Below are 55,157 nucleotides of genomic sequence, written 5' to 3' on the forward strand. Positions count from 1 at the left end.
ACCGGACGCCCACCCGGACCAACACGCTGAAACAACGGACGGCCGAACCCACCACTATTGGGTTCGGCCGTCCGCGATGTCCTGAGACATCACAGTCAACAGCTGACTCGATTCGAAACCGCGCGGGGCAGGTGATATCTTTTCCGACGCGGTGGCCGGGTGGACCGGCCGCTTTGGGGCTGTGGCGCAGTTGGTAGCGCGTCTCGTTCGCAATGAGAAGGTCAGGGGTTCGAATCCCCTCAGCTCCACCACACCGAAACCCCGTCCCACCAGCGGAGACACCACCGCAGGGGCGGGGTTCTCGCTTGGCAGGGCCGGCGACGCCGAGCTCAGTGTCAGGCCGCCCCGGGCTCCAGCACTCCCATGATCACGTCGTCGTGCCAGGCGCCGCTCGCGTACGCCGCCTCGCGCTCGCGTCCTACCTCGACGAAGCCGCACCGGAGGTAGCAGCGGATCGCCCGGGTGTTGTAGGCCAGGACGCGCAGGTCGATCCGGTGCAGGCCCAGCTCGTCGAAGCCGTATCGCAGGACCGCCTTGTCGCTAGACGTCTGGTGTGGCTGGCGGGGAACGCACTCATCTGCCGCTGTCCGCGTGCCACCCGGCCGGCGTCAGTGCCATCTTCTTCATCGTCGCGCAGGCGGGTCCGCGTTTTGCCGTTCCACGCTCCTCTGCGGATGCGAGTCTGTGTGGGCGGGCGCGATGACTTCCGGCCTGCTCCCCGGTCTTAGGGACATCCACGTTTCGCCCGCGAACTCCGGAGGCACCTTGAAGCTCCTGCTCACCTCAGGCGGCGTCACGAACCCCAGCATCCATTCGGCTCTCGTCGAGCTTCTCGGCAAGCCGGTCGCCGAGTGCCACGCCCTGGTGGTCCCGACGGCGCAGTGGGGTCATCCGATGTGCGGACCGGCATCGGTGCGGGGCCTGGTGGCCGCCGAGCCCGACTTCCGGCACTTCTCCGGCCTGGGCTGGGCGTCGCTCGGTGTCCTCGAGCTCACGGCGCTGCCGAGCATCGGCGCGGACCGCTGGGTGCCCTGGGTTCGGGAGGCCGACGTCCTCCTGGTCGACGGCGGCGACGCGACGTACCTGTGCCACTGGCTGCGAGAGTCCGGCCTGGCCGACCTTCTCCCGTCGCTGTCCGACATGGTCTGGGTGGGAGTGAGCGCCGGAAGCATGGTGATGACGCCCCGGATCGGCGACTACTTCGTCGAGTGGCCGTCTGCGCCGGACGACCGCACCCTGGGGATCGTCGACTTCTCGATCTTCCCGCACCTGGACCTCTTCCCGACCAACACGCTGGCCCACGCCGAGCGGTGGGCCGCCGACATCGGGCTCCCCGCCTACGCCATCGACGAACAGACGGCCATCAAGGTTGTCGACGGCTCGGTCGAGGTGGTCTCCGAAGGGCACTGGAAGGAGCTCGGGCGCTAGTGGGCCGTGCCGCGGGCTCCCGGACCGACCCAAGTGATACTTCACGGGTGAGACAAGCGGTGCTGCATACGCGTCGGATCCGCCTCGTCCCGTTGGCGGACGAGCACCTGGAGCACGAGATCGAGCTCGACTCGGATCCCGAGGTCCTGCGCTATCTGGGGTCTGGTCGCGCCCGCACCCGCGAGGAAGTCGAACAGCTGCACGAGAGCCGGCTCGCGGTGGCGGCGCGCGCGCCGGGCCTGGGCTTCTGGGCAGGGTTCGTCGGGCCCGTCTTCGTCGGCTGGTGGATCCTCGAGCCGCCTGAGCGTCCGGACCAGGGCCCGGCACGGGGGCAGGCCGAACTGGGCTACCGACTCCTACGCCGGCACTGGCGCAAGGGGCTGGCCAGCGAGGGAGCGCGCGAACTTATCCGCCACGGGTTCGAGGACCTGGGCTTGACCAGGATCTTTGCCGAGACGATGGCCGTGAACCAGGCATCGCTGGCCACGATGGTCTCGATCGGCATGACGCACGTCCGCACGTTCCACCTCGACTTCGAGGAGCCGCTGCCGGGAAGCGAACTCGGTGAGGTCGAGTACGCGACTTCTCGCGGAGACTGGCGCGCAGGCTGAGAGATCTCCATGCCGACCGCGGCGCGCCGTGGCTTCGCGCGGTCTCAGACCGAGGCGAGGAACGCCTGCACCCGCTGCGTGAGCAGCGCGGCTGCATCCGGGTCGTAGTCGCCGAGCGAGGGGTCGGCGAAGAGATGCTGGTCGCCGGGATACACGAACAGCTCCGCGGCCGGTGTGGAGGCGGCGAGCTCGCGTGCGGCCGGCAGGTCCTCGTCGAAGAACTCGTCGCCGTCCTTGCCGTGGATCTGCACCGGCACTCCGTCCGGCCATGCCTCCCCGAACTCCGCGACCGGGATGCAGGAGTACATCAGCAGTGCGCCGCGGGCGCCGGGTCTGGTCTGCGCGAGCTGCTGGGCGATCATGACGCCGAAGGAGAACCCGGCGTAGACCAGGCCGGCACCGAGCTCGTCGGCTGCTGCGGCGCCGCGATCACGGATCGCGTCGAGTCCCGCGTCACGGGCGAACCCGAACCCCTCCTCGATGCTGCCGAAGGTGCGGCCGTCGAACAGGTCGGGCGTGTGCACGGTGTGCCCCGCCCGTCGCAGATCGTCGGCGAAGGCGCGCACCCCGTCGGTCAGGCCCTGGATGTGGTGGTACAGCAGCACCTCGGCCATGTCAGCAGTCTCCCTCGGCCATTGATCGAGGCCTTTGGAACATTCGGTGATGCTAGTCTGATGCGTCGTGGCTGACAACCCTCCGGACTACGAGCTGGCCGATCGGATTGCGCTGACCGAGCCCGCGCAGGTGAAAGCCATCGGCCACCCGCTCCGCACCACGATCCTGCAGCTCCTCCACGAGCGCGCCGCGACCGTCACCGAGCTCGCCGCCGCGGTGGAGCGCCCCAAGAGCACGGTGGCGCACCACGTGGACGTGCTCACCCGCAACGGGCTGCTCCAGGTGGTGCGCACCAGGAAGGTGCGCGCGATCGAAGAGCGCTACTACGGGCGCTCCGCGCGGATGTTCTACGTGGCAGCAGAGCCGTCCCCGGCCGGCGAGGAGATGCCGCGCGACTTCAACGACTTCGAGGTGGCTGCGCGCGAGTCCGCGATGGCCTTCGGGCAGGGGAAGCTGTGGGGCTTCATCCGTCATGCGCGGATGTCGGAGGAGCAGGCCTCCCAGTTCTGGGAGCAGATGGCCGAGCTCGTCGACCGGTTCGACCGGATCCCGAGGTCCGGCGAGACGGTGTACGGGTTCGCGATCGGCATCTACCCCACTGACCACCCGACCTTGCCGCCGGCGGAGTGAGGCGGTCCTTCAGCTCCTGGTGTGCCCGGGTGACCGCACGCTGGATCTCGGCGCCGGCTCCATGCGGCAGTGGAGCACGTAGCTCGGCGAGGTGCTGACGTCACCCCAGGCATCGGTCCGCTCGACCGTGACGAGCCGGCTGGCCTCCTCCCTCTGCAGCACCTCCTGCACGGTCCACGAGTAGATCAGGGCCGGGAAGCCCTCCACGTCCGCGAGCTCGTCGAAGTAGAAGAACGGGTCGACGCCCAGGTTGATCTCACCCGTGACCCACGATCCGACCTGTGACCGGTGCTCCGGATCCTCGATCCCGATGAAGTGATAGGCGAGGGCGCCGAAGTCGATCACCTGGGCGTTCGGTTCGTCGTACACGACCTGGGCACTGACCTCGTACCGCGAGTCCGCGATCCAACGCACCCTCGGCTCGGGTGCGCCGTCCAGCCGCGTCACGCCGTCGCGGCTGGCGAACTCCACGGCGAAGTCGGTGCGCTGACCTGTGTAGAAGTCGGGGTAGTTGCCGTCCAGGATGATCCACGAGTGCAGGTCGATCATCCACGAACCCGTGTCGAGAGGGTTGTCGTGCATGACGCCAGAGTGGCAGATCGGCCGCCGGCCGAGGCCGCGCGCCACAACGCGCGCCGTCAGGTCGGGGTGCGCGTCCTCAGGTGAGCAAGGCACGCTTCGAGAGCGGCGTCGGTGTCGGTGGTGTCCACGAGCAGGCGGGGCCCGTCGGTCGCCTCGTCCCAGGCGTCGAAGCGCATCTGCCGGATCTCCTCCCAGGTCGGCCCGATGTGGCCCGTGCCGGGGGCCTGGCGGATGTCGACCCTGCGGCGGTGCTCCACCACATCGTGCAGCGTGGTCTCCAGCGGGACCAAGCGAGCGTCCGTCGTCTCCGAGGCCGCGCGCCACAACGCGCGCCGTTCATGACTGCCGTTCACCCCGTCAACCACGACGGGTACCCCGTTGCGCAGGTTCTCCGTGGCGACATCGCTGGCGATGTCGTAGCCCACCCGGGCGGCCCGTTCCGCGTCCTCGGTGAGGCCGCTGCGCAACATCGGACCCACGATCGCGTCGGTGCGCAGGTACACCGCCTGCAGCCGACTGGCAAGCAGCCTGCTGAGCGTAGTCTTGCCCGTGCCGGGCAGGCCGGCGAGGACGACCAGCAGGGGCGGGCTCGGTGTCACTCCGGCGAGGGCTGGGGTTCGGTCTGTGGCTCAGCCGGTACGTCGGGGTGTTCCCCCGGGTCCTGCGGATCCAGGCCCGGCGTGGTGACGGGCGACCCGTCGGGGTTCGTGTCGGGCCGCAGAGCGGGATCTTCATGGCTGGGTTCGAACGGCTTCGTGGTCATGTGGACGCCGTACCCTCCCGAGGCACGGCCCAACCATCCCGCCCGGGCGGAGCGCTCAAGCCGGCGCCAGCAGACTGGCCAGCGTCGCCACCATGACGAGCCCGCCCACGGCCGCGCCGTACAAGGAAGCCCGCGAGCTCCGCGCGCCCGCAACGAGCCGGAGCAGGAGTCCCGCGGACAGGCTCAGACCGCCGGCGACGACGGCGCCGATCTCGGCAGCGAGCCAGGGAGACACCTCCGGGTCGATCCACGGCGTCGGCGGCGTCACTCCGAGGATCCAGCTGTACGAGCACAACCACAGGAACAGCGCCAGAACGCCGGTGCCCAGCACGGCGGATCCGAGCACCCGCGCGGCCTTCCCCCGACTCTTCACGCGGAGCAGCGTAGGGCACGGAGGGTGCTGCAACGCCCGACAAGCGCCACGTCTCTGCGACACAACCTCCCGGCGGCCGACGGAGTCAGACCAGGAGAAGGGGGTGGTGTCGAATGGACACCGTGACCACGGGTGCGGACAGGCTGGTGTACGAGGAGTACGCCGCGATCGCCTGGCCGTCGCTCTACCGCTACGCCTACCTGCTCACCGGGATCCACGCCGACGCGGAGGACCTGGCGCAACAGACACTGCTGAAGGCGTACCGATCCTGGTCGCGGGTCCGGGCAGCTGACTCGCCCGACGCGTACCTGCGCCGGATGCTCACCAACAGCTACCTGTCCCAGCGGCGTCCGCGTAGTCGACGGCTCGAGCTGCTCACCGATTCGCCGCCCGACCGAGGACTCCTCCCCGACCATGCCGCCGAGGACCGGATGGTGCTGTGGCCACACGTGAGGTCGCTGCCGCCACGCCAGCGCGCGGTGATCGTGCTCCGCTACTACGAGGGCCTCAGCGAGCAGGAGATCGCGGAGGCCCTGGACTGCTCCCGCGGCAACGTGAAGTCCACGGCCCACCACGCCCTCAAGTCGCTGCGAGCCGCGCTCGCCGACTCCGGCTCGACGAGCGGGAGGGAGAACTGAGATGCACAACGACCTCGAAGAGACGCTGACCCGCGAGCTCCGCGCGGTGGCCGGTGACCTCCACGTGCCGCCGATGCCCTCGCTGCCGGAGCCGGCGCGCAGGACACGGCCTTCGGCGCTGCTGGCCGTCGCGGCGGCGGTGCTGGTCGTCGTGGGGCTCGGCGGCGTCCTCGCGACGATCCTGGACGGTGACCCGGGACCGGCCCAGCCGACTCCGTCGCCCTCCGTGCCGGCCTCTCCCACGCCGTCGAAGAGCCCCGACGAGCGGACCCGGCCCATCCCCACGACCGCGCCGACCGTCCCCTATGTCATCGGCTCCGGCCTGTACGTCGAGGGGGAGCAGGTGCCGGGAGAGTGGTGGATGGTGCGCCCGTCGGGGCAGGCGTGGATCGCCGTGGACAAGGACTTCCTCTGGTGGTGGGGCCGTGGACCGGCTCCTCGAGAGCTCCCCAACGGTGAGGACGCGACTCCGGTGCTGTCCCCGAACGGCCGGTACGTCGCCGTGGTGCGCGTCTCCGCGAGCAACGCCAGCATGCTCACGGTGCTCGACACGGACGACGGTGAGAACGTCGCAGCCAGCCCCGCCTCCCTCGGCAGGTTCACCGTCGACGACGCCGCCCACGTCGTGGCCGTCCTCGACGACGGTCGGGTCGTCGTCCGACGCGGGAGCACGGACCTGCTGTGGACTCCCGGCTCCGTGAACCGCATCGTCGAGCTGGCCGAAAGTGCTCCGGAACAGAAGGTCCTGGCGGCCACCGCTGCCGGCCTCGTGGTCACCGATGGCGAGACGGGGCGGCCGTACCTCGCGGACATCTCCGACGAAGGCGGCCTCACCCGACACGGAAGCCTGCCCGAGCACGACGACCTCGCGGTCAGTCCGGGTGGCCGATGGCTGGCCTGGACGCCGATCGGGACGACGGGGGGCGAGGTCACCTCGCTGCCCACCCTCGAGGTGCAGAGCTTGGACGGAGAGGGAACCGCGACGCTCGAGGCTCCTGACGGCTGGAGCTTCAAGGTCCGGACCTGGGCCTGGGAGGACGACGACCATCTCGTCTCCACCGTGGTGTCGGCGGACGAGTCCCGCGAGCGAATGGCACGCTGCGGCCCCAGCCAGGCACGCTGTGTGCTCCTCGAGACCGGCAGCCGTTGAGCGGCTCGAGGTCCGGCCGCGTCGGGTCGACCCCGAGGGGGCTGAGCATCCGGCCGCCGCTCGTGGTGGTCGGTGCGTTCGTCGGCGTTCGAGTCCTGGTGCTCATCGCGCTGTTCGCGGCCGCCGGCCACCAGGGGCGAAGCGGCTACCGGGTGCTGACCAAGTGGGATGCGCAGTGGTACCGCGGGATCGCCGAGGACGGGTACGGCCTCGTGAGGCTCCACGAGGACGGGCGCCTGCTGGCCGACTACGCGTTCTTCCCCCTGTATCCGCTCACCGAGCGCGCCGTGTCGGCGGTGATCGGGCTCGGGGCCGTGGACGCCGGCCTGGTCATCAGCGCCGTCGCCTCGGTGGTGGCGGCGCTCGGCATCTTCGCCATCGCAGACGGCCTGTACGGCGCTCGGGTCGGCGTCGTCGCGACGGTGCTGTGGGCGGCCCTCCCGGTTGGGATCGTCCAGTCGATGGCCTACAGCGAGTCGCTGTTCACGGCGCTGTCCGTGTGGGCGTTGCACGCGACCTTGAGGGACAGGTGGCTGCTGGCCGGCGTCCTGGCGTGCGCCGCCGGTCTCACCCGCCCGGTCGGTGCGGCGGTCGCCGCCGCCGTCGTGGTTGCGGCCGTGGCACACGGTCTGCGGGGTGGCGCGCACCGCGGCCCGCACGCCGGTTCGCGGTGGCGGCCGCTGCTCGCTGCGGTGATCGCCCCGCTCGGGTTGGTCGGCTACCTGGTCTGGGTGGGCCGGCGGGTCGGCAGCACCACCGGCTACCTCGACGTGACGAACGGGTGGGAGAACGGCTTCGACGGCGGGGCTGCCTTCCTGACCTGGATCGGCGAGCTTCTCGCCGGACCTTCTCCGGTGAGCGGCGTCCTGGTGGTCGCCGGCCTCGGCCTGCTGGTCTGGGTCCTGGCTCTGTGCGTCAAGCAGCGCCAACCGCTGCCCCTCGTCGTGTTCACGGTCGGCCTGGTCGCCCTGTCGCTCACCACGTCGGGGTACTTCGGCTCGAAGCCGAGGTACCTCCTCCCGGCCTTCCCGCTCCTGTTCCCGCCGGCTCGATGGCTGGCTGAACGCCGTACCGGGCTCGCGGTGACGATGCTCGCGCTCGTCACCGCGGCCGCGATGGCCTACGGGTCGGTCTGGCTGCTCGGTCCTGGCCCGCCGTAGGTGGTCGGGTCAGCGGCAGGACTTCCAGATGCCGCGCGGCCAGGCCTTCGCCTTCCGCTCGGACAGCCGGTAGCCGACGGTGCGGAGAAACGGCTTGCCGGCGTAGACGTACACCTCGGCCCAGCCGCGGAAGACCTGGGCTCGGTTGATGTCCTTGCCGTTCTTCATCACGTACCGCAGCAGTCGGCCGTACCGGTCCACGCGGTCCTGGGTCGGGTCGGAGACCAGCAGGACCCGGGTCCGGAGCGGCAGCAGCTGCTTGAGTGAGCGCGACGCCTGCGGGCCGCCGCACTCGGTGCCGCCGTGCACCTCGGGGGTGTCGATCCCGATCAGGCGGACGTTCTTGCGGGCGCCGCCGGCCAGGCGCACCCGGATCGTGTCGCCGTCGGTGACCTTGATGACCCGGGCGTACTGCTTGAGCACGTCGGGCTTGGGCTCGGGCTTCGGGGCCGGCTTGGGAGCCGTTGGCGCCGAGGTGCCGAAGTAGTACGGGCCTGGAAGCGACTCGCAGACCACGCCGTCGCCGTCGGCGTCGAGCCGGTGCGGGTCGGAGAAGGGTCCGCCGTTGCTGATGAAGAACAGCTGAGCGGCCTTCTGCGAACCGAAGTCGGAACAGTCCTTGTCCCCGACGGCGTGCGCGGGCACGGCGACGGCGGTGACGGTGCCGGTGAGTGCGACGGCGGCGAGGGCCGCGGTGAACCGGTGCGATACGTGCATTCTTGTTCCCCCGGGTGGTGGCTGGTTTCTCGCCAGGAGGCTAGGTCGGCCTCGGCCGTCGCGGGCGGGAAGCCGCAATCCCACCCGCCGACGGGCGTCGCGTGATAGCGGACGCACGCTCCTACGCGGTCGGTGTGCCGTCCTCCTAGACTTCCTCCCGCCTCCGGGCCACCCGGTCCCACACGCCACGCCCCCGATGTGAGAAGCAGATGACGCACGAGCCGCAGCACGACCACGACCACGATCACGGCGCTGACCGCGGTCACGCACACGGGCACGGGGACCACAACAACAACGGGAACGACCACGGACACGACCACGACCACCCGCAGGGGCTGAAGGGGTTCGTGCTGGGGATCTTCCGGCCGCACAGCCACGATGCCGCGGACTCGGTCGATGCCGCGCTGGAGACCAGTGCGCGGGGCATCCGGGCGGTGAAGGTCAGTCTCGTCGCGCTTGGCGTGACGGCGCTCCTCCAGGGTTTGGTCGTCGTCGCCACCGGGTCGGTGGCCCTGCTCGCGGACACGATCCACAACTTCTCGGATGCGCTGACGGCCCTGCCGCTGTGGGTGGCGTTCGTGCTGGGTCGGCGACCGCCGTCTCGCCGCTACACCTACGGCTACGGCCGGGCCGAGGACCTCGCGGGGGTGTTCATCGTCGCGATGATCGCGCTGTCGGCCCTGCTCGCCGGCTGGGAGTCGGTGCGCCGGATCGCTGACCCGCAGCAGGTCGACTACGCCTGGGCGGTGGTCGCGGCGGGGGTGATCGGCTTCGTCGGCAACGAGATGGTGGCGGTCTACCGGATCCGGGTGGGCCGCGAGATCGGCTCGGCCGCGCTGGTCGCCGACGGCCTGCACGCGCGCACCGACGGGTTCACGTCGCTGGCGGTGGTCGGCGGGGCGCTCGGCGTGCTGGCAGGCTTCCCCCTCGCCGACCCGATCGTCGGACTGCTGATCACCGTCGCCATCCTGTTCGTGCTCAGGTCCGCCGCGGTCGACGTCTACCGTCGGCTCATGGACGCCGTCGACCCCGAGCTGGTGACCGCCGCGGAGTCCGCTCTGGCCACCACACCCGGGGTGCTGGCGGTCGAGAACGTCAAGGTGCGCTGGGTGGGGCACCGGGTGCGCGCGGAGGCAGGCATCGCGGTGGACCCCGAGCTCAGCGTCACCGAGGCGCACGGGATCGCGATCGAGGCGCACCACCGGTTGCTCCACGAGGTGCCCAAGCTCGTCGAGGCGACCGTGGACGTCTCGCCGGACGGGCCGGTGGGGGAGGACCAGCACGCGCTGATCGCCCACCACGTGGCTGCGCGACCGGTGAGCCGGGGTTAGGGCCCGCCGCTCTGCCATCGGTCGCACACGTCGCGGCCGCCGCGGTCGCCCGGCTCACCTGCGTCGGACGCGGAGCTTTGCCCGAGGCGTTCGGCCTCTCGGCCCCGTGAGGGCCCTCCGGTCCACCACGTCGGGACCTTCGGCCTCGTGTGCCGCCGGCCGATCAGGGACCCTTGCGTCAACGGACCAACGGTCCGCAAACGCCGATACCGCACCTGCTACCCACGGGGGACCCCTGATGAGGACGAAGCTCACACGCGCTGCCATCGCCACTGCCGTCGCAGGGCTGCTGCTCGCCGGCTGTTCGACGAGCGGCGGCTCCACGGAGACCGCAGAGTCTCCGGAGGCCGCGACGTCCAGCGTGCCGGCCGCGGCGGAGCCGTTGCTGGCGGACTTCGGCCTCGAAGGGATGGACACCGTCGAGATCGTCGACCACCTCGAACGGCTCGGTGGCGAGGACCGTCCGACAGACCTGATGGCGTCGGTCCGCGTCGACGAGCTCCTGGTCTCCTCCGGTGGCGAGGAGTACGGCCTGGCCCTGCCCGAGGACCGGTTCTACCTCTCGGTCGCGCCGTACGTCGACCAGACGCACGAGTGCTTCTACCACTCGCTGACCACCTGCAAGGGCGAGCTCGGCGCGACCGACGTCGAGGTGCAGATCGTCGACGAGACCAACGACGAGGTGCTCGTCGACGGGACCGAGACCACCTTCGACAACGGGTTCGTCGGGTTCTGGCTGCCACGCGACATCGAGGGCACGCTGCGCGTCAGCTACGACGGCAAGACCGCCGAGATGGACTTCGCCACCGACGAGGAGGCGCCGACCTGCGTGACCACCCTGCAGCTGGCCTGAGGACAGCGGCGGCGTCAGGCGGAGACGGCGATCTTGTCCTCGACGGCGCGGACGACCTCCGGCGTGAGCTCGGTGATGCCGTGCTCGTCGCCGGCGTGCCGGGCGACCTCGGCGAGCAGCACGTCGCGGTCGGGGCTCTCGAAGCGGGCGGTGCAGCCGGGCATCACGTCACCGCAGGCGAGCTTGAACGTCATCGGTCTTCCTCCACGGTGGGGGCGCTTGGCGACATCGCAGACGGGCGGAGCGGGACCCGCACCCACAGCACGGCGCCGCGCTCGTCCTGGTCCACCCCGATCGTGCCGCCGTGGGCCACGGTGAGGGCGCGGGCGAGATAGAGGCCGATCGTAACGCCGGTGGCGTCGTCGTTGAGGTCGAACGGCTCGAAAAGTGCCTGCAGCACCTGCGGGTCGATCGGGTCGCCGTCGCGGACCACCCGCAGCTCCATCCACGGCGCTGCGGTCTCCACCTCGACCCGCAACGAACGCGGCTCGGGCAGGGCGTGGCCGGCCTCCCACAGGTCGCGCAAGACCCTCCGGAAGAGCGCGGGGTCGACGGCGACCTCGGTGCTGGGACCGGCTCCACCGACCGGGCCGACGCCCGGCAGGTCGGCGGCCAGGTCGCCGACGGTGACCGGCTCCGGGGACAGGCGCAACCGGCCCAACGACGCAGCCGCCAGCAGCTCCACGTCGTACACCCGCTCGGCCAGCCGCCCGAGCGCGTCGTCGAGGCGTGCGAGCCCGCCGGCCATGCCGGGCGGCACGTCGTCGTCGAGCAGCATCGCCACCCAGCCCCGGGCGACGGTCAACGGCGTCCGCAGCTCGTGCGCGAACGCCGCCAGGAACCGGTCACGCTGGCTCGCCGCCCTCGGGTCCGGTCGGTTGGTCACCTGCGCGGTGCCGGCGTCGACGAAGGCGGAGACCCAGCGGTGCAGCACCGTGGCGTCGACCGACCAGCGTCGCGCGACCTCGGGCACGCTCGCGCCGCCGAGAACCTCGAGTACGGCGGCCACGCGGGCGTCGGTGGCCGGCTCGTCGCCGGACACCAGTCGTGGCCGCGCCGGCGGCTGTTGCGTCATGGGTGCACCTCGGTCCCTCCTGGGTCCGGCGAGCCTAGTGGTGGGGCGCGATCCGGGACAGCAGCGTGCGTGCGGCGGCCGTGACCAGCTCCCGCTTGTAGGTGAGCACGTAGTCGAACCGCCGCTCGAGCTCCGGACCGGCGTCGCCGAGGTCCCGTGCGAGCAGGGCGGCGGTGAAGTGCGGGTGCACCACCACGACGTCCCACTCCTGGAGCATCGGGTCGGACGGGCCGAGCGTCGCGCCGCGCACCCCCGGCACCGGGTCCGCCGGCAGGCCGGCAGCGATCGCGCAGACGAAGCCGGTCGCGTCGGACAGGCCCTCGTAACGCCGGGCGGTGTCCGGGGTGAACTGCGCCTCGTGCTGGAAGGTGGCGGCCAGCATCGCGATCTCGCCGGCCCGCATCGCCTCTCGCTCCAGCTGCTTGCTCAGCTCGATGAGCAGCCGCTTGGTCGACCGTCGTACGGGCATGCTGCGCGGCACGTGCGAGAAGGCTGAGAGCAGCGACTGCTCGGACCTGATCCCGGCGGGTGGCCGCGGGAAGAGCCACCGGTCGTGGCCCACGCCGGCGGGCCGCGGGTCCGGACGGCCGAAGAGCCAGCCCTGGCCCAGGGTCGCGCCGAGCGCCCGGGCCATCTCGAGGTGCTCGGCGGTCTCGATCCCCTCCGCCAGGACGAGCGCCCCGCTGCGCTCGGCGTAGGCGTTGACCGCGTGGATCACCTCGGCCACGGCGCGCGAGGGCTGGTCCTGGACCAGGGCCAGGTCCAGCTTGACGATGTCGGGTCGCAGCAGGTCGATGAACGTCAAGGAGGCGGAGTCGACCCCCACGTCGTCGAGCGCGATCGCCCAGCCGAGCTGTCGGACCCGTTCGGCAGCGGTCAGCAGCTCCGCCGGCCGGCTGGCCAGGGCACGTTCGGTGATCTCGACGACGACGCGCAGCCCGGCGCCGCGTTCGGTGAGGGCGGCGAGGTCGTCGAGGGGTGCGGTGGCGATCGCGCCCGGCTCGACGTTGACGAACAGCGCGATCGGCTCCTGCAGCTGCAGCTCGGAGGCGTTGCGGAGTGCGGCGAGGAAGCAGGCGTGGTCCAGCTTGTCGGTCAGCCCGACGGCGCCGGCGGCACGGAACAGCTCGGTGGGCGCCTCGTAGGGGCCGGCCGGACCGCGGCTCAGCGCCTCGAGCGCGAGCACCTCACCGGTCTCGAGGTCGACGATCGGCTGGAAGACGGTGCGCACGCGGGCCTCGACGACGATCTCGAGCAGCGTGGCGATGTCGGGCACCGCCGTACCGGCAGACGATCCAGCCAAGTCCGGCCTCCGTACCGAGAGAGGTTGCTGCACCACACCGACGGCCGGGCGCTCAGGGCCGACCGTCAGTCGCTCAGCCTAGGAAGTCCAAGAGCGTTTCGGGGCCTTTCTCCGCAATGTCCGTCTCGTCCGTGACCCGCCGGCCCCGTGATAATCGATCGCAGCGCCCTGGCGTCCGGGTGCACGATGAGGTCCATGACCCCCTCGTTCGCCGAGATCTCCTGGCCCGTCCTCACGAAGCGGCTGACGCTGCGGCCTGCGACCGAGGCGGACGTGGACGCGGTGTGGCGCTACCGGCGGCTCGAGGAGGTCGGCCGCTGGCTGACCTCGGCTCCCACCGAGCGCGCCGCGTTCGCGGAGAAGTTCTCGACGCCGGACCGTCTGGCAAAGACGCTGCTGGTCGAGCTCGACGGCGAGGTCATCGGTGACCTGATGCTCGCGGTGGAGGACGCCTGGTCGCAGGCCGAGGTGCGCGAGCGCGCGCAGGGTGTCCAGGCGGAGATCGGCTGGTGCCTCGACCCGGGGTACGGCGGTCAGGGGTACGCCACGGAGGCCGTGGAGGAGCTGGTCCGGCTCGCCTTCGAGGACCTCGGCTTGCGCAGGGTGGTCGCCAACTGCTTCGCCGACAACCGGCAGTCCTGGCGCCTGATGGAGCGGATCGGGATGCGCCGTGAGGTGTACGCCGTCAAGGAGTCGCTGCACCGGTCCGGGGAGTGGCTCGACGCGCTCGGCTACGCCCTGCTCGCGGAGGAGTGGCGCGACCGCTGAGCGCCGGTCGCCCGGGGTCTCAGTCGCCGACCAGCGCGCTGACGGCCGCGTCGCGGTCGACGTGGTCGCTCTCGGTGCCCGGCCACACCGCGCGCGACGTGTGCGCGAGGAAGTCGAGCACGTCGCGGGAGCGCATCTTGATCACGGCCCGCCCGGCCGGGGACTGCAGCGTGAGGAGCAGCGCCGCCCGGCCGTCGGGGTCCAGGGACGGGGAGACCCGGACGTCACCCTCGCCGACCGGTTCGTGCACGCCGCTCATCAACAGCTCGCGGCTGAACACCCACCGGACCGTCGTACCGTCCACGAGGAAGTGCACGGCGACCGCGTAGGGGTCGGTCGGGTCGTAGTGGAGGTTGGCCTCCACCGGGGTCGGACCCTCAGGTCCGACGAGGTCGACGACGACGCTGCTCGTGATGGGCAGGCGGTATTCGTTCATGGTTGCTCCGGGGACTCGGGCGCTGGGTGGCGGGCGGGTCCGAGCTGGGGGGAATGACCCGTGCCGCACACGATGGTGGCAAGCCCGAAGCCAGTTCGCCAGCAGGCTATGCACCTTGTGTCACCCGTGTGTCGGTACGCCCCCGAAGGTTGTGAGCGAGCCGACGCCCGGGATGCCGGGTTCGCCGGATCCGTCCCCGGGCCGGGCCCCCCGCGGGGCCGCGCACACGAAACACCCCCGGCAGTATGTGGGGGACCGGCCGGGGGTGTCTCTATGGAGGAGATCGGCTCGAGTAAGCCAACCCACGAATAAGAACGTCTGGCGGCTCGAAATCATTGCGCCCTTGTGAAATGTCTGGTCCGGTCACGGCTCGGGTCCGGCGGGCCGACCCCGCGCGGTGCCGCCTCGCGCGCGCTCCGGTGCGTTAGCCTTCGCAGCGCCGGGTACGGGCGGACGGCACCGTCCCTCGAGGAGCTGAGGAGTCAAACGCATGGCAGGTCGCCGGATCTATCTGGTGGGGTCCTCGGGCTACCCGTACTACGGCGACGAGGCCGTCGCGGCGGCCTGGCTGCGTCACCTGGCGGCGACCGAGCCCGACGCGGAGGTGTACCTCGACTGCCCGAACCCCGGCGGCGCCCAGCTCTTCCTCGGCGACCTCCACCCCCACGTCCGGTTCGTCGACACGCTGTTCCGGATCGGCTGGGCGGCGCCGAGCGAGGACCCCGACGAGGTCGTCCGGTTCGCGGCGCAGGCGGTCCGCCAGCCCGGCTTCGGCTACGCCCACCGGGCCGCGGGCATCGAGCTGCTGCAGACCGTCGACGTCTTCCACGTGATCGGAGGCGGCTACGTCAACGCGATCTGGCCTCGTCACCTGACCTTCCTGGCCGCCGGGCAGGCGCTCGCCGCGGACTTCGGCAAGCACGTGGCGATGACCGGCAACGGCCTGCTGCCCGGCGCGGCTCCGGCTGCGCTGCTCGACGAGCTCACCACCGGCTTCGCGGTGCTCGACGTCCGGGACGCCCAGTCTCGCGCGCTGCTCTCGAGCGAAGCCGCCACCGACACCGGCGACGACGCCCTGCTCGGTGAGAGCGCCGACGTCTACGACCAGCGCGACAGCGTGTCCACCATGGTCTGCATGCAGTCCGACCTCCTCGACGGTGACGTCGAGGCTCTCGCGACCAGCGTCGTCGAGACCGCCAAGGCGTGGGGACTGCGGCCGGAGAAGATCGGCTACGTCGAGGCCATCCCGGGCCAGGACCGCGTGGTCTTCGAGCTGGTCGAGTCCCAGCTGCCGGGGATGCGCTTCTACCCGTTCACCGAGGTCTGGCGCGAAGGTCTCCCCGCGCGCCGTGGCCAGCGCTGGATCACCACGCGGGAGGCGCTCCACCTGGCTGCAGCCGCCGCCGGCGCGTGGGGTGTCGCGTTCCCGATCAAGGCCGGCTACGACGACGTCGGCCACCAGGACCTGGTCGACAAGGGCTCGCGCTGGGTGATCGGCACCCCGGGCGAGCCGGCCCCCGAGACGCACGGCGACGCCGGTTTCGGCACGGCACTGGCCGGGCTGGTCGAGGCGAAGAAGGCAGTCGCGCAGCGGGTCTACGGCCGCTGAGCCGGGGTCAGATCCAGGCCCGGAACCAGATCCGCTGCAGCCACTCCCGGGTGGTGACCAGCTCGTCGGTGTACACCGGCCAGAACCAGGCGAAGTTCACCACGACGAGCACCACGAACGCCCCGGCGACGGCGGCGCCCCACATCCGGCGGCGGTACGACGTGCGCGCGGTGCCGAGCAGGTGCCCGATGAGCAGGGTCACCGCGATCACCGTGAACGGCAGCGTGGCGAGCGCGTAGAACGAGAAGATCGGGCGGTCGTCGTACCTCAGCCACGGCAGCCAGGTCGCGGCCGCGCCGACCACGGCGACACCGAACCGCCAGTCCCTCCTGGCCGCCCAGGCGAACAGCGCGTAGCCGAGCGCGAGCGCCCCGCCCCACCAGAGCACCGGGGTTCCGAGCAACAGGATCTGGCGCAGGCAGGTGCTGCCCTCGGCCGCCTCGCAGCCCTGCTGTCCCGGCTGGATGTCGAGGTCCGCGTCGACGCCCACCGGCCGGTTCAGCACCAGCCAGCCCTTGGGGTCGGACTGGTAGACGTGCTCGGACTCCAGCAGGCCCTGGGTGTGGAAGGTGTAGACGTCCTGGTGGTAGTTCCACAGCGACCGCAGTGACTGGGTGACCTCGCCGAGTCCCTCGGCGTCGGTCTCGATGTAGGAGCCCCAGTAGGGCCCGTACTGGGTGTCGGAGAGCGCCTGCTCGTACTCCGCGGCATGCATCAGCCAGCCGGTCCAGGACAGCACGTAGACGACGAAGGCGACCACGACCAGGTGCACGAACGCCGGGACCGCGTCGACCAGCGCCGAGCGCAGCCACGCCCGCCGGATGCCGAGGGAGCGGCGGGCGCCCGCGTTCCACGCCCACACCAGTAGGCCGAACGCCGCCAACGGGAACAGCGCGTTCCACTTGGTCCCCACCGCGAGCCCGAACAGCACGCCGGCGACCAGCAGCCACGGCCGGAACAGCAGCCCGCGCACCGGCCCCCAGTCCGAGGCGGACGCGGTCCAGCCGACCGGGGTGAGCCGGGCCATCCGCAGCCGGGTCCAGTCCCGGTCGGCGACCAGGGCAGCCACCGCGGCCAGCAGGAAGAAGGTCATGAAGATGTCCAGCAGCGCCAGCCGCGACATCGCGAAGTGCAGCCCGTCGAAGGCCAGCAGCAGGCCCGCGGTGCAGCCGAGCAGCGTCGACCCGGTCAGCCGCCGCGCGAGCCGGATCATCACCAGCACCGACAGCGTGCCGACGACGGCCGAGGCGACCCGCCACCCGAACGGGTCCATCCCGAACGCCGCCTCGCCCAGCGCGATCAGCCACTTGCCGACCTCGGGGTGCACGATCATGCTCGGCGAGTCGGTGAACAGGCCGTCGAGCCGGCCGACGAGGATCTTGTTGTTCGCCCCGTCGACGTAGCCGGTGGTGAACCCGTTCTTCAGCAGCGACCAGGCGTCCTTGGCGTAGTAGGTCTCGTCGAACAGGAACTCGTGCGGGTTCCCGAGCCGCCAGAAGCGCAGGAACCCGGCCAGGGCGGTGACGACCAGGGTCGCCACCCAGCCGGTACGGCGGTCGAGCCCGCGTGAGACGGGGACCAGGCGGCGACGCGCGCTCGGGACGGGGCGGCCGTCGGCGGTGCGGGACAGCCCCATCGTCCGCCGGTGCTCACGCGGAGGCGGCTCCAGGGTCGTCGTCACGCGCCCATGCTAGGCCGGTGGCATGATGCGCCGGGTGAACCACTCCGGCGTCCTCGTCCTCGCGGCCACCCCGATCGGGCAGGTGGCCGACGCGCCGCCCCGGCTGGCCGAGGAGCTCGCCGGCGCCGACGTCGTCGCCGCCGAGGACACCCGCCGGCTCAAGCGGCTCTGCGCCGACCTCGGCGTGGAGATCGCCGGCCGGGTGGTGTCCTACTTCGAGGGCAACGAGGCCGCCCGGACCCCGCAGCTGGTGGAGGCCCTCGAGGAGGGGCAGCGGGTGCTGCTGGTCACCGACGCCGGGATGCCGTCGGTGTCCGACCCCGGCTACCGGCTCGTCGCCGCCGCCGTCGAGCGCGACGTCCGGGTGACCGCCGTACCGGGGCCCTCGGCGGTGCTCACCGCACTCGCGGTCTCCGGGCTGCCGGTGGACCGGTTCTGCTTCGAGGGGTTCCTGCCCCGCAAGGCCGGCGAGCGCGCGCGGCGGCTGGGGGCGCTGGCCGCGGAGGAGCGGACGATGGTCTTCTTCGAGGCACCGCACCGGACCGAGGCGACACTCGCCGCGATGGCCGATGCGTTCGGCGCCGACCGCCGGGCGGCCGTGTGCCGGGAGCTGACCAAGACCCACGAGGAGGTACGACGGGCAGGGCTGGCCGACCTCGCCGCATGGGCCGCCGACGGGGTCCGCGGCGAGGTGACGCTGGTCGTCGAGGGAGCGACCGCGACCGCCGACGTGCCCACCGACCCGGCCTCGCTGGCCGAGCTGGTCGCCGACGCCGAGGCGCAGGGCAGCACGCGCAAGGACGCGATCCTCGAGGTCGCGAGGCTGGCCGGACTGCCCAAGCGGGTGGTCTACGACGCCGTGCACAAGAAGGCGTAGCCGCCCCTCGTAGACTCCGCCGCATGGCACCCGACGCACCGATCCGTGACCGTGCCGAGAAGGGCGACTCGGGTGAGCGGCGTGACCGCAGCCGGCCCCCGGCACCGGAGCCGCTGCCTCGCCCGGTGGTGGACAACCACTGCCACCTCGACATCGCCGACGGCTCCTGGCTCCCGGTCGAGGAGGCGCTCGCCGAGGCCGCGGCGGTCGGCGTCCCGAGGATCGTGCAGATCGGCTGTGACCTGCCCGGTGCCCAGTGGGCCGTGGACGCCGCGGAACGCTTCGACGCGCTGGTCGCCGGGGTCGCGCTGCACCCCAACGAGGCGCCGCTGCTCGCCGCGGACGGCAGGCTCGACGAGGCGCTCGCGGTGATCGAGCGGCTCGCCGCGAGCAGCGACCGGGTCCGCGCGGTGGGCGAGACCGGCCTGGACTACTTCCGCACCGGCGAGCACGGCCGCGCCGCGCAGCACGAGTCGTTCCGCCGCCACATCGACCTGGCCAAGCGGCTCGACAAGACCCTGGTCATCCACGACCGGGACGCGCACGACGACGTGCTGCGGATCCTCGACGAGGAGGGCGTGCCCGACCGGGTGGTGATGCACTGCTTCTCCGGCGACGCCGACTTCGCCCGGGCCTGCCTCGACCGGGGAGCGTGGCTGTCGTTCGCCGGCACCGTGACCTTCAAGAACGCCGAGCCGCTGCGCGAGGCGCTGCGGGTCACCCCGCGCGACAGGGTCCTCGTCGAGACCGACGCGCCGTACCTCACCCCGATGCCCTACCGCGGCCGGCCGAACGCGTCGTACCTGGTCCCGGTCACGCTGCGGTCGATGGCGCAGACCCTCGGTGCCGATCTCGAGGAGCTCTGCGAGGCGGTCGACGCGAACACCGACGCGGCGTTCGGGGGCCCGTGGGGGCGGTAATCGACCCCTGCACGTAGCCCGATCTGACTAGTCAACTCCGTGAATCGAGTCACGATCGGCGTGGTTCGGCTTTGTCGGGGGAAGCATCGCCGTTATCGTCTTGTGACTGTTGGCCGGGAGTGGGGAAGCTTTCGGACGGCGCCGAAGAGGGTTCTCGCAGGTTCCCGGCCCCTGGCCGGAGCGTGGGGGGAGCCTCTGTGTCCCACGTGCGCCGGACGTCCTGCGGCCCGGGGAGCACCATCATTGGAGCATCGTGCGGAGTTCCATCGCACTTCTCAGCAAGAGCCGCCTGACCCTCGTCGCCCTCGTGGTGGGTGTGGTCGCCGCGCTTCTCGCCACCACCGTCGGCTACGCCGCGATGAGCAAGACCGTCACCCTGTCCGTGGACGGTGAGGCCGACCAGGTCAGCACCCTCGGCGGCACCGTCGCCGACGTGCTCGAGGCCGAGGGCGTCGAGGTGGGGGAGCGCGACGTGGTCGCGCCGGCACTCGACAGCAGGGTCAACGACGGCACCCGGATCGCGGTCCGCTACGCCCGGGAGCTCGCTCTCACCGTGGACGGCGAGGAGAAGAGCTACTGGGTCACCGCCACCGACGTGAACTCCGCGCTCGACGAGCTCGGCCTGCGCTACGACGGCGCCGAGCTGTCGGTCAGCCGTGGTGCGGAGATCTCGCGTGAGGGTCTCGACCTCGACGTGGTCACCCCCAAGCGCATCGCCCTGAAGCACGGGCCGCGCAAGGTCCGCACCGTGACCGTCCCGGCGCTCACCGTCTCCGAGGCGCTCGACGACCTCGGGGTGAAGGTCGGCAAGCTCGACGAGATCAAGCCCGGCCGCAACGCCGAGATCGAGGACGGCGACAAGATCGTGGTGACCAAGGTCCGCGTCGTGACCCGCAAGGTCACCGAGGCGGTCGACTTCGGCACCACCGAGCGCTCCGACGACTCGATGTTCGAGGGCGAGACCGAGACCGTCCGCGAGGGCCGCGACGGCTCGCAGAAGGTGCTCTACAAGCTGCGCTACGAGAACGGCAAGCTGGTCAAGCGCAAGGCGCTGGAGACCACCGTGCTCCGCGAGCCGGTCGACGCGATCGTCAAGGTCGGCACCAAGTCGCAGCCGGCGCCGAAGGCGAACTTCGCCAGCGGCGACACCGTCTGGGACCAGCTCGCACAGTGCGAGTCCGGTGGCAACTGGGCGATCAACACCGGCAACGGCTACTACGGCGGCCTCCAGTTCAGCCTGAGCACCTGGCAGGCGTACGGCGGCCCGGGCTACCCGCACGAGCAGAGCCGCGAGACCCAGATCGCGATCGCGGAGAAGGTCCGTGACGCCAACGGCGGCTACGGCTCCTGGCCGCACTGCTCGCAGCAGCTCGGCCTGCCCCAGTGACCCACCGGAGGAGCCTCTAGGCTCGTCCGCGTGAGCGAGGACATGACATCCGCCGGACCGAGGCTTCTCGGTCCGGCGGATGTGCGTTCGCTGGCCAAGTCGCTCGGGATCCGGCCCACCAAGCAGCGCGGGCAGAACTTCGTGATCGACGCCAACACCGTCCGCCGGATCGTCCGCGCCGCCGAGCTCGAGCCCGACGACGTCGTGGTCGAGGTCGGCCCGGGCCTCGGCTCGCTGACCCTCGCGCTGCTCGGCAGCGTCTCGCGCGTGGTCGCGATCGAGGTCGACCCGGTGCTGGCCGCCGCGCTGCCGGGGACGGTCGCAGAGTTCGCCCCCGACCACGCCGACCGGCTCGAGGTCGTCGAGGCCGACGCGCTGCGGGTGACCTCGCTGCCCGGACCGGCGCCCACCGCGCTGGTGGCGAACCTGCCCTACAACGTCTCGGTGCCGGTGCTCCTGCACCTGCTCTCCCTGCTGCCGTCGCTGCGCAAGGGCCTGGTGATGGTGCAGTCCGAGGTCGCCGACCGGCTCGCCGCACCTCCCGGGTCACGCACCTACGGCGTGCCGTCGGTGAAGGCCGCGTGGTACGCCGACGTCCGGCGCGCGGGCGCCATCGGACGCAACGTGTTCTGGCCGGCGCCCAACGTCGACTCCGGTCTCGTCGCGTGGGAGCGCCGCGACCCGCCGGCGGTCTCGGTGAGCCGCGAGCAGGTGTTCGCGGTGATCGACGCCGCGTTCGCCCAGCGCCGCAAGACGCTCCGCTCCACGCTGAAGGCGATGGCCGGCTCCGCGGAGGCCGCCGAGGCCGCGCTCGCGCACGCCGGGGTCAGCCCGATGGCGCGCGGGGAGTCGCTCGGCGTCGAGGAGTTCGCCCGCGTCGCCGAGGGACTCGCGCTCGGACGGCAGGGTGGGGCGGCGTGAACCACCCCGTCCCCGGCTCGGTCACCGTCGCGGCTCCGGCCAAGATCAACCTGCACCTCGGCGTGGGGCCGGCACGTCCCGACGGCTTCCACACCCTCGCCACCGTCTACCAGGCGATCGGCCTGTACGACGAGGTCACGGTCCGCCGTTCCTCGGCCACCACCCTCAGCGTGGTGGGGGACGGCGTGGACGTGACCGACGTACCGACCGGGCCGGGGAACCTCGCGCTCCGCGCCGCCGCCCTGCTCGCCGAGCACGCCGGAGTCGCCGACGCCGCGGTGGAGATGAGCATCCACAAGCGGATCCCGGTCGCCGGCGGGATGGCGGGCGGGAGCACCGACGGCGCTGCGGCGCTGCTCGCCTGCCACGAGCTGTGGGGGCTCGACCTGCCCCGCGACGAGCTGCTCCGGCTGGCCGCCGAGCTCGGCAGCGACGTGCCGTTCTGTCTCGTCGGCGGGACCGCCGCCGGGGCCGGGCGCGGCGAGCTGGTGACCCCGGTCGATGACGCCGGCAGCTACTGGTGGGTGGTGGCCACCTCGGAGACCGGGCTGTCCACCCCGGCGGTGTTCGCGGAGTTCGACCGGCGCCACGCCGGGGCGGTCGTGCCGGAGCCGGAGGTCCCCGGTGGCCTGCTCGACGCGCTCACGACCGGCGACCCCGCCGCGCTGGCCGCCGCGCTGGGCAACGACCTCGAGGGGCCGGCCCTGGCCCTGCGCCCCGACCTGGCGGGCCTGCTGAAGCTCGGCGGCGAGCCCCCGGCGCTCGGGTCGCTGCTGTCGGGGTCCGGGCCGACCTGCCTGTTCCTCGCCGCGGAGGAGGCACACGCCCTCGCCGTCCGCGACCACCTCCGGGAGGCCGGCGTCACGGCCCTGGTCGCGCCGGCGCCGGCGCCCGGCGCGCACGTCGTCGCGGCGCTGTGATGCGATAGCCCCCTGATGGCCACCCCTGCACCGAACCTCGTCAACCTCGAGCGCGTCCACAAGTCCTACGGGATCCGGCCGCTGCTCGACGGCGTGAGCCTCGGCATCGGCGCGGGCGAGCGCGTGGGCGTGGTCGGTCGCAACGGTGACGGGAAGACCACCCTGCTGCGGATCGTCGGCGGTCTCGAGGAGCCCGACCAGGGGCGGGTGTCGCGATCGCGCGGCCTGCACCTGGGGTACCTCACCCAGGGCGACGACCTCGACCCGGCCGCGACCGTCCAGCGGGCCGTGCTCGGCGAGCTCGCAGAGCACGAGTGGGCGGCCGACTCCTTCACCCGCGAGATCGTCGAGGTGCTGCTCGCCGGCGTCCCGCTGGACCGGGAGGTGGCCGCGCTCTCCGGTGGCGAGCGGCGGCGCTGCTCCCTGGCCCGGCTGCTGCTCGGCGAGCACGACCTGATCGTGCTCGACGAGCCGACCAACCACCTCGACGTCGAGGCGGTGTCCTGGCTCGCGCAGCACCTTGCCCGCCGTACCTCCGCGCTGGTGGTGGTCACCCACGACCGCTGGTTCCTCGACGCGGTCTGCGACACGACGTGGGAGGTGCACGACGGCGTCGTCGACGTCTACGACGGCGGCTACGCGGCGTTCGTGCTCGCCAAGGCAGAGCGGCAGCGGCAGGCCGCGGCCTCCGAGGCTCGCCGGCAGAACCTGATGCGCAAGGAGCTCGCCTGGCTGCGCCGGGGGGCGCCCGCCCGGACCTCGAAGCCCAAGTTCCGCATCGACGCCGCCAACGCGCTGATCGAGAACGAGCCGCCGCCACGCGACACCCTGGAGCTCCAGCGGTTCGCCACCCAGCGGCTGGGCAAGGACGTGCTCGACGTGGAGGACGTGACGCTCGCCCGCGGCGACAAGGTGCTGCTCGACCACGCCACCTGGCGGCTCGGCCCCGGCGACCGGGTCGGGCTGGTCGGCGTCAACGGGGCCGGGAAGACCTCGGTGCTGCGGATGCTCGCCGGCGACCTGGCGCCGGCCGCGGGACGGGTGAAGCGCGGCAAGACGGTGGCGATCGCCCAGCTCAGCCAGTCCCTCGAAGGTGACGCGACCGGTGCGGCGCCGGCGCTGGACCCGCAGGACCGGGTGCTCGACGCGGTCGAGGCGATCAAGCGGGTGACCAGGACGGCGACCGGCGAGGTCACCGCCTCGTCGATGCTGGAGCGGTTCGGCTTCACCGGCGACCGGCTGACCACCCGGATCGGCGACCTGTCCGGTGGTGAGCGGCGCCGGTTCCAGCTGCTGCGCATCCTGCTGACCGAGCCCAACGTGCTGCTGCTCGACGAGCCCACCAACGACCTCGACATCGAGACGCTCACCGTGCTCGAGGACTTCCTCGACGGCTGGCCGGGCACGCTCGTGGTGGTCTCCCACGACCGGTACTTCCTCGAGCGCACCTGCGACACGGTGTGGGCGCTGCTGGGCGACGGCCAGGTCCGGATGCTGCCGCGCGGGGTGGAGGAGTACCTCGAGCGCCGCGAGGCGATGCTCGCCGTCGGTGGTCCCGCCGCGCAGGGGACGGCCGGGGCGGTCACGGCGGCCGGGCCCTCGTCGGGGCCCGCGTCCTCGGGTGCGGCGTCCTCCGGCTCGGCGTCCTCCGGCTCGGCGTCCTCCGGCGCCTCGTCGGCCGAGCAGCGGGAGGCGCGCAAGGCGATGGCGCGCATCGAGCGGCAGCTGACCAAGGTGACCAACCGCGAGGAGGAGCTGCACGCGCAGCTGGTCGAGCACGCGACCGACTACGAGCGGCTCGGGGAGCTGAACGACAAGCTCCAGGCCGTGCTCGCCGAGAAGGAGGCGCTCGAGGAGGAGTGGCTCGAGGCCGCGTCGGTGCTGGAGTAGCACCGGGGTCTTCCTCCGTGCTGTGGACGGTTCCTCCGCGGTGTGAAGCGTGTGGAGCGTCCATAACCCCGCATTACTTGGGGGGCGGGGGCTACTGCTCGGGCTCGAAGGGGGCGACCAGGTCGCGCAGCAGCGACGCCAGCCGCTGCTGCGCCTTGGGGTCGAGGCCGGCGAGCAGCTCGCGCTCGCGGTCGAGCAGGCTGGCCAGCGCGCCGTCGACGGTACGGCGGCCGGCGTCGGTCAGGCGCACGAGCACACCGCGCCGGTCGTGCGGGTCCGGCAGCCGCTCGACCAGGCCGCGCGTGACGAGCCGGTCCACCCGGTTGGTCATCGTGCCGCTGGTCACCAGGGTCTCCCGGATCAGCCGGCCGGGGGAGAGCTCGTAGGGGGTGCCGGCGCGGCGCAGCGCGGCGAGGACGTCGAACTCCCACGGCTCCAGGCCGTGGTCGGCGAACGACGCCCGACGGGCGCGGTCGAGGTGGTGGCCCAACCTGCTCACCCGGCTGAGCACCTGCATCGGGGCCAGGTCGAGGTCGGGTCGCTCGCGTTGCCAGTCCTCGAGCAGCCGGTCCACTTCGTCGCGCATGACCTTCATGCTACCCGTCGAGATTCTTGACATCGAGAGATCTGGCCGACACGATGTATCTTGACATCAAGATACTTGGAGGGTGCGATGGCCGACCACACCTGGGACCCGGAGCGGTACCTCACCTACGCCGACGAGCGAGGACGGCCCTTCGCCGACCTGCTGGCACGGGTGGGCGCGACCGACCCCGCGCAGGTTGTGGACCTGGGCTGCGGCCCCGGCAACCTCACCGGCCGGCTCCGGCAGCGCTGGCCCTCGGGCCAGGTCACCGGCCTCGACTCCTCCCCGGAGATGATCGCCCGTGCCCGTGAGGCAGGGGTGGACGGTGTCCGGTTCGACGTCGCCGACCTGCGGGAGTGGCGTGCCGAGCGGCCGGTCGACGTACTCGTCTCCAACGCCACGCTGCAGTGGGTGCCCGGCCATCTCGACCTGCTGCCGCAGCTGGTCGAGCAGGTGGCCCCGGGTGGCTGGTTCGCGTTCCAGGTCCCCGGCAACTTCGCCGAGCCGAGCCACGTGCTGCTGCACGAACTGGCGGCCGACGAGAGGTTCGCGCGGCACGTCGAGGGCGTCGCCCGCCCGGCCGCGCACGGACCCGAGGTGTACCTCGACGCACTGCTCGGACTCGGCTGCCGCGTCGACGCGTGGGAGACGACCTACCTGCACCTGCTGACCGGCGAGGACCCGGTCTTCACCTGGATCAGCGGGACCGGGGCCAGGCCGGTGCTCCAGGCGCTGCCCGACGGCCTGCGCGAGGAGTTCGAGGCGGAGTACCGCGCGATGCTGCGGACCGCCTACCCATCGGGTCCGCACGGCACGGTGCTGCCCTTCAGGCGGGTCTTCGTCGTCGCACAGGCCGCCGGGGAGCGGTCGTGATCATCCGCGAGGCGGAGCGGGCGGACCTGTCGGCGATCGTCGCCCTGCTGCACGAGGACGTGATCCGTGAGGTCGACGAGTCCGAGGTGCCGCCGGAGGCGTACGCCTCCGCGTTCGACGAGATCACCGCCGACGCCCACCAGCAGCTCCTCGTCGGCGAGCTCGACGGGCAGGTGGTCGCGACCGCGCAGCTGACCTGGGTCCGGCACCTGACCTACGTCGGCGGGCTGATGTGCCAGGTGGAGTCGGTGCGCGTGCGCTCCGACCACCGCGGGCTCGGCCTCGGCCGCGAGCTCATGGACCACATCGTCGGGGTGGCGCGCGAGCGGGGTGCCGTCCGTGTCGAGCTGACCACCAACCGCGCCCGCGAGCGGGCCCAGGAGTTCTACCAGCGACTCGGCTTCGTGCCCTCCCACGTCGGCATGAAGCTCTACCTAGGAGGAGAGAGCGCATGATGCTGCACCACGTCCAGGTCTCCTGTCCCGCCGGCGGCGAGGACGCCGCCCGGGCGTTCTACGCCGACGGGCTCGGCATCCCCGAGGTCGCCAAGCCGCCCGTCCTCGCAGCCCGCGGCGGGTGCTGGTTCCGCGGCGACGGAGTGGAGGTGCACGTCGGCGTCGAGGCCGACTTCCGGCCCGCCGGCAAGGCGCATCCGGCGTTCCTCGTCGACGACATCGACGCGACCGCCGTACGACTGGCCGAGCGGGACTTCCCGGTTGCCTGGGACGACGACTTCCCCGGCTACCGCCGCTTCTACACCGCCGACGGCAACGGCAACCGCGTGGAGGTGCTGGCGGCCAGGACCTGAAGTGGCCGCGGGGGCGTCGACTAGGGCTTGGTGCGCAGCCGCGGGTCCTTCTCGATGCCGGCCAGGCCGTTCCAGGCGAGGTTGACCAGGTGCGCGGCCACGACGTGCTTCTCGGGCTCGCGGGCGTCGAGCCACCACTGGCCGGTCGTGCCGACCATCCCGACCAGCATCTGCGAGTAGATCGGTGCCAGCTGGGGGTCGAAGCCGCGGTTGCCGAACTCCGCCGCGAGGATGTACTCCACCCGCGAGGCGATGTCGCCGATGATCGACTGGAAGGACCCCGAGGCCGACCCGATGGGGGAGTCGCGCACCAGGATCCGGAACCCGTCAGGTGCCTGCTCGATGTAGTCGAGCAGCGCGAACGCCGCCTGCTCCAGCAGGGCGCGGGGGTGCGCGGCGTCGAGGGAGTCCTGCATCATCGCCAGCAGTCGGCGGACCTCGCGGTCCACGACCACGGCGTAGAGGCCCTCCTTGCCGCCGAAGTGCTCGTAGACCACCGGCTTGGAGACTCCGGCGCGGGCGGCGATCTCCTCGATCGAGGTGCCGTCGAAGCCGCGTTCGGCGAACAGGCCGCGGGCGATGTCGACCAGCTGCTCGCGCCGCTCCGCCGCGGTCATCCGCGCGCGGCCGATGCGCCGGGTCTTCTCCTCGCTCACGTCAGCCACGCGCCCCATGATGTCAGGGGCGCGTGGCGACGAGGGTTCAGGCCGCCTCGGGCAGGCGCTGGTTCTTCACCAGCTTGCCTTCGACCCGCTCCTTGACCGGCCAGCGGACGTCCTTGACCCAGCCCATCTTCTCCATGAACCAGATCACCCGGGCCGAGGTGTCGACCTGTCCGCGCAGCACGCCGTGCCGGGCGCAGGTTGGGTCGGCGTGGTGCAGGTTGTGCCAGGACTCGCCCATCGACGGGATCGCCAGCCACCACACGTTCGCGGACTTGTCGCGGGAGAGGAACGGCCGCTCACCGATCGTGTGGCAGATCGAGTTGACCGACCAGGTCACGTGGTGCAGCAGGCTGACCCGCACCAGCGAGCCCCAGAAGAAGCCGGTCAGCGCGCCCTGCCACGACATCGTCAGCAGGCCGCCGAGCAGCGCCGGCAGCAGCAGGGACACCGCGACCCACATCGGGAACTGCTTGGAGATCCGGACCAGGTCGCGGTCCTTCATCAGGTCCGGGGCGTACTTGCGCTGCGGGGTCTGCTCGGGGTTGAACAGCCACATCATGTGGGCGTACCAGAACCCCTTGCTCAGCGCCTTGAGGTCGGTGCCGTAGCGCCACGGCGAGTGCGGGTCGCCGTCGCGGTCGGAGAACTTGTGGTGCTTGCGGTGGTCGGCGACCCAACGGATCACCGGGCCCTGGATCGCCATCGAGCCGGCGATCGCCCAGAAGATCTTCACCGCCCGGTTGGGCTTGTAGGACTTGTGCGTGAACAGCCGGTGGAAACCGACGGTGATGCCGTGGCCGGTCAGCCAGTACATCGTCACCATGATCGCGATGTCGGTCCAGCCCAGCCAGCCGCCCCAGGCGACCGGGACGGCCGCGGCGACGGCCAGGAACGGGACGATGATGAACACGGCCAGCGCGACCTGCTCCTTGCGCGACTGAACGTCACCGCCCCACGTCGCGGTGACCAGCTCTGGCTGCTCCGCGGTCGACTCGGGTGCGGACGTGACGGTTGCGGGAGGGGGAGGGGTCATAGGTGGTGTTCCTCGCAGAGGGTGCGATCGGAGATTTCTTACCTACGCAACCGTAACCTACGGCTCCGTAAGTGACCAGGTCCTGCTCGGTGAGAGCCGCCCGGCCCGATTGCGTAATGTGTGCCCCACGATCCCCGGTTGGTCTGTCGGCAGGGCCCGCCGCACTTTGAATGCGGACAAAGCGACGTAGGTTCGACTCCTACCCGGGGAGCCAAGCGCCGGCCGCCGGGGGCGCCGGAGGGGTCCAGACCACTCGTTCGACCAGGGAGCACACACGTGACCAAGACCGAATCGGGCGCTGCGCCGCTGGCCGTCGTCGTCCTGGCCGCCGGCCAGGGCACCCGGATGAAGTCCAAGCGGATGAAGGTGCTGCACGAGATGTGCGGGCGCAGCCTGATCGGTCACGTCATCGCCGCCTCCCAGGTGCTGCGCCCCCAGCACCTCGTCGCCGTCGTCGGCCACCAACGGGAGCAGGTGGAGCCGCACATCCTCGAGCAGGTCCCCGACCCGGTGATCGCCGTGCAGGAGACCCAGGACGGCACCGGCCATGCCGTCCGGGTGGCGGTGGAGAGCCTCGCCGCCCGGGCCGGTACGACGGACGGCACGGTGGTCGTCATGTTCGGCGACACCCCACTGCTCGAGGGGCAGACCGTGGCCGACCTGGTCGCCGACCACGCCGGCTCCGGACGGGCGCTGACCATCCTCACCGCCGAGCTCGAGAACCCGTTCGGCTACGGACGGATCCTCCGCGACGGCGAGGGCAACGTGACCGCGATCGTGGAGCAGAAGGACGCGACTCCCGAGCAGGCCGCCATCCGCGAGATCAACAGCGGGATCTTCGCCTTCGACGGGGCGTTCCTCGCCGACGCGGTCACCAAGATCACCAACGACAACGCCAAGGGCGAGTACTACCTCACCGACGTCGTCGAGATCGCGCGTGCAGCCGGTCGGACGGTCGGCGCCTACACCGTCGAGGACGTCATCCAGACCGAGGGCGTCAACGACCGGGCCCAGCTCGCCGGGCTCGCCGCCGAGCTGAACCGCCGCGTGCTCACCCGCTGGATGAGGGACGGGGTCACCGTCGTCGACCCGAGCACGACCTGGGTCGACGTCACGGTCGAGCTCGCCGCCGACGTCACCCTGCTGCCGGGCGTGCAGCTGCACGGGTCGACCCGGGTCGGGGAGGACGCCGTGGTCGGGCCCGACACGACGCTGACCGACGTCACGGTCGGCGCCGGCGCGAGCGTCGTACGCACCCACGGGTCCGGCGCGGTGATCGGCCCGGGCGCGACGGTCGGCCCGTTCTCCTACCTCCGGCCGGGCACCGTGCTCGGCGGCACGGGCAAGATCGGGGCGTTCGTGGAGACCAAGAACGCGCAGATCGGCGAGGGCGCCAAGGTGCCGCACCTGAGCTACGTCGGCGACGCGGAGATCGGCGAGGGCACCAACATCGGCGCCGGCACGATCTTCGCCAACTACGACGGGGTCAACAAGCACCGCACGACCGTCGGCCGGCACGCCCGGACCGGCTCCAACAACACCTTCATCGCCCCGGTGAGCATCGGCGACGGCGCGGTGACCGGCGGCGGCACCGTCGTACGCCGCGACGTGCCGCCGGGCGCCCTGGCGGTCTCGACCGGTCCACAGCGGCACATCGACGGCTGGGTGCTGCGCAAGCGTGCCGGTACGGCGGCCGCCGAGGCCGCCGAGGCAGCGCTGGAGGGTGGGACGTCTCACAGGGACGGCTCCCAGGTCGCGCCGGGGCAGCGGCCTGAGTGACAATCGACGCGGGGCAGGCATCGAGCGAGGAGCACGCGTGAGCGGAATGAAGCGGACGACCGAGAAGAACCTGATGGTCTTCAGTGGTCGGGCACACCCCGAGCTCGCCGAGGAGGTCGCCGAGCAGCTCGGCACGGGCCTGGTCCCGACCTCGGCCTACAACTTCGCCAACTCCGAGATCTACGTCCGGTTCGAGGAGTCGGTCCGCGGCTGCGACGCGTTCGTGATCCAGAGCCACACCGCTCCGGTCAACGAGTGGATCATGGAGCACCTGATCATGGTCGACGCGCTCAAGCGCGCCTCGGCCAAGCGGATCACGGTCGTGATGCCCTTCTACGGCTACGCCCGGCAGGACAAGAAGCACCGCGGCCGCGAGCCGATCTCGGCGCGGCTGATGGCCGACCTGTTCAAGACCGCCGGCGCCGACCGGCTGATCGCGGTCGACCTGCACACCGCGCAGATCCAGGGCTTCTTCGACGGCCCGGTCGACCACCTGATGGCGCTGCCGATCCTCACTGCGCACGTCCGGGAGAAGTACGGCCACGAGAAGCTCGCGGTCGTCTCGCCCGACGCCGGCCGGATCAAGGTCGCCGAGCAGTGGTCCAACCGGCTCGGCGGCGCCCCGTTGGCGTTCATCCACAAGACCCGCGACATCAACCGGCCCAACGAGTCGGTGGCCAACCGGGTCGTCGGTGAGGTCAAGGGCCGGATGTGCGTGCTGGTCGACGATATGATCGACACCGGCGGCACGATCGTGAAGGCGGCCGAGGCGCTGATGGCCGAGGGTGCCAGCGGCGTGATCATCGCCGCGACCCACGCGATCCTCTCCGACCCGGCCGTGGACCGGCTCAAGAACTGCCCGGCCGCGGAGGTGATCGTCACCAACACGCTGCCGATCTCCGACGAGCGGCGCTTCGACAAGCTCACCGTGCTCTCGATCGCGCCGCTGGTGAGCCGGGCGATCCGTGAGGTCTTCGAGGACGGCTCGGTGACCAGCCTGTTCGACGGGCAGGCCTGATTTCGCAGAACCTGCCGGTCCTCGCTAGGATTGGCAAGTTGCCTCGGCGAGGGAGAGATCTCGCTCCGTGATCGACGCGGCGGCTCCCTCCCGGTGCTGGCACCGGGACACGGCCGCGCGCATCGCGCGCAGATCCCCGCGGGCCTGGGCGACCAACCACGTTGAAGTTCGAGTTGCCTTCGTCGATTGAGGAGTTCCCCCGTGTCCGAGACCAAGATCCAGGCCGAGCCGCGCACCGAGTTCGGCAAGGGCGCCGCCCGCCGCATCCGCCGCGCCGACAAGGTGCCCGCGGTGCTCTACGGCCACGGCACCGACCCGATCCACGTCACGCTGCCCGGCCACGAGACGATGCTCGCCCTCAAGCACGGCGGCGCCAACGCGCTGCTGTCGATCGAGATCGAGGGCAAGTCGCAGCTCACGCTGCCCAAGCAGATCCAGCGTGACCCGATCAAGGGCTTCCTCGAGCACCTCGACCTCCTCGTCGTGAAGAAGGGCGAGAAGGTCACCGTCGAGGTCCCCGTGCACGTGGTGGGCGACTCCGCCCCGGAGACGCTCGTCGTCACCGAGCACCCGACCGTCACCGTCGAGGCCGAGGCCACCCACATCCCCGAGTTCATCGAGGTGTCGGTGGAGGGCGCCGAGGTCGGCACCCAGATCCTCGCCAAGGACCTGTCCCTGCCCTCCGGCTCGAGCGTGCAGGTCGACGAGGAGACCCTCATCGTCAACGTCACCCACGCCCCCACCGCCGAGGAGGTCGAGGCGGAGCTGGCCGAGACCGAGGGCGAGCTGGGCATCGAGCGCGAGGAGGCCGAGGAGGCCGCTCCCGCTGCTGGCGAGGGCGAGGGCGAGGCCGCTGCCGCCGAGGGCGAGAGCACCGAGGGCTGAGAGAAGCCCACACCCCTACGCTGAGCGTCCATGTGGCGCAGGTGGAGGGACGTACGCACGCGTGAAAGGGCCGGGAGCTCCCGAGAGACGACGATGACAGAGGACCTGTGGCTGGTCGTCGGGCTCGGGAACCCCGGCCCTGCGTATGCCGGCAACCGGCACAACATCGGGTACATGGTCAACGACGAGCTGGCCGCCCGGGTCGGATCGGGATTCCGGCCGCACAAGACCGGCCGCGCGGACGTGGTCGAGGGCAGGCTCGGCGGACCGGGGGGCCCGCGCGTCGTGCTGGCCCGGCCGCGCTGCTACATGAACGAGACCGGCGGTCCGGTCTCGGCGCTGACGAAGTTCTACAAGGTGCCGGCCGACCGGGTGATCGCGGTCCACGACGAGCTCGACATCGCGTTCGACACGCTCCGGGTGAAGTTCGGCGGCGGCGACAACGGCCACAACGGCCTGCGCTCGATGCGCGGCTCGCTCGGCACCGGTGACTTCTACCGGGTGCGGGTCGGCATCGGTCGCCCGCCGGGTCGCCAGTCGCCGGCCGACTTCGTGCTCGCCGACTACTCCTCCGCCGAGCGGAAGGTGCTGCCCTTCCAGATCGACAAGGCCGCCGACGCGGTGGAGAGCCTGATCACCGACGGCCTCGAGCAGACCCAGAGCCGCTTCAACTCCTGACCACCTCCGCTGTAACGCGGGGTTATGGACGCTCCACACGTGTCACACCGCGTGGGAACCGTCCACGGCCCCGCACCAGATCTCGACGTAGGAAAGGTGCATCACCGTGACCGACTTCGACGCAGGACAGCCGCCCGCTGAGGCCGCCACCGACGACCACGTGCTCGCCGCCTGGACCGCCACCGTGGCCGGCCGGCTGCTGATGCAGGTCCGCGGCGAGGGCCTGGAGGGCAAGGAGCTCAAGGACGCCGGCGACCGCGCCGCCCACGAGCTCCTGATGCGCCTGCTCGCCGAGCACCGGCCCGACGACGCCGTGCTGTCCGAGGAGAGCGCCGCGAGCATCGCGAACAAGGCCCGCCTGTCGGCCAGGCGCGTGTGGATCGTCGACCCCCTCGACGGGACCCGTGAGTTCTCCGAGCCGCCGCGCGAGGACTGGGCGGTGCACGTCGCGCTCTGGGCGGACGGCGACCTGGTCGCCGGTGCCGTCGCGCAGCCGGGTCTGGACACCACGTTCAGCACCGGCGAGCCGCCCGTCGTACCCCCGCGGACCAGCGAGCGCCCGCGGATCGCGGTCAGCCGGACCCGCCCGCCGGAGTTCGTCACCGCGCTCGCCGAGGAGATCGGCGCCGACTTGGTCCCGATGGGCTCGGCCGGGGCCAAGGTGATCTCGGTGGCCCGCGACGTGACCGACGCCTACGTCCACGCCGGCGGACAGTACGAGTGGGACTCCGCGGCCCCGGTCGCGGTCGCCCGAGCGGCCGGCCTGCACACCAGCCGGGCCGACGGCGCGCCGCTGGCCTACAACCAGGAGAACGTGCTGCTGCCCGACCTCCTGGTGTGCCGCCCCGAGCTGGCCGAGCAGATCACCGACTTCGTCAAGCGCTACTGGGCCGAGCACCCGCCGGCCTGAGGTACGGCGGCCCGCGCGACGGCGGCCCGCGCGACGGCGGCGCGCCCTACGAGGCGCGTGACGACAGCGCGGGCCGTTCGGCACTGGTGGCCGGCGGCGCCCTGGCGTGAGCCTGGGGTCATGAGGACCGACGCCGTGCACCTCGGCGGCCTCGCGGCAGTCGCCGCCCTCGTCGCCGGCGGGGCAGCGCTCGCGTTCGAGCGGGCCTCCGCCGACGTGCTCACCGCAACCCCTGCAGAGTTCAGCGGGTGGGCAGCCCGCTACGAGACCGAGCTGCTGAGCCAGAGCCTGTTCTTCGTGCTGAGCACCGGCTTCGTGGTGCTCGTCTGGTCGGGGCTGCGGTCGCTGGCCGGAGGCGCCGCAGGGGCCGTGGCGTTCGGCGCCGGCCTCGTCTACGCAGGCCTGAGCCTGTCGGCACAGGCGATCCAGGTCGCGACCGCCCGCGCCGCCGCAGGAGGGATCGAGCCCGACGTGGTCGCCACGCTCGGCGACCTGATGGTGGTGCTCCTCCTGGTCGCGAACCTCCCGCTCGTGGTCGCGCTCGGCGCCGTCGCGGTCGCTGGGCACCGCCACGACGGGGTTCCGCTGTGGCTGGGCCGGCTGTCGGCGGCCGCAGCGCTCGTGCACCTGCTCCCGCTGCTCGGCATCGTGGCGACCGAGGGTGTGATGTCGGCCGAGGGTGCGATCGGCTACCTGGCCTACCCGGTGTTCGTGGCGTGGCTGGTCGCGGTGGCCGTCGTACTCCTGCGGGCGCCGGCCGCGGTGGATCGCCCGAAGCTGCCGGTCGGGGCCACCCCGTAAACTCGGTGGACGTCACCCCCTCGTCGACCTCGACAGGGGGCATCGGTGTTGTCCACCGGGCGTCCCCGGCCCGGCCATCCCCACAGAAAGAGCAGAACCGTGAGCCTGAAGGGTCTGGCCGACCTCGTCCTGCGCGACAAGGTGCTCGCCTCCGCGATGGAGGACGCCCGCGGGGGAAGGGTACCCAGCCTCGACCTCACCGGCCCCGGATCGCTGCGGCCGTTCGTGGTCAAGGGTCTGGTGGACGCCGGACGCACGGTGCTGGCCGTGGCCGCGACCGCCCGAGAGGCCGAGGACCTGGTCACCTACCTCGGCGACCTGGTCGACCCCGACACCGTGGCCTACTACCCGGCCTGGGAGACGCTGCCGCACGAGCGGCTCTCGCCGCGCTCGGACACCGTCGGCCGTCGGCTCGCCGTGCTCCGCAGGCTCCGGCACCCCGGTGGCGACGCGAGCAACGGTCCGCTGAAGGTCGTCGTCGCCCCGGTCCGCTCGATCCTCCAGCCGCAGGTCAAGGGCCTGGCCGACCTCGAGCCGGTCGAGCTCGCCGTGGGCGACGAGGCGGACCTCGACGATGTCGTCCGCCGGCTCGCCGACGCGGCCTACTCCCGGGTCGACCTGGTCGAGAAGCGCGGGGAGTTCGCGGTCCGCGGCGGCATCATCGACGTCTTCCCGCCGACCCAGGAACACCCGGTGCGCGTGGAGTTCTGGGGCGACGAGGTCGAGGAGATCCGCTCGTTCGCCGTGGCCGACCAGCGCTCGCTGGAGCCGGTGCCCCGGCTGTGGGCGCCGCCGTGCCGGGAGCTGCTGCTCACCGAGGAGGTACGCCGACGCGCGGCTGCGCTGGGCGAGGCACATCCCGAGCTCGCCGAGATCACCCACAAGATGGCCGAGGGGCTCGCCGTCGAGGGCATGGAGTCGCTGGCCCCGGTGCTGGTGGACGAGATGGAGATGCTCGTCGACCTGATGCCCGACGACACGCACGTGCTGGTGCTCGACCCGGAGCGGGTGCGCAGCCGGGCGCACGACCTGGTTGCCACGAGCGAGGAGTTCCTCGCCGCCTCCTGGGCCGCCGCGGCAGGAGGCGGGCAGGCACCGGTCGACCTCGGTGCGGCGTCGTACCGGTCCCTGGCCGACGTACGCGCCCTCAGCCTGGCGCAGGACAAGCCGTGGTGGAGCATCTCGCCGTTCGGGCTGGACCCTGACGCCGGTGGTTTCGAGACGCTCGCTTCGCTCGCTCCTCAACCACCGGGGCCGTTGCGTGACGAGACCGGCGAGATCGTGGACTCCGGCGTGGACGCCGAGGCCGGTGCGGTCGAGTCGCGCACCCTGGGGATCCGGCCCGTGGACGCCTACCGCGGCGACATCGAGCACGCGATCACCGACATGAAGCAGTGGCTCGGCAACGGGTCGCGGGTGGTGCTGCTCAACGAGGGGCACGGCCCCGCGGAACGGATGGTCGAGGTGCTCAAGGAGCACGACGTGCCGGCCCGGCTCGTGGGGAGCCTCGACGCCGATCCCGAGCCGGGGATCGTGCACGTCACCACCGCCTGCCTCGACCACGGTTTCGTCGACGACGAGCAGTGCCTCGCGGTGCTCACCGGTGACGACCTGACCGGCCAGCGGTCCTCCACCAAGGACATGCGCCGGATGCCCACGCGGCGCAAGAAGCAGATCGACCCGCTCGAGCTCAAGCCCGGCGACTACGTCGTGCACGAGCAGCACGGCGTGGGCCGCTACGTCGAGATGGCGCAGCGCACCGTGCAGGGCGCGACGCGGGAGTACCTCGTGCTGGAGTACGGCTCCTCCAAGCGGGGCGCGCCGCCGGACCGGCTCTACGTCCCGGCCGACACGCTGGACCAGGTCACCCGCTACGTCGGCGGCGAGCAGCCGAGCCTGGACCGCCTCGGCGGTGGCGACTGGGCCAAGCGCAAGAGCCGGGCTCGCAAGGCGGTGCGCCAGATCGCCGCGGAGCTGATCAAGCTGTACGCCGCCAGGCAGGCCACCCAGGGGCACGCGTTCGGCGCCGACACGCCCTGGCAGCGGGAGCTCGAGGACGCCTTCCCGTTCGTGGAGACCGTCGACCAGCTGACCACGGTCGACGAGGTCAAGCGCGACATGGAGCAGCAGGTCCCGATGGACCGGCTGGTGTGTGGCGACGTCGGCTACGGCAAGACCGAGATCGCCGTACGCGCAGCCTTCAAGGCGGTCCAGGACGGCAAGCAGGTCGCCGTGCTGGTGCCGACCACGCTGCTGGTCCAGCAGCACTTCTCGACCTTCGCCGAGCGGATGGCCGGCTTCCCGGTGGTGCTCAAGGGGCTGTCGCGGTTCCAGACCGACGCGGAGGCCAAGGCGGTGCTCGAGGGGCTCGCCGAGGGCAGCGTCGACATCGTGATCGGCACGCACCGGCTGCTCAACCCCGACATCAAGATCAAGAACCTCGGCCTGGTGATCGTCGACGAGGAGCAGCGCTTCGGCGTCGAGCACAAGGAGGCGATGAAGCGGCTGCGCACCTCCGTCGACGTGCTCGCGATGTCGGCGACGCCGATCCCGCGGACCCTGGAGATGGCGATCACCGGCATCCGGGAGATGTCGACGATCACCACCCCGCCGGAGGAGCGACACCCGGTGCTGACCTACGTCGGCGCCTACGAGGACCGGCAGGTCACCGCGGCGATCCGCCGCGAGCTGCTCCGCGAGGGCCAGGTGTTCTACATCCACAACCGGGTCAGCACGATCGAGAAGGCCGCGGCCAGGATCCGCGCGCTGGTGCCCGAGGCCCGGGTCGGCGTGGCCCACGGCCAGATGGGCGAGCACCAGCTCGAGCAGGTGATGGTGGACTTCTGGGAGAAGCGCTTCGACGTGCTCGTGTGCACCACGATCGTGGAGTCAGGGCTCGACGTCTCCAACGCCAACACGATGGTGATCGAGCGGGCCGACATGCTCGGTCTCTCCCAGCTGCACCAGCTCCGCGGCCGGGTGGGTCGTGGTCGCGAGCGCGCCTACGCCTACTTCCTCTACCCGGCCGACAAGCCGCTGACCGAGACCGCGCACGAGCGGCTCGCGACGCTGGCCCAGCACTCCGACCTCGGCGGCGGCATGGCGATCGCGATGAAGGACCTCGAGATCCGCGGTGCCGGCAACCTGCTGGGTGGCGAGCAGTCCGGCCACATCGCCGACGTCGGCTTCGACCTCTACGTGCGGCTGGTCGGCGAGGCGGTCGCGGAGTTCAAGGGCGACGCGTCGGCTGAAGAACCGGAGGTGAAGATCGAGCTGCCGATCGACGCCCACCTGCCGCACGACTACGTGCCCTCGGAGCGGCTGCGGCTGGAGATGTACAAGCGGCTGGCCGAGGTGCGCAGCGACGAGGACGTCACTGCGATCCGCGAGGAGCTGGTCGACCGGTACGGCGAGCCGCCGACCCCGGTGGCAAGCCTGCTCGAGGTGGCCCGGCTCCGGGCACGGGCGCGGCGAGCCGGCCTCACCGACATCACGTTGCAGGGCAAGTACCTCCGCTTCGCGCCGGTCGACCTGCCCGACTCCGGCAAGGTCCGGCTCGACAGGCTCTACCCGCGCAGCATCCTCAAGCCCGGCGTGCGTACGATGCTGGTGCCCCGGCCCATGCCCACCACCGTGGGAGGGCCGCCCATCCGGGACGAGGAGCTGCTCGCGTGGGCACGGCAGGTCATCGACTCGATCGTCGACCGGGAGCCGGTCCCGAGCAGCTGAACCCGCCGAGCCCATCTCGGTCCAGGTCGAACGAGGAGTCACACGTGTTGGTCGCAGGACGCAGGCTGAAGCTCGCAGCGCTCGCTGCCGGGGCGGCGACGGTGCTCGCCGGCTGTGGTCTCCACCCCGGAGCAGCGATCGTGGTCGGGTCGACGACGATCTCCCACGACGAGGTCGACGACGTCGCGCTCGCGGTCTGCTCGGCGAACCTCGCCACGGCCCGCGCCAGCAACCAGCCGCTGCCCACCCTGCCCAGCCGCGGTGCCCGCGAGGTCGCGGTCTCGATCCTGCTCGACACCGAGCTCTCGCAGCGCTTCGGCGAGTCGCAGGGCGTGGAGGCCAACGCCCAGCAGGTCTCGCAGGCGGTCGCCCAGAACGAGAACGGCCTGGCCCTGCTGCCCGAGGACCAGCGCGAGGACTTCCGCACCGCGCTGCGGGAGTACGCCGAGGGCCAGCTGATGCTGATCGAGGTCGGCCGCGAGTCGCTCGGCCGCAACGCGAGTGAGGACGAGGCGCTCGCCGAGGGTGTCCGGCTCCGCAACGAGTACGTCGACGGGCTCGACGTCGAGGTCGACCCCCGCTACGGCCGGTTCGAGGACGGCACGTTCAAGCGCGGCGGGACCTCGCTGTCGGTGCCGGCGTCCGACCGCGCGCAGGCCGGCGACCAGGACCAGCCCGACGAGGGGTTCGTCGCGGAGCTGCCCGCGTCGCAGCAGTGCAGCTGACGCCGCTGTGCTGACCCTTCTGGTCACCAGCCCGCGCGTCGCAGCCGGGCTGATGTCGTGGCCCGCCTGGCAGGCGGTGTCCACCGCGCCGCGGGTGCTGGCCTCCGGCGACGGCTCGGCACTGTTCCGTGCCGTGACCGCGAGCGGCCACCAGGTCGACGTGCTCCCCGAGCCACGGCTCGACGACGTGCTGTCCCTGGCCACCGACATCGACCTGGTCTGGCTGGCCACCGACGAGGAGGCGTCCGCCTGGCCGCACCTGCTCGCCGAGCGGCTGGTCGCAGGTGAGGACCTCCCCGAGGTCGAGGTGCTGCACGCGTCGTACGACGTGCCCGGTGCGCGCCTGCTCGACCTGGTCACCGTGATGGACCGGCTGCGCACCTCCTGCCCGTGGGACCGGGAGCAGACCCACGAGTCGCTGGCGAGGTACCTGCTCGAGGAGGCCTACGAGACGCTCGAGGCGATCGAGAGCGGCGACTACGCCCATCTGCGCGAGGAGCTCGGCGACCTGCTGCTTCAAGTGCTGTTCCACGCCCGGATCGCCGCCGAGGCCGACCCCGAGGACGCGTTCACGATCGATGACGTGGCCGGCGGGATCGTCGACAAGCTGGTGCACCGGCACCCGCACGTGTTCGCCGGTCTCGACGTGGCCGATGCCGCGGAGGTCGAGCGGAACTGGGAGCAGCTCAAGGCCACCGAGAAGGGCCGAGCGTCGGTGCTCGAGGGGATCCCGCTGGCCCTTCCGGCGCTGGCGCTGGCCGACAAGACGCTCAGCCGCGCCGCGCGGGCGGGGGTCACGCCGTCGCCGGCCGGCGAGGAGCTCGGTGACCGGCTGCTCACGCTCGTGGTCGAGGCGAGGGCTGCCGGCCTCGACGCAGAGCAGGAGCTGCGGGCCGCCGTACGCCGGTTGGCCGACGCCGTGCGGGCCACCGAGGCCGGCAGCTAGCCAGGGGTCTCAGACCGCGCGCTGCTGGGGGATGAAGATCTCCGGCGCGGTGCGCATCGGCACCACCTGCCGGGGCGCGGCCACGCCGAGCACCGCGTCGATGGCGGCCTGGTCGAGCCGCGGGCCGGACTCGGAGGCGAGCACCATCAGCTCGGTGACCAGCTCGATCTCCGCGATCAGCTCCGCGTCGTTGAGGTCTACGTCGAGGTTGTCGCTCACTGTCTGCTCCTTGGGGGTCTCACCGGGATCAACGAGCGGGCGTGGTGCGGGTTAGTAGTCATTTCGGGCTATTTGCGGATGGCCCGCCCGGGGCCACCGGCCGCAGTCAGCCCCGCGGAATGGGCACGAACCGCAGCTATCTCGCTCCGGAGCTGTTGTTCGTGCCCATTCCTGGCAGCGGGCTGCCACTTCTGCCCACTTCCGGCGCCGGACCCGGGCCCCGCGCGTTGCCTTGGTGAGCCTGCTCTCGTGAGGCGAGCCCTGCCGAGTCGTACGCCGGCCCGCCGTTAGGCTGGCTCCTGTCCAGACATCAACCGCTAGGAGCAGACCGTGGCGTCCATCGAGGCTGTCGGCGCACGCGAGATTCTCGACTCGCGTGGCAACCCCACTGTTGAGGTCGAGGTGGCCCTCGACGACGGAACCGTGAGCCGTGCCGCGGTGCCGTCCGGGGCGTCCACCGGTGCCTTCGAGGCGGTCGAGCTGCGCGACGGCGGCTCGCGCTACGGCGGCAAGGGCGTCGAGAAGGCCGTCGACGCGGTCCTCGACGTGATCGGTCCCGAGCTGGTCGGCTTCGAGGCCTCCGAGCAGCGCCTGGTCGACCAGCGCCTGCTCGAGCTCGACGGCACCCCCAACAAGGCCAAGCTCGGGGCCAACGCGATCCTCGGTGTCTCGCTGGCGGTCGCCCGGGCCGCCGCGGACTCCGCGGACCTGCCGCTGTTCCGCTACCTCGGCGGCCCCAACGCGCACCTGTTGCCGGTGCCGATGATGAACATCCTCAACGGCGGTGCCCACGCCGACACCGGTGTGGACGTCCAGGAGTTCATGATCGCCCCGGTCGGTGCGCCGACCTTCCGCGAGGCGCTGCGCCAGGGCGCGGAGGTCTACCACGCGCTGAAGTCGGTGCTCAAGGAGCGCGGTCTCGCCACCGGCCTCGGCGACGAGGGTGGCTTCGCCCCCGATCTCGGCTCGAACCGTGAGGCGCTCGACCTGATCACCACCGCGGTGGAGAAGGCCGGGCTGAAGGCCGGCGAGGACATCGTGTTCGCCCTCGACGTCGCGGCGACCGAGTTCTTCTCCGACGGCGCCTACCAGTTCGAGGGCTCGGCCAAGAGCGCCGAGCAGATGCTGGCCTACTACAGCGACCTGGTCGCGTCGTACCCGATCGTCTCGATCGAGGACCCGATGAGCGAGGAGGACTGGGCCGGCTGGGGCTCGATGACTGCCGCGCTGGGCGACAAGGTGCAGATCGTCGGCGACGACCTGTTCGTGACCAACGTCGAGCGGCTCGCGCGCGGCATCGCCGAGCAGTCGGCCAACGCGCTGCTGGTGAAGGTCAACCAGATCGGTTCGCTGACCGAGACCCTGGACTCCGTTGACCTGGCCCACCGCAACGGCTTCCGGTGCATGATGAGCCACCGCTCCGGCGAGACCGAGGACACCACGATCGCCGACCTGGCGGTGGCCACGAACACCGGCCAGATCAAGACCGGTGCCCCGGCCCGCTCCGAGCGCGTCGCGAAGTACAATCAGCTGCTCCGCATCGAGGAGGAGCTCGACGACGCGGCCCGCTACGCCGGTCGTGGCGCGTTCCCCCGCTTCGGGCGCAGCTGAGCCAGGCCCGTGCCGAGCAGCCGTCCGTCGTCGTCTCCGGGGTCTCGTCCCCGCGGGACGGCGAGCCGACCCTCGGGATCCCGAGCCGGTGCGCGTCCCGCGACCCGGCCGGCCCCGCGGGCGGCGGCCGGACGAGGCGGCGGCGCGACCCGGCCGGTCCGGCCGAGGTTCACCGGCCGAGCGGTGATCCTGCTGCTCGTGCTCGGCGTGCTCGCGGTGTCCTACGCCTCCAGCATGCGTGCGTACCTCGAGCAGAAGGCGCACCTGGCCGAGCTGCGGGCGAGCATCGCCGAGTCCGAGGACAACATCGCCGAGCTCCAGCGGGAGAAGCGGCGCTGGCGTGACCCGGCGTACGTCGAGGCGCAGGCGACGCAGCGCCTCGGCTGGGTGATGCCCGGGGAGATCGGCTTCCAGGTGCTCGACGAGAACGGCGAGCCGCTCGGCCACGAGGACAGCCTGTCGGACCCCGACGCGATCGAGGCCGAGAACGAGCCCGCGTGGTGGGAGAAGGCCTGGGGGACCATGGAGGCGGCCGGCAACCCCGAGGAGCTGCCCGACCCGGTCGAGGAGATCGACCCGCCGAAGAAGAGGAAGAAGTGACCTCCGAGCCCGTCACGGCCCGCGACGAGGCAGTCATCGCCGCCCAGCTCGGCCGGCCACCCCGCTCGATCCACGCGATCGGGCACCGCTGCCCGTGCGGCAACCCCGACGTGGTGGCCACCGAGCCGCGGCTGGAGGACGGTACGCCGTTCCCCACGACGTTCTACCTGACCTGTCCGCGCGCCGCCTCGATGATCGGCACCCTCGAGGCGTCCGGGCTGATGAAGGAGATGACCCAGCGGCTCGAGGACGACGCCGAGCTGGCCGAGGGGTACCGCCGCGCGCACGAGGCGTACCTGGCGTACCGCGAGGCGATCGCGGAGGTGCCCGAGATCCACGGCGTCTCCGCCGGTGGCATGCCCACCCGGGTGAAGTGCCTGCACGTGCTCGCCGGCCAGGCGCTGGCCCAGGGTCGCGGGGTGAACCCGCTGGGCGACGAGGTGCTCGACCTGCTCGGTGCGTTCTGGGCCGAAGGTCCCTGCGTGGTGGTCGAGGCGTCGGTGGTCGAGCCCGTCGAGCGCCCGGTGGTCGAGCCCGCCGAGACCGAGGGCAACCCGTGACCCGGGTGGCCGCGATCGACTGCGGCACCAACACGATCAAGCTGCTGGTCGCCGACCTGTCGACCGAGACCGGCCAGGCGGACGAGCACGTGCGCGAGATGCGCATGGTGCGGCTCGGGCAGGACGTCGACCGCACCGGCCGGCTCGCCCCGGAGGCGCTGGAGCGGACGTTCGCCGCGATCGACGAGTACGCCGCGATCATCGCCGCCCACGACGTGGAGGCGATCCGGTTCTGCGCGACATCCGCGGCCCGGGACGCCGCCAATGCCGCCGAGTTCGCCGCCGGCGTGGAGGCCAGGCTCGCCGTGACGCCCGAGGTGGTCTCCGGCCCCGAGGAGGCACAGCTGTCCTACGACGGCGCGACGCGCGGGCTGGCCGGGCGGGGGCTGCCCGCACCGCTCCTGGTGGTCGACATCGGCGGCGGCTCGACCGAGCTGATCCTCGGTGACCCGGCCGCAGGACCGGGACACGCGCACCTGCGCGCCTCGCGGTCCCTCGACATCGGCTCGGTGCGGATGACCGAGCGACACCTGCGCTCGGACCCGCCGATGGCCGACGAGGTCGCCGCCGCCACGGCCCAGATCGCCGAGGCGCTTGCCGGGTCCGGCGTGCCGTTGGGAGAGGCGCGCACCGTGGTCGGTGTCGCCGGCACGATCACCACCGTCGCCGCCGCGGTGCTCGACCTCGACGGCTACGACCGTGCGGCCATCGACCAGGCGGTGCTGGCGGTCGCGGACGTGCACGCCGTCACCGAGCGGCTGCTCGCGATGACGGTCGCCGAGCGGCGTGCACTGCCGTTCATGCACCCCGGTCGCGCGGACGTGATCGGCGCGGGTGCGCTGATCCTCGACGAGGTGCTGCGGCGTACGTCGGTCGACACGATGCTGGTCTCCGAGGCCGACATCCTCGACGGGATCGCCTGGTCGGTGGCCTGAGGAGCGCCGTGTCCGACGTACTGCTGCCGCACCCGCTGACCGGCGACCTGTTCCCGAGCCCGGTGCCGCCGGGGACCGGATGGCCCGACGACCCGGCCGCGGTGGACACGCCCGTCGCGGAGACGCCCGCCGACGTGATCGCGCTCGCCGACGCTGCCGCCGGACTCTCCGACATCGACGCCCGGGTCTCGGTGTGCCGTGCCTGCCCGCGGCTGGTGCGGTGGCGCGAGGACGTGGCGGTCGGCAAGCGCGCGTCGTTCGCGGGCGAGCCGTACTGGGGCAGGCCGATCGCCGGCTGGGGCGACCCCGAGCCTCGGGTGCTGATCATCGGGCTCGCCCCGGCGGCCAACGGCGGGAACCGCACCGGCCGGATCTTCACCGGCGACCGGTCCGGCGACTGGCTGTTCGCCTCGCTGCACCGCGTCGGGCTCGCCGCGCAGGAGACCTCGGTGCACGCCGGGGACGGCCAGCGGCTGCTCGGTGCCCGGATGGTCGCGACCGTGCGCTGTGCGCCGCCGGACAACAAGCCGACGATCGAGGAGCGCGACACCTGCGCGCCGTGGCTGGTCGAGGAGGTCTCGATGGTCGCCGGGTCGGTGCGCGCGGCTGTCGCGCTCGGCTCCTACGGCTGGGACGCGGCACTGCGCGTCTTCCGGGCGGTCGGGTACGACGTGCACCGCCCCAAGCCGAAGTTCGGCCATGCGGCCGAGACCGTGCTCACCTCGCCGGAGGGCCGCGAGCTGGTGCTGCTCGGCAGCTACCACCCCTCGCAGCAGAACACCTTCACCGGCAAGCTCACCGAGCCGATGCTCGATGCGGTGCTGGCCCGCGCCGCGTCACTGGGCGGACTGCCCGGCTGAGCGCGGTGTGGCGCATGGGAGGATGGCGCCCGTGACTCTGCACGCCATCACCGTCCTCGGACACGACCGCCCCGGCATCATCGCCGAGACCACCCGCGTCCTCGCCGACCTCGGCCTCAACATCGAGGACTCCACGATGACGCTGCTGCGCGGCCACTTCGCGATGATGCTGGTCTGCGCGGGCAGGCCCGGTGCCGAGGAGATCGAGTCCGCCCTCGCCGGGCTGACCCGGGACGGCTCGCTGACCGTGGCGGTGCGCGAGGTCCCCGAGGAGCCCGCGCACGAGGCGGTCGGGTCGACGTACGTCCTCACCGTGCACGGCGGCGACCGCGCCGGCATCGTCTCCACGCTGGTCGGCGAGGTGGCCGCCGCCGGCGGCAACATCACCGACCTGACCACCCGCCTGGCCGGGGACCTCTACGTCCTCGCCGCCGAGGTGGACCTGCCCGCGGACGCCGACGTCGAGGCGCTCCAGGCCGCGCTGCGCCGGGCCGGCGAGGAGCTCGGGGTCGGGGTCACGCTGCGCGAGATGGAGAGCGACGAGCTGTGAGCTCCGCTCCCGTCGACGACACCGTCGGCCGCTGGACCGAGAAGGACCTCCCCGTCGAGGGACGTGTCCTCGAGGTGGTGCGCGCCCCGGCGACGGTGCTCTCCCAGGTGGGCGCCGCGATCGACCCCGCCGATCCGGAGATGGTCCAGCTCGCCGCCGACCTGGTCGCCACCATGCGCGTCTCGCCCGGATGTGTCGGCCTGGCCGCGCCGCAGGTGGGCGTGGGCGTGAAGATGTTCTGCGTCGACGTCACCGAGCATCCCAAGACCCGCTCGCACCACGGGACGTTCGTGCTCTGCAACGCCGAGGTGGTCTCCGCCTCGCGCAACGAGAAGGCGCGCGAGGGGTGCATGAGCGTCCCCGACTTCACCGGCGACGTGAAGCGCGCGACCCGGATCGTCGTGGCCGGTCAGCTGCCGGTGACCGGCGAGCGGGTCGAGATCAGCGCGGACGCCTTCGAGGCCAGGGCTCTGCAGCACGAGATCGACCACTGTGACGGGCTGCTGTTCCTCGACCGCGCCGCCGGCGCGCACGCGATCTACCCGCGCAAGACCTATCTTTGACCTGCCTGCCGGCCCCCGTATCCCAATGGCAGAGGAAGAGGTCTTAAAAACCTTTCAGTGTGGGTTCGAGTCCCACCGGGGGTACGACGCTCAGCCGCCCGTGCGCTGCTCGGGTACACCGCCCCTGATCCGGCGCCCGGTGACCTCCTCCGGATGCAGCCGGATGTAGAGCCAGCGCTGCCCGTTCGCCCACGGTCGGGGGTCGTTCTGCTGCCGGATCGAGGCCAGCCACTTGGGGTCGTCGACGAGCTCCGCCCGGCCCTTGACCACGACGCTCCAGCCCTGGTGCGTGGCCACGTCGGCGCCGTCGATCTCGAAGGCCAGCCGGCAGTGCCAGCCGTAGGTGCCGAGCTGGCTGTAGGGGGCGGTCCGGAAGACGATGTCGCCGTCGTAGACCGAGTAGTTCACCGGCACGATGCTCACGCCGGTGGGGGCGTCGATGGCCACGCGGCCGACGACCTCGTTGTGGAGAAGGGCGAGGCACTCCTCGATCGGGATGTCTGTGAGCTCCGCCATGGTGCGCTCCCTGGGTCTCCTCCATCCTCGGTCGCGGCGCTGCGGGCGCAAAGGCAGAAGGTCCTGCCCCGGACATGTCACGCCGGGCAGGCTAGACAGACCGGTCAGCGGGCCCCGGGCGCCGCCGCGGTGGAGCCGCGGACGATCAGCTCGGGGGAGAACAGGTACTCACCCGTGGGCGCGTCGTGGCCGCTGATCGCCTCGGCGAGCGCCTGGACGGCTGCCTGGCTCATCGCGGCCACCGGCTGGCGGATCGTCGTGAGCGGAGGGTCGGTGAAGGAGATCAGCGGCGAGTCGTCGAAGCCGACCACGGACACGTCGGTGGGCACCTGGCCGCCGCGGGCACGCACTGCGCGCACGACGCCGAGAGCCATCAGGTCCGAGCCGCAGACGATGGCGGTCGCGCCCTTGTCGAGCAGGCGGGTGGCGGCAGCGTGTCCGCCCTCGACGGTGAACAGGGTGCGCTCGACCATGGCCTCGGCATCTGCGGCGCCGATGCCCAGCAGGGTCTGGGACGCGGCGAGGAAGCCGTCGACCTTGCGCTGGGCGACGACGTAGCGGGTCGGTCCGATCGCCAGCCCGATGCGCCGGTGGCCGAGGGCGGCGAGGTGGTTGACGGCCAGCCGCATGGCGAAGGTGTCGTCGGTGGAGATGAACGGGGCCACGACCTCGTCGGTGAAGCCGTTGACCAGGACGACCGGGAGGCCCTGGTCCACGAGCCGGCGGTAGCGCGCCTTGTCGGACGTGGAGTCGGCGTGCAGCCCGGAGATGAAGACGATCCCGGACACGCCACGCGCGAGGAGCATCGCGACGTACTCGTCCTCGGTGACCCCGCCCGGGGTCTGGGTGCACAGTACGGAGGTGTAGCCGCGCTGGGAGAGCATCGACTCCACGGCCTGGGCGAACGCCGGGAAGATCGGGTTCTCCAGCTCCGGGACCACCAGGCCGACGAGTCCCGAGCTGGTCGTGCGCAGCTGGGCGGGGCGCTCGTAGCCGAGCACGTCGAGCGCGGTGAGGACGGCGCGGCGGGTCTCGGCGCCCACGCCCGGCTTGCCGTTGAGGACGCGCGACACCGTGGCCTCACTGACGCCGGCTTGTTCCGCTACGTCCGAAAGACGGGCCTTTCGTCCCTGTGACTGCGGCTGCATGTCAGCAAGACTATCCGGCAACCGTGCAAGAACATCCTAGATCTCTGCAAAATCTTTCAAACTCTGCAAGTTCTTGCTAGGTTCAGCTCACAGCACCATCCTGACTCAAAGGAGAGCCACCCCATGCGCCGTACGAGCGTCAAGGCGACCACCAAGGCCGCCGCCCTGCTCGCCGCGGTCGGTCTGCTCGCTGGTTGCGGAAGCAACGGCGGCTCGAACGACGCGGCCGAGCCCAGCGACAGCCCCACCACCCCGGCCGCCGCCGGCACCATCACCGTGTGGGCCGACGAGACCCGGACCCCGGTCGTCACCGAGATCGGCGAGCAGTTCAAGTCCGAGAAGGGCGTGACCGTCAAGGTCGTCCAGAAGGACTTCGCCACGCTGCGCGACGAGTTCACCACCCAGGCCCCCGAGGGCAAGGGCCCCGACATCCTGATCGGTGCGCACGACTGGCTGGGCAGCCTCGTCGAGAGCGGCGGCATCGCCCCGGTCGAGCTCGGCGACAAGGCCGGCGAGTTCCAGGAGGTGGCGGTCAACGCGTTCACCTACGACGGCCAGACCTACGGCCTGCCGTACGCCGTGGAGAACATCGCGCTCGTGCGCAACACCGACCTCGCGCCCGAGGCGCCTGAGTCGTGGGACGACATGGTCGCCACCGGCAAGCAGCTCGTCGCGGACAAGAAGGCCAAGCTGCCGTTCGCGGTCCAGCAGGACCCGACCAACGGCGACCCGTACCACCTGTTCCCGCTGCAGCAGTCCTTCGGCTCCTCGATCTTCGGCCAGCTCCCCGAGGGTGGCTACGACCCGACCCAGCTGACCATCGGCGACGAGAACGGCGTGGAGTTCGCCAAGTGGCTCTCGCAGGCCGCCAAGGACAAGGTGATCAACCCGTCGGTGACCTACGACATCGCCACCGGTGAGTTCGCCAAGGGCCGGGTGCCCTACATCATCACCGGCCCCTGGGCGCTGGCGACCTTCGACGAGGGTGGCGTGAACTACTCCGTCGAGGAGATCCCCTCGCCGGGCGGTGAGCCGGCCGTGCCGTTCGTCGGTGTGCAGGGCTTCATGGTCAGCGCGCACAGCGAGAACGCCCTCGTGGCCAACGACTTCGTCGTGAACTACCTCGGCACCGAGGACGCCCAGCAGCAGCTGTTCGAGGTCGGCGGCCGTCCGTCCGCGCTGACCTCGGTGTTCGAGGCCAGCAAGTCCGACCCGATCTACGCCGGCTTCGGCAGCGTCGGTGCCGCCGGTGTCCCGCAGCCCAACATCCCCGCGATGGACGCCGTGTGGACCGAGTGGGGCAAGACCGAGATGCAGATCATCAAGGGCGGCGACCCGGTGAAGCTCTGGAACGCGATGACGCAGCGGATCCAGAAGGCCATCGGCTGACGCCGACCTGATCGCAGCACAACTCACAGCACAGTGATGCCGGTGCCGTCGCAGCTTCCGCTCCCCGCGGGCGACGGCACCGGCATCGCGCGTCAGGCACCACCGACGAGGGGTTTGGGATGAAGTACAGCACCGGTGTCCTGGTGCGCTACGCGCTGTTGGCCCTGGTCAACGCGCTCGGCATCTATGCGCTGATGGCGCTCGGCGAGCTCGGCATGTGGAAGGGCTTCGCCGCCGTCCTGGTCGCGACGGTCGCGATCGACGTCGTCTACGCCACCGGCCGCTTCGTGCCGATGAAGTACCTGATGCCCGGCCTGGTGCTGCTGCTGGTCTACCAGGTCTACGTCGTCTTCTACACCGGAGCCGTCGCGCTGACGAACTCCTCGGAGTTCAACGCCGGCGACCAGCAGCGCTCGGTCGACGTGATCCTCGCCCAGAACGAGCGGCGGGTTCCCGACTCGCCGCAGTACCGCCTCACGGTGATGGACCGCGACGGGGAGCTCGCGTTCCTGGTCACCAGCCCCGAGGGCGAGGTCTCGGTCGGCACCGCCGACGAGCCGCTCGAGGAGGTCGACGGCGCCACCCGCGACGAGTCCGGCAAGGCCGTCGCCCTCGACGGCTACCAGCCGCTGTCGTACGCCGAGATCATCGGACCCCGGTCGAAGGAGATCACGACCTACCGGGTGCCGTTCAGCGACGACGCCGAAGACGGCAGCCTGAAGACCCAGGACGGCTCGAACGCCTACGTCTACAAGCCTGCGGCGGTCTACGACGAGGATGCCGAGACGATCACGCGGGAAGGGGTCGTCTACACCGCCGACCACGAGACCGGCTACTTCGTCAGCGCGAACGGGGACCGGCTCACCCCCGGCTGGAAGGTGTTCGTCGGGTTCGACAACTTCAAGCGGATCCTCACCAACGACGAGATCCGCGGGCCCTTCCTGCAGATCCTGATCTGGACGATCGCGTTCGCCGCGATCACCGTGCTCGGCACCTTCGCCCTCGGCCTGTTCACCGCGATGGTGCTCAACGACCCGAGGATGAAGGGGCGCCGGCTCTACCGCTCGCTGCTGCTGATGCCCTACGCGATCCCGGCGGTGATCTCGGCCGGCGTGTTCCGCGGCATGCTCAACACGCAGTTCGGCTTCGTCAACGAGGTGCTGCTGTTCGGCGCCGAGCTCGACTGGCTCGGGGACCCGTGGCTGGCGAAGATCTCGCTGATCGTGGTGAACCTGTGGCTGGGCTACCCCTACATGTTCCTGGTCGCCACCGGCGCCCTCCAGGCGATCCCGAACGACGTGATCGAGGCGGCACGCATCGACGGCGCCGGGGCGTGGAACATCTTCCGCAACGTCAAGCTGCCCTACATCCTGATGGCGACCGCACCCCTGCTGATCGCGTCCTTCGCGTTCAACTTCAACAACTACACGCTGGTCGCGGCGCTCACCAACGGCGGGCCGCCGATGGCCGACGCCGAGGTCTCCGCCGGCCACACCGACATCCTGATCACCTTCGTCTACGAGCTGGCGTTCGGCGGCGAGCAGGCGCAGTACGGCTTCGCGTCGGCGATCTCGATCCTGATCTTCGTCTTCGTCGGAATCATCTCCGTGATCGGCTTCCGGCAGACCCGTCGCTACGAGGAGATGAGCTGACATGCGGTGGTTCAAGGAGACCGGCTGGCGTCACCTGTACGGCGCCCTGCTGCTCGTGGTCGCACTCTTCCCGATCGTGTTCATCCTGTCGGCGTCGCTGAACCCGACCGGGTCGATCTCCGACACCAACCAGCTGTTCGGCAACGTGTCTCTGCAGAACTACCGCGACCTGTTCACCGACCCGCAGAACCCGTTCCTGGCCTGGTTCATCAACACGCAGGTGCTGGCGATCACCACGGCCGTGCTCACCGTGTTCCTCGGTGCCATGGCGGCCTTCTCGTTCTCCCGCTACCGGTTCAAGGGCCGTGAGGCAGGGCTGGTCGGCCTGCTGCTGGTGCAAATGTTCCCCCAGCTGCTCGCCTACATCGCGATCTTCCTGCTGCTCGCCGCGATCGGCGAGGTGTTCCCGGCGCTGGGTCTCGGCTCGCGGCTGGGGCTGATGTTCGTCTACCTCGGCGGTGCGCTGGGTGTGAACACGTGGCTGCTGAAGGGGTTCTTCGACTCCGTGCCGCGCGACCTCGACGAGTCAGCGAGGATCGACGGGGCCTCGCATGCCGACATCTTCTTCCGGATCATGCTGCCGCTCGTCGTACCGATCCTCGTGGTGGTCGGCCTGCTCTCCTACGTCACCACCGTCGGTGAGCTGGTGCTGGCCCGGATCCTGCTCGGCGACGACGTCGACAAGCAGACGATGGCCGTGGGCCTGTTCGGCTTCATCTCCGAGCAGTTCAGCCAGAACTGGGGGGTCTTCGCCGCCGGCGCGATCCTCGGCTCGCTGCCGCTGATCATCCTGTTCCAGTTCCTGCAGCGCTACATCGTCGGCGGGATGCTGGCCGGCTCGGTCAAGGGCTGAGCCTCGGTCCCGGGTACGGCGCACACGCCGTCCTCGCACACCGGGGCCCCCTGGTCGCCGGAGACCATCTGGAATCTCGGCGTCTCGCTCATGCCTGCACCTCCTGGGCCGCGGCCGCCTGTCCCAGCGCGTCGGCGAAGACGGCCGGGTCCTGAGCGCCGGAGACACCGAACCGCTGGTCGATGACGAAGAACGGCACTCCATTGATCCCGTAGGCGCGGGCCTGCGCGATGTCGGCGCGCACCTCGTCGAGGTAGGTCTCCTGCGCGAGCGCCTCGAGCACCTCGCCGCGGTCCAGACCCACCTCGCTCGCCAGGTCCGCGAGCTGCTCGTGGTGGCCGACGTGGCGGCCCTCGGTGAAGTACGCGCGCAGCAGCCGCTCCTTCATCTCGTGCTGCACGCCCCGGGCGCGTGCGAGGTGGAGCAGCTGGTGCGCCTTGAGCGTGTTGGTGTGCCGCAGCGCCGCGTAGTCGAAGTCGAGCCCGACGGAGGCGGCGACCTCGGTCATCTGCTCCAGCATCGCCCGGACCTGCTCCACGGGGAGACCCTTGTGGTCGGCCAGGAAGTCGACCTCGGTGCCCTCGAAGTCCACCGGGGTGTCGGGGGCCAGCTCGAAGGAGTGGTACTCCACCTCGACCGTCCGGTCGGGGTGGCTCTCGGCGAACCGGCGCACGCCCTCCTCGAAGCGCCGCTTGCCCACGTAGCACCACGGGCAGGCGATGTCGGACCAGATGTCGACCTTCAGCGCAGAGCTCATGTCAGGGCCAACTTGGTTGAACCCGTAACTATTCCGGCGTCACTCGTCGATCGAGGACATGTCGGGGTAGCGCTGACCGGCCACGGCGTCACGCGGCACCGCCTCGTCCAGGCGGGCGAGGTCGGCCACGCTCAGCCCGACCGCGGCGGCGGCGACGTTCTCCTCGAGGTAGCTCACCCGCTTCGTGCCCGGGATCGGGACCACGTCGGCCCCCTGGGCGAGCACCCACGCCAGCGCGAGCTGGCCCGGGGTCACCCCCTTCTCGGCGGCGATCTCGCGGATCCGCCCGACCAGCGCCAGGTTGTTCTCCAACGCCTCGCCCTGGTAGCGCGGGTGGTGCCGCCGGAAGTCGTCGGCGGAGAGGACGTCGAGGGAGCTGATCGCGCCGGTGAGCATGCCGCGACCCAGCGGCGAGTAGGGGACCAGGCCGATTCCCAGCTCGCGCAGGGTGGGCAGGATCTCGTCCTCGACGTGCCTGGTGAACAGGGAGTACTCCGTCTGCAGCGCGGTGACCGGGTGCACGGCGTGGGCCCGGCGGATCGTCGCCGCCGACGCCTCCGACAGCCCGAGGTGGCGCACCTTGCCGGCCTGCACCAGCTCGGCCATCGCACCGACGGTCTCCTCGATCGGGATGGTCTTGTCGACGCGGTGCTGGTAGTAGAGGTCGATGTGGTCCACGCCGAGCCGCTCGAGGCTGGCGTCGCAGGCGCGGTGGACGTACTCCGGCTTGCCGTTGATCCCGAGCCGGGTGCCGTCGGGCAGGCGCTCGTTGCCGAACTTGGTCGCCAGCTGCACCTCGTCACGGCGACCGGCGATCGCGCGGCCGACGAGCCGCTCGTTGGTGAACGGGCCATACATGTCGGCGGTGTCGAGGAAGGTCACGCCGAGGTCCAGGGCGCGCCGGATGGTGGCCGTGGCCTCCGCCTCGTCGGCGGTGCCGTAGAACTCCGACATGCCCATGCAGCCCAGGCCCATCGTGGACACGGTGAGTGGGGTGTCGGTGCCGAGGGTCCGAGTGCCCAGGGTGGAGGTGTCGGGTGCGGTGCGGCTCTGGTCGGTCATGGCGACGAGTCCACCGCGTCGTACGCCGATGATCAAGGGCTGTCTCGCCGGCGGCGGGCGGGAACACCGGGCACGTCCGCGTCGTTGAACGGATATCCGTCCCTAGGATGGGAACTCGGTTCACGACGGCGCCCAGAGCCGGGCGTCGCGACAAGGCCTCCAAGGAGGAGACCAACACATGCAGAGCAGCAACCCGGTATTCGCGCGGTCCGAGGGTTTCAACGGCCGCCGCACCAGCCAGAGCGGGGTCACCTACCCCGACTACAACCAGCCCTCCGCGTGGGGCACCGGCGCGCCGCAGGCACCTGAGTACTACGCCCCGGCCCCGCCGTCGGCGCCGATGACCATCGACTCGGTGGTCCAGAAGTCCGCGATCACCCTGGGCCTGGTCATCGTGACCGCGGCGCTCACCTGGGTGATGCTGCCCGAGTCGATGCTCGGCCTGGCGTGGATGGGCGGCGCGTTCGCCGGTCTCGGCCTCGCGCTGGTGATCTCGTTCAAGAAGACGATCAGCCCCGCGCTGGTCCTCGCCTACGCCGTCGCCGAGGGTCTCTTCGTCGGTGCGATGAGCAAGACCTTCGAGGCGATGTTCGGCGACGGCATCGTGCTCAACGCGGTCGTCGGCACGATGGCCGCGGTCATCGGCACGCTCGCGGCCTACAAGTTCTTCAACATCCAGGTGACGCCGAAGTTCCGCAAGTTCGTGGTCGCCGCGATGTTCGGCTTCGTCGGCCTCGTGCTGCTCGACTTCGTGCTCGGATTCTTCGGCGTGGCAGTCGGCTTCAACAACTTCAGCACGCTCGGCCTGGTCATGAGCGTGATCGGTCTGGCGCTCGGTGTGCTCATGCTGATCCTCGACTTCGACTTCGTGGAGCGCGGCGTCGCCGCAGGCCTTCCGGAGCAGGAGTCGTGGCGTGCGGCCTTCGGCCTGACCGTGACCATCATCTGGATCTACATCGAGATGCTGCGGATCCTGGCGATCCTCCGCGGCCAGGAGTGACCTCCGCCGTACGACGAGCAGCTCGCTGACCGAGGGCCCCGGACCTGTTCCGGGGCCCTTCGTCGTGCCTGGGCTCTCGGGGGCGGCTCAGCCGCCGGTCGACGACTCGCCCTCGACCGCCGGCTCGCCGTCGCCGACAGGAGTCTCCGGCTCGCCCTGGGGGCGGCGCCGGCGATGGCGGAGCAGCACCCAGCGGCCGCGGGCGCCACGCTTGGAGCCGCCGACCTCGGTGCCGTCGATCTCGGTGCCCGGTGTCCTGGCTGCCTCCACCGCGGCGTAGGAGATCGGCATGACGCCCTCCCCGCGGAACGCCTCGGGCCACAGGTCCTCCGGCGGGATCACACCGACCGCGGCGAGCACCGACGGCAGGAGCACCGAGGCCATGCTGGAGTAGCCGGCCGCGGACGGGTGGAACTGGTCGGGGCCGAACAGCAGCTTCGGGGAGGCGCTGAACTCCGGGCCCAGGATCGAGCCGAGCGAGACCGTCCGGCCGCCCGCCTCCACCACCGCGATCGTCTGCCCGGCGGCGAGCCGGCGGCTCCAGGCACGCGCGACCTGGCGCAGCGGCGGCGCGATCGGCTCCACGGTGCCCAGGTCGGGGCAGGTGCCGACGACGACCTCGACTCCGGCGTCGCGCAGCCGGCGGACGCCCTGCTCCAGCAGGCGCACCGACTCCGACGGCAGCACCCGGTGGGTCACGTCGTTGGCCCCGATCAGGATCACCGCGACGTGCGGCTCCATGGTCAGCGCGACGTCGATCTGGCCGGCGAGGTCCCGGGACTGCGCGCCGACGAACGCCAGCGAGCGC

59 protein-coding genes and 3 tRNA genes (1 of these 62 running past the window's edge) are annotated in these 55,157 nt (G+C 71.4%); 42 read left to right on the forward strand and 20 right to left on the reverse strand.

Annotated elements, in window-relative coordinates:
• Positions 1–175 precede the first annotated feature (175 nt).
• Positions 176–251, forward strand: a tRNA-Ala gene (locus ACYVIH_RS12490).
• An 84-nt stretch (positions 252–335) separates the two neighbouring features.
• On the opposite strand, the gene ACYVIH_RS12495 is transcribed toward ACYVIH_RS12490, so the two are convergent.
• Entirely contained in the window at positions 336–527 is a 192-nt protein-coding gene (locus tag ACYVIH_RS12495; protein WP_460869957.1) for a GNAT family N-acetyltransferase, read from the reverse strand.
• 238 nt (positions 528–765) lie between these two features.
• On the opposite strand from ACYVIH_RS12495, the gene ACYVIH_RS12500 reads away from it, so the two are divergent.
• Together ACYVIH_RS12500 and ACYVIH_RS12505 are read left to right on the forward strand one after the other, a co-directional pair.
• Positions 766–1,428: a Type 1 glutamine amidotransferase-like domain-containing protein gene (locus ACYVIH_RS12500; protein WP_460869781.1), complete on the forward strand. Its 663-nt coding sequence runs from the start codon at positions 766–768 to the stop codon at positions 1,426–1,428.
• A 59-nt stretch (positions 1,429–1,487) separates the two neighbouring features.
• Positions 1,488–2,039: a GNAT family N-acetyltransferase gene (locus ACYVIH_RS12505; protein WP_460869782.1), complete on the forward strand. Its 552-nt coding sequence runs from the start codon at positions 1,488–1,490 to the stop codon at positions 2,037–2,039.
• 44 nt (positions 2,040–2,083) lie between these two features.
• On the opposite strand, the gene ACYVIH_RS12510 is transcribed toward ACYVIH_RS12505, so the two are convergent.
• Positions 2,084–2,653 (reverse strand): dienelactone hydrolase family protein, encoded by a 570-nt coding sequence (locus tag ACYVIH_RS12510; RefSeq protein ID WP_460869783.1) that lies wholly within the window; start codon positions 2,651–2,653, stop codon positions 2,084–2,086.
• A 67-nt stretch (positions 2,654–2,720) separates the two neighbouring features.
• Between ACYVIH_RS12510 and ACYVIH_RS12515 the strand changes: the two genes are divergently transcribed.
• Entirely contained in the window at positions 2,721–3,284 is a 564-nt protein-coding gene (locus ACYVIH_RS12515) for an ArsR/SmtB family transcription factor (protein ID WP_460869784.1), read from the forward strand.
• Between the two features lie 9 nt (positions 3,285–3,293).
• Here ACYVIH_RS12515 and ACYVIH_RS12520 read toward each other — a convergent pair whose 3' ends face one another.
• From ACYVIH_RS12520 to ACYVIH_RS12530, 3 genes are all read right to left on the reverse strand, one after another.
• On the reverse strand, positions 3,294–3,866 hold the full coding sequence (locus tag ACYVIH_RS12520; RefSeq protein WP_460869785.1) for a hypothetical protein: 573 nt from the start codon (positions 3,864–3,866) through the stop codon (positions 3,294–3,296).
• 56 nt (positions 3,867–3,922) lie between these two features.
• Positions 3,923–4,465, reverse strand: coding sequence for an AAA family ATPase (locus ACYVIH_RS12525; RefSeq protein WP_460869786.1), 543 nt, complete (start codon positions 4,463–4,465; stop codon positions 3,923–3,925).
• 219 nt (positions 4,466–4,684) lie between these two features.
• Positions 4,685–5,002, reverse strand: coding sequence for a hypothetical protein (locus ACYVIH_RS12530; protein ID WP_460869787.1), 318 nt, complete (start codon positions 5,000–5,002; stop codon positions 4,685–4,687).
• Between the two features lie 113 nt (positions 5,003–5,115).
• Here ACYVIH_RS12530 and ACYVIH_RS12535 point away from each other — a divergent pair, with 113 nt between their 5' ends.
• From ACYVIH_RS12535 to ACYVIH_RS12545, 3 genes are read left to right on the forward strand one after another with little or no spacing between them, the layout of a single operon-like run.
• Positions 5,116–5,640, forward strand: a complete 525-nt coding sequence (locus ACYVIH_RS12535) for a SigE family RNA polymerase sigma factor (protein ID WP_460869788.1) — start codon at positions 5,116–5,118, stop codon at positions 5,638–5,640.
• Between the two features lies 1 nt (position 5,641).
• Positions 5,642–6,790, forward strand: coding sequence for a hypothetical protein (locus ACYVIH_RS12540; protein ID WP_460869789.1), 1,149 nt, complete (start codon positions 5,642–5,644; stop codon positions 6,788–6,790).
• Positions 6,787–7,950, forward strand: a complete 1,164-nt coding sequence (locus ACYVIH_RS12545) for a hypothetical protein (protein WP_460869790.1) — start codon at positions 6,787–6,789, stop codon at positions 7,948–7,950. Before ACYVIH_RS12540 ends, ACYVIH_RS12545 begins: the two co-directional genes overlap by 4 nt.
• A gap of 9 nt (positions 7,951–7,959) precedes the next feature.
• On the opposite strand, the gene ACYVIH_RS12550 is transcribed toward ACYVIH_RS12545, so the two are convergent.
• Positions 7,960–8,667, reverse strand: a complete 708-nt coding sequence (locus ACYVIH_RS12550) for a thermonuclease family protein (RefSeq protein ID WP_460869791.1) — start codon at positions 8,665–8,667, stop codon at positions 7,960–7,962.
• A gap of 209 nt (positions 8,668–8,876) precedes the next feature.
• Here ACYVIH_RS12550 and ACYVIH_RS12555 point away from each other — a divergent pair, with 209 nt between their 5' ends.
• Together ACYVIH_RS12555 and ACYVIH_RS12560 are read left to right on the forward strand one after the other, a co-directional pair.
• Entirely contained in the window at positions 8,877–9,998 is a 1,122-nt protein-coding gene (locus ACYVIH_RS12555; protein ID WP_460869792.1) for a cation diffusion facilitator family transporter, read from the forward strand.
• Between the two features lie 238 nt (positions 9,999–10,236).
• Complete coding sequence (locus ACYVIH_RS12560; protein ID WP_460869793.1) at positions 10,237–10,851, forward strand: CueP family metal-binding protein; 615 nt, start codon at positions 10,237–10,239, stop codon at positions 10,849–10,851.
• Between the two features lie 14 nt (positions 10,852–10,865).
• Here ACYVIH_RS12560 and ACYVIH_RS12565 read toward each other — a convergent pair whose 3' ends face one another.
• The 3 genes from ACYVIH_RS12565 to ACYVIH_RS12575 are packed head-to-tail and all read right to left on the reverse strand — an operon-like array spanning position 10,866 to position 13,229.
• Entirely contained in the window at positions 10,866–11,045 is a 180-nt protein-coding gene (locus ACYVIH_RS12565) for a DUF1059 domain-containing protein (RefSeq protein WP_460869794.1), read from the reverse strand.
• Positions 11,042–11,926 carry an ATP-binding protein gene (locus tag ACYVIH_RS12570; protein ID WP_460869795.1) on the reverse strand — a complete coding sequence of 295 codons (885 nt, stop codon included), beginning with the start codon at positions 11,924–11,926 and terminating at the stop codon, positions 11,042–11,044. The genes ACYVIH_RS12565 and ACYVIH_RS12570 overlap by 4 nt, the downstream gene beginning before the upstream one ends.
• Positions 11,927–11,960: 34 nt before the next feature.
• Complete coding sequence (locus tag ACYVIH_RS12575; RefSeq protein WP_460869796.1) at positions 11,961–13,229, reverse strand: sensor domain-containing phosphodiesterase; 1,269 nt, start codon at positions 13,227–13,229, stop codon at positions 11,961–11,963.
• Between the two features lie 195 nt (positions 13,230–13,424).
• Here ACYVIH_RS12575 and ACYVIH_RS12580 point away from each other — a divergent pair, with 195 nt between their 5' ends.
• Positions 13,425–13,997: a GNAT family N-acetyltransferase gene (locus ACYVIH_RS12580; RefSeq protein ID WP_460869797.1), complete on the forward strand. Its 573-nt coding sequence runs from the start codon at positions 13,425–13,427 to the stop codon at positions 13,995–13,997.
• 19 nt (positions 13,998–14,016) lie between these two features.
• Here ACYVIH_RS12580 and ACYVIH_RS12585 read toward each other — a convergent pair whose 3' ends face one another.
• The gene (locus tag ACYVIH_RS12585) at positions 14,017–14,433 is read right to left on the reverse strand and encodes an SsgA family sporulation/cell division regulator (RefSeq protein ID WP_460869798.1); all 417 of its coding nucleotides are present in this window, start codon (positions 14,431–14,433) and stop codon (positions 14,017–14,019) included.
• 490 nt (positions 14,434–14,923) lie between these two features.
• On the opposite strand from ACYVIH_RS12585, the gene ACYVIH_RS12590 reads away from it, so the two are divergent.
• Entirely contained in the window at positions 14,924–16,042 is a 1,119-nt protein-coding gene (locus tag ACYVIH_RS12590; protein WP_460869799.1) for a hypothetical protein, read from the forward strand.
• Between the two features lie 7 nt (positions 16,043–16,049).
• Here ACYVIH_RS12590 and ACYVIH_RS12595 read toward each other — a convergent pair whose 3' ends face one another.
• Positions 16,050–17,723: a dolichyl-phosphate-mannose--protein mannosyltransferase gene (locus ACYVIH_RS12595; protein WP_460869800.1), complete on the reverse strand. Its 1,674-nt coding sequence runs from the start codon at positions 17,721–17,723 to the stop codon at positions 16,050–16,052.
• 25 nt (positions 17,724–17,748) lie between these two features.
• Between ACYVIH_RS12595 and rsmI the strand changes: the two genes are divergently transcribed.
• From rsmI to ACYVIH_RS12625, 6 genes are all read left to right on the forward strand, one after another.
• A complete protein-coding gene (gene rsmI, locus ACYVIH_RS12600; RefSeq protein ID WP_460869958.1) occupies positions 17,749–18,600 on the forward strand; it encodes a 16S rRNA (cytidine(1402)-2'-O)-methyltransferase in 852 nt (283 codons plus the stop codon).
• Between the two features lie 23 nt (positions 18,601–18,623).
• Entirely contained in the window at positions 18,624–19,520 is an 897-nt protein-coding gene (locus ACYVIH_RS12605; protein ID WP_460869801.1) for a TatD family hydrolase, read from the forward strand.
• Between the two features lie 253 nt (positions 19,521–19,773).
• The gene (locus tag ACYVIH_RS12610; RefSeq protein ID WP_460869802.1) at positions 19,774–20,907 is read left to right on the forward strand and encodes a transglycosylase family protein; all 1,134 of its coding nucleotides are present in this window, start codon (positions 19,774–19,776) and stop codon (positions 20,905–20,907) included.
• A gap of 42 nt (positions 20,908–20,949) precedes the next feature.
• Positions 20,950–21,828 carry a 16S rRNA (adenine(1518)-N(6)/adenine(1519)-N(6))-dimethyltransferase RsmA gene (rsmA, locus tag ACYVIH_RS12615; protein WP_460869959.1) on the forward strand — a complete coding sequence of 293 codons (879 nt, stop codon included), beginning with the start codon at positions 20,950–20,952 and terminating at the stop codon, positions 21,826–21,828.
• Positions 21,825–22,748 (forward strand): 4-(cytidine 5'-diphospho)-2-C-methyl-D-erythritol kinase, encoded by a 924-nt coding sequence (locus ACYVIH_RS12620; RefSeq protein ID WP_460869803.1) that lies wholly within the window; start codon positions 21,825–21,827, stop codon positions 22,746–22,748. Before rsmA ends, ACYVIH_RS12620 begins: the two co-directional genes overlap by 4 nt.
• Before the next feature lie 15 nt (positions 22,749–22,763).
• A complete protein-coding gene (locus ACYVIH_RS12625; RefSeq protein ID WP_460869804.1) occupies positions 22,764–24,638 on the forward strand; it encodes an ABC-F family ATP-binding cassette domain-containing protein in 1,875 nt (624 codons plus the stop codon).
• A 91-nt stretch (positions 24,639–24,729) separates the two neighbouring features.
• Here the strand turns inward: ACYVIH_RS12625 and ACYVIH_RS12630 are convergent, their stop codons facing one another.
• Complete coding sequence (locus ACYVIH_RS12630) at positions 24,730–25,224, reverse strand: MarR family winged helix-turn-helix transcriptional regulator (RefSeq protein WP_460869805.1); 495 nt, start codon at positions 25,222–25,224, stop codon at positions 24,730–24,732.
• An 87-nt stretch (positions 25,225–25,311) separates the two neighbouring features.
• Here ACYVIH_RS12630 and ACYVIH_RS12635 point away from each other — a divergent pair, with 87 nt between their 5' ends.
• The 3 genes from ACYVIH_RS12635 to ACYVIH_RS12645 are packed head-to-tail and all read left to right on the forward strand — an operon-like array spanning position 25,312 to position 26,905.
• Complete coding sequence (locus ACYVIH_RS12635) at positions 25,312–26,097, forward strand: trans-aconitate 2-methyltransferase (RefSeq protein ID WP_460869806.1); 786 nt, start codon at positions 25,312–25,314, stop codon at positions 26,095–26,097.
• Positions 26,094–26,552, forward strand: a complete 459-nt coding sequence (locus tag ACYVIH_RS12640) for a GNAT family N-acetyltransferase (protein WP_460869807.1) — start codon at positions 26,094–26,096, stop codon at positions 26,550–26,552. Before ACYVIH_RS12635 ends, ACYVIH_RS12640 begins: the two co-directional genes overlap by 4 nt.
• On the forward strand, positions 26,549–26,905 hold the full coding sequence (locus ACYVIH_RS12645; protein WP_460869808.1) for a VOC family protein: 357 nt from the start codon (positions 26,549–26,551) through the stop codon (positions 26,903–26,905). Before ACYVIH_RS12640 ends, ACYVIH_RS12645 begins: the two co-directional genes overlap by 4 nt.
• 20 nt (positions 26,906–26,925) lie before the next feature.
• Here ACYVIH_RS12645 and ACYVIH_RS12650 read toward each other — a convergent pair whose 3' ends face one another.
• Positions 26,926–27,522 carry a TetR family transcriptional regulator gene (locus ACYVIH_RS12650; RefSeq protein ID WP_460869960.1) on the reverse strand — a complete coding sequence of 199 codons (597 nt, stop codon included), beginning with the start codon at positions 27,520–27,522 and terminating at the stop codon, positions 26,926–26,928.
• Positions 27,523–27,607: 85 nt separating this feature from the next.
• Positions 27,608–28,603 (reverse strand): acyl-CoA desaturase, encoded by a 996-nt coding sequence (locus tag ACYVIH_RS12655; RefSeq protein ID WP_460869809.1) that lies wholly within the window; start codon positions 28,601–28,603, stop codon positions 27,608–27,610.
• Positions 28,604–28,734: 131 nt separating this feature from the next.
• Between ACYVIH_RS12655 and ACYVIH_RS12660 the strand changes: the two genes are divergently transcribed.
• From ACYVIH_RS12660 to ACYVIH_RS12705, 10 genes are all read left to right on the forward strand, one after another.
• A tRNA-Gln gene (locus ACYVIH_RS12660) sits at positions 28,735–28,817 on the forward strand.
• 62 nt (positions 28,818–28,879) lie between these two features.
• Positions 28,880–30,382, forward strand: coding sequence for a bifunctional UDP-N-acetylglucosamine diphosphorylase/glucosamine-1-phosphate N-acetyltransferase GlmU (glmU, locus tag ACYVIH_RS12665; protein ID WP_460869810.1), 1,503 nt, complete (start codon positions 28,880–28,882; stop codon positions 30,380–30,382).
• A gap of 37 nt (positions 30,383–30,419) precedes the next feature.
• Positions 30,420–31,400: a ribose-phosphate diphosphokinase gene (locus ACYVIH_RS12670; protein ID WP_460869811.1), complete on the forward strand. Its 981-nt coding sequence runs from the start codon at positions 30,420–30,422 to the stop codon at positions 31,398–31,400.
• Between the two features lie 201 nt (positions 31,401–31,601).
• Positions 31,602–32,285 (forward strand): 50S ribosomal protein L25/general stress protein Ctc, encoded by a 684-nt coding sequence (locus tag ACYVIH_RS12675; protein WP_460869812.1) that lies wholly within the window; start codon positions 31,602–31,604, stop codon positions 32,283–32,285.
• Between the two features lie 93 nt (positions 32,286–32,378).
• On the forward strand, positions 32,379–32,963 hold the full coding sequence (pth, locus tag ACYVIH_RS12680; RefSeq protein ID WP_460869813.1) for an aminoacyl-tRNA hydrolase: 585 nt from the start codon (positions 32,379–32,381) through the stop codon (positions 32,961–32,963).
• Between the two features lie 106 nt (positions 32,964–33,069).
• Positions 33,070–33,873: a 3'(2'),5'-bisphosphate nucleotidase CysQ gene (locus tag ACYVIH_RS12685; RefSeq protein ID WP_460869814.1), complete on the forward strand. Its 804-nt coding sequence runs from the start codon at positions 33,070–33,072 to the stop codon at positions 33,871–33,873.
• 120 nt (positions 33,874–33,993) lie between these two features.
• Positions 33,994–34,674, forward strand: a complete 681-nt coding sequence (locus ACYVIH_RS12690; RefSeq protein ID WP_460869815.1) for a hypothetical protein — start codon at positions 33,994–33,996, stop codon at positions 34,672–34,674.
• Between the two features lie 99 nt (positions 34,675–34,773).
• Positions 34,774–38,403 (forward strand): transcription-repair coupling factor, encoded by a 3,630-nt coding sequence (gene mfd, locus ACYVIH_RS12695; RefSeq protein ID WP_460869816.1) that lies wholly within the window; start codon positions 34,774–34,776, stop codon positions 38,401–38,403.
• 44 nt (positions 38,404–38,447) lie between these two features.
• Complete coding sequence (locus tag ACYVIH_RS12700; RefSeq protein WP_460869817.1) at positions 38,448–39,128, forward strand: RAD14 family DNA repair protein; 681 nt, start codon at positions 38,448–38,450, stop codon at positions 39,126–39,128.
• Positions 39,129–39,135: 7 nt separating this feature from the next.
• A complete protein-coding gene (locus ACYVIH_RS12705; protein ID WP_460869818.1) occupies positions 39,136–40,074 on the forward strand; it encodes a nucleoside triphosphate pyrophosphohydrolase in 939 nt (312 codons plus the stop codon).
• Positions 40,075–40,083: 9 nt separating this feature from the next.
• Here ACYVIH_RS12705 and ACYVIH_RS12710 read toward each other — a convergent pair whose 3' ends face one another.
• Positions 40,084–40,293 carry a hypothetical protein gene (locus ACYVIH_RS12710; RefSeq protein ID WP_460869819.1) on the reverse strand — a complete coding sequence of 70 codons (210 nt, stop codon included), beginning with the start codon at positions 40,291–40,293 and terminating at the stop codon, positions 40,084–40,086.
• A 330-nt stretch (positions 40,294–40,623) separates the two neighbouring features.
• Between ACYVIH_RS12710 and eno the strand changes: the two genes are divergently transcribed.
• From eno to ACYVIH_RS12750, 8 genes are all read left to right on the forward strand, one after another.
• Entirely contained in the window at positions 40,624–41,904 is a 1,281-nt protein-coding gene (eno, locus tag ACYVIH_RS12715) for a phosphopyruvate hydratase (RefSeq protein WP_460869820.1), read from the forward strand.
• A gap of 183 nt (positions 41,905–42,087) precedes the next feature.
• Positions 42,088–42,504 carry an FtsB family cell division protein gene (locus ACYVIH_RS12720; RefSeq protein WP_460869821.1) on the forward strand — a complete coding sequence of 139 codons (417 nt, stop codon included), beginning with the start codon at positions 42,088–42,090 and terminating at the stop codon, positions 42,502–42,504.
• Complete coding sequence (locus ACYVIH_RS12725) at positions 42,501–43,064, forward strand: DUF501 domain-containing protein (protein ID WP_460869822.1); 564 nt, start codon at positions 42,501–42,503, stop codon at positions 43,062–43,064. Before ACYVIH_RS12720 ends, ACYVIH_RS12725 begins: the two co-directional genes overlap by 4 nt.
• A complete protein-coding gene (locus ACYVIH_RS12730) occupies positions 43,061–43,999 on the forward strand; it encodes a Ppx/GppA phosphatase family protein (protein ID WP_460869823.1) in 939 nt (312 codons plus the stop codon). The genes ACYVIH_RS12725 and ACYVIH_RS12730 overlap by 4 nt, the downstream gene beginning before the upstream one ends.
• 8 nt (positions 44,000–44,007) lie before the next feature.
• The gene (locus ACYVIH_RS12735; RefSeq protein WP_460869824.1) at positions 44,008–44,859 is read left to right on the forward strand and encodes a uracil-DNA glycosylase; all 852 of its coding nucleotides are present in this window, start codon (positions 44,008–44,010) and stop codon (positions 44,857–44,859) included.
• A 22-nt stretch (positions 44,860–44,881) separates the two neighbouring features.
• Complete coding sequence (locus tag ACYVIH_RS12740; protein WP_460869825.1) at positions 44,882–45,409, forward strand: glycine cleavage system transcriptional repressor; 528 nt, start codon at positions 44,882–44,884, stop codon at positions 45,407–45,409.
• Positions 45,406–45,972 carry a peptide deformylase gene (gene def, locus ACYVIH_RS12745; protein WP_460869826.1) on the forward strand — a complete coding sequence of 189 codons (567 nt, stop codon included), beginning with the start codon at positions 45,406–45,408 and terminating at the stop codon, positions 45,970–45,972. The genes ACYVIH_RS12740 and def overlap by 4 nt, the downstream gene beginning before the upstream one ends.
• 11 nt (positions 45,973–45,983) lie before the next feature.
• Positions 45,984–46,056 (forward strand) — tRNA-Leu (locus ACYVIH_RS12750).
• 6 nt (positions 46,057–46,062) lie between these two features.
• Here the strand turns inward: ACYVIH_RS12750 and ACYVIH_RS12755 are convergent.
• Both ACYVIH_RS12755 and ACYVIH_RS12760 read right to left on the reverse strand, forming a co-directional pair.
• The gene (locus tag ACYVIH_RS12755) at positions 46,063–46,488 is read right to left on the reverse strand and encodes a pyridoxamine 5'-phosphate oxidase family protein (RefSeq protein WP_460869827.1); all 426 of its coding nucleotides are present in this window, start codon (positions 46,486–46,488) and stop codon (positions 46,063–46,065) included.
• A 104-nt stretch (positions 46,489–46,592) separates the two neighbouring features.
• A complete protein-coding gene (locus ACYVIH_RS12760; protein ID WP_460869828.1) occupies positions 46,593–47,636 on the reverse strand; it encodes a LacI family DNA-binding transcriptional regulator in 1,044 nt (347 codons plus the stop codon).
• Between the two features lie 123 nt (positions 47,637–47,759).
• Here ACYVIH_RS12760 and ACYVIH_RS12765 point away from each other — a divergent pair, with 123 nt between their 5' ends.
• From ACYVIH_RS12765 to ACYVIH_RS12775, 3 genes are all read left to right on the forward strand, one after another.
• Positions 47,760–49,025 (forward strand): sugar ABC transporter substrate-binding protein, encoded by a 1,266-nt coding sequence (locus ACYVIH_RS12765; RefSeq protein WP_460869829.1) that lies wholly within the window; start codon positions 47,760–47,762, stop codon positions 49,023–49,025.
• A gap of 119 nt (positions 49,026–49,144) precedes the next feature.
• Positions 49,145–50,677, forward strand: coding sequence for an ABC transporter permease subunit (locus ACYVIH_RS12770; protein ID WP_460869830.1), 1,533 nt, complete (start codon positions 49,145–49,147; stop codon positions 50,675–50,677).
• Between the two features lies 1 nt (position 50,678).
• Complete coding sequence (locus ACYVIH_RS12775) at positions 50,679–51,530, forward strand: sugar ABC transporter permease (RefSeq protein WP_460869831.1); 852 nt, start codon at positions 50,679–50,681, stop codon at positions 51,528–51,530.
• Between the two features lie 88 nt (positions 51,531–51,618).
• Here ACYVIH_RS12775 and ACYVIH_RS12780 read toward each other — a convergent pair whose 3' ends face one another.
• Both ACYVIH_RS12780 and ACYVIH_RS12785 read right to left on the reverse strand, forming a co-directional pair.
• On the reverse strand, positions 51,619–52,287 hold the full coding sequence (locus tag ACYVIH_RS12780; protein ID WP_460869832.1) for a DsbA family oxidoreductase: 669 nt from the start codon (positions 52,285–52,287) through the stop codon (positions 51,619–51,621).
• A gap of 39 nt (positions 52,288–52,326) precedes the next feature.
• Complete coding sequence (locus tag ACYVIH_RS12785; RefSeq protein ID WP_460869833.1) at positions 52,327–53,349, reverse strand: aldo/keto reductase; 1,023 nt, start codon at positions 53,347–53,349, stop codon at positions 52,327–52,329.
• A gap of 178 nt (positions 53,350–53,527) precedes the next feature.
• On the opposite strand from ACYVIH_RS12785, the gene ACYVIH_RS12790 reads away from it, so the two are divergent.
• On the forward strand, positions 53,528–54,349 hold the full coding sequence (locus ACYVIH_RS12790; protein WP_460869834.1) for a Bax inhibitor-1/YccA family protein: 822 nt from the start codon (positions 53,528–53,530) through the stop codon (positions 54,347–54,349).
• Positions 54,350–54,436: 87 nt separating this feature from the next.
• Here ACYVIH_RS12790 and ACYVIH_RS12795 read toward each other — a convergent pair whose 3' ends face one another.
• On the reverse strand, positions 54,437–55,157 hold the 3' portion of the coding sequence (locus ACYVIH_RS12795) for an SGNH/GDSL hydrolase family protein (RefSeq protein WP_460869835.1). Its footprint extends 320 nt past the window's final position; only the last 721 of its 1,041 coding nucleotides appear in the window; its start codon lies beyond the right edge, outside the window — the gene reads right to left on this strand; the stop codon is at positions 54,437–54,439.

The organism is Nocardioides pakistanensis, from assembly GCF_054781215.1.

Excerpts from the sequence above, each read along its gene's own strand:
- ACYVIH_RS12755 (WP_460869827.1), bottom strand. The coding sequence starts at position 46,488 with ATGGCGGAGCTCACAGACATCCCGATCGAGGAGTGCCTCGCCCTTCTC.
- ACYVIH_RS12785 (WP_460869833.1), bottom strand. The coding sequence starts at position 53,349 with ATGACCGACCAGAGCCGCACCGCACCCGACACCTCCACCCTGGGCACT.
- ACYVIH_RS12625 (WP_460869804.1), top strand. The coding sequence starts at position 22,764 with ATGGCCACCCCTGCACCGAACCTCGTCAACCTCGAGCGCGTCCACAAG.
- ACYVIH_RS12780 (WP_460869832.1), bottom strand. The coding sequence starts at position 52,287 with ATGAGCTCTGCGCTGAAGGTCGACATCTGGTCCGACATCGCCTGCCCG.
- ACYVIH_RS12650 (WP_460869960.1), bottom strand. The coding sequence starts at position 27,522 with ATGACCGCGGCGGAGCGGCGCGAGCAGCTGGTCGACATCGCCCGCGGC.
- ACYVIH_RS12690 (WP_460869815.1), top strand. The coding sequence starts at position 33,994 with ATGAGGACCGACGCCGTGCACCTCGGCGGCCTCGCGGCAGTCGCCGCC.
- ACYVIH_RS12790 (WP_460869834.1), top strand. The coding sequence starts at position 53,528 with ATGCAGAGCAGCAACCCGGTATTCGCGCGGTCCGAGGGTTTCAACGGC.
- ACYVIH_RS12605 (WP_460869801.1), top strand. The coding sequence starts at position 18,624 with ATGGCACCCGACGCACCGATCCGTGACCGTGCCGAGAAGGGCGACTCG.
- rsmA (WP_460869959.1), top strand. The coding sequence starts at position 20,950 with ATGACATCCGCCGGACCGAGGCTTCTCGGTCCGGCGGATGTGCGTTCG.
- ACYVIH_RS12580 (WP_460869797.1), top strand. The coding sequence starts at position 13,425 with ATGACCCCCTCGTTCGCCGAGATCTCCTGGCCCGTCCTCACGAAGCGG.
- ACYVIH_RS12740 (WP_460869825.1), top strand. The coding sequence starts at position 44,882 with ATGGCGCCCGTGACTCTGCACGCCATCACCGTCCTCGGACACGACCGC.
- ACYVIH_RS12585 (WP_460869798.1), bottom strand. The coding sequence starts at position 14,433 with ATGAACGAATACCGCCTGCCCATCACGAGCAGCGTCGTCGTCGACCTC.
- ACYVIH_RS12635 (WP_460869806.1), top strand. The coding sequence starts at position 25,312 with ATGGCCGACCACACCTGGGACCCGGAGCGGTACCTCACCTACGCCGAC.
- ACYVIH_RS12630 (WP_460869805.1), bottom strand. The coding sequence starts at position 25,224 with ATGCGCGACGAAGTGGACCGGCTGCTCGAGGACTGGCAACGCGAGCGA.
- ACYVIH_RS12590 (WP_460869799.1), top strand. The coding sequence starts at position 14,924 with ATGGCAGGTCGCCGGATCTATCTGGTGGGGTCCTCGGGCTACCCGTAC.
- ACYVIH_RS12510 (WP_460869783.1), bottom strand. The coding sequence starts at position 2,653 with ATGGCCGAGGTGCTGCTGTACCACCACATCCAGGGCCTGACCGACGGG.
- rsmI (WP_460869958.1), top strand. The coding sequence starts at position 17,749 with ATGCGCCGGGTGAACCACTCCGGCGTCCTCGTCCTCGCGGCCACCCCG.
- ACYVIH_RS12550 (WP_460869791.1), bottom strand. The coding sequence starts at position 8,667 with ATGCACGTATCGCACCGGTTCACCGCGGCCCTCGCCGCCGTCGCACTC.
- ACYVIH_RS12520 (WP_460869785.1), bottom strand. The coding sequence starts at position 3,866 with ATGCACGACAACCCTCTCGACACGGGTTCGTGGATGATCGACCTGCAC.
- ACYVIH_RS12570 (WP_460869795.1), bottom strand. The coding sequence starts at position 11,926 with ATGACGCAACAGCCGCCGGCGCGGCCACGACTGGTGTCCGGCGACGAG.
- ACYVIH_RS12555 (WP_460869792.1), top strand. The coding sequence starts at position 8,877 with ATGACGCACGAGCCGCAGCACGACCACGACCACGATCACGGCGCTGAC.
- ACYVIH_RS12655 (WP_460869809.1), bottom strand. The coding sequence starts at position 28,603 with ATGACCCCTCCCCCTCCCGCAACCGTCACGTCCGCACCCGAGTCGACC.
- ACYVIH_RS12560 (WP_460869793.1), top strand. The coding sequence starts at position 10,237 with ATGAGGACGAAGCTCACACGCGCTGCCATCGCCACTGCCGTCGCAGGG.
- ACYVIH_RS12765 (WP_460869829.1), top strand. The coding sequence starts at position 47,760 with ATGCGCCGTACGAGCGTCAAGGCGACCACCAAGGCCGCCGCCCTGCTC.
- ACYVIH_RS12535 (WP_460869788.1), top strand. The coding sequence starts at position 5,116 with ATGGACACCGTGACCACGGGTGCGGACAGGCTGGTGTACGAGGAGTAC.
- ACYVIH_RS12540 (WP_460869789.1), top strand. The coding sequence starts at position 5,642 with ATGCACAACGACCTCGAAGAGACGCTGACCCGCGAGCTCCGCGCGGTG.
- ACYVIH_RS12760 (WP_460869828.1), bottom strand. The coding sequence starts at position 47,636 with ATGCAGCCGCAGTCACAGGGACGAAAGGCCCGTCTTTCGGACGTAGCG.
- pth (WP_460869813.1), top strand. The coding sequence starts at position 32,379 with ATGACAGAGGACCTGTGGCTGGTCGTCGGGCTCGGGAACCCCGGCCCT.
- ACYVIH_RS12645 (WP_460869808.1), top strand. The coding sequence starts at position 26,549 with ATGATGCTGCACCACGTCCAGGTCTCCTGTCCCGCCGGCGGCGAGGAC.
- ACYVIH_RS12775 (WP_460869831.1), top strand. The coding sequence starts at position 50,679 with ATGCGGTGGTTCAAGGAGACCGGCTGGCGTCACCTGTACGGCGCCCTG.
- ACYVIH_RS12565 (WP_460869794.1), bottom strand. The coding sequence starts at position 11,045 with ATGACGTTCAAGCTCGCCTGCGGTGACGTGATGCCCGGCTGCACCGCC.
- ACYVIH_RS12770 (WP_460869830.1), top strand. The coding sequence starts at position 49,145 with ATGAAGTACAGCACCGGTGTCCTGGTGCGCTACGCGCTGTTGGCCCTG.